Below are 57,671 nucleotides of genomic sequence, written 5' to 3' on the forward strand. Positions count from 1 at the left end.
GCATAAGCACCACTTCTCCTGTACCTTCATCTATATATTTAAAACCCTTATCTTCCTTAATGGTCAACTCCATATAATAATTCCTAGTATCTATATAACTTTTGATGAAATGCAATCATGTTTAGCACCTCCTATAAGGCACTTAACTGCTCCTTAACTACTTCTGCTATCGTCTTTCCATCAGCTTTGCCTGCTAAACGCTGATTAATAAGGCCCATTACTTTGCCCATATCTTTGACGCTTGTTGCACCCACCTCTTGTACTACACGTTGTACCTCTGCAACGATCTCTTCCCTACTGAGCTGTTTGGGTAAGTATTCTTCTATAACGTCCTGTTCTTCTTTTTCTATTTGATAAAGATCCTGTCTGTTTTGTTGCAAATAAATCTCAGCCGATTCTTTACGCTGCTTAACGAGTTTTTGTAGGACTTTTACCTCTGTTTCCTCCGTTAACGTTTCGGTTGCTCCTTTTTCCGTCTTCGCTAGTAAAAGAGCAGATTTAATTGCTCTCAATCCTCTCAACCGAGCCTCGTCTTTGGCTAACATAGCCGCTTTAATATCCTGATTTATCGTGTTCTCAAGAGCCATATTCATTTTATATTATGCACCTTTATGATGCGAATTATTTAACGTTTGGGATTGTTCCCTATATTATAAGCTACCGCGACATTACTTTTTGGGCAAAACTAATTATTTTACACATAAAACAGGTAAACAGGAACAAGTATTTACTTAAGATTTACCTTTCCTGCTAATCGATCAGTCTCAAAATAACCACAAAATAGCATACAATCCAAGTTTCGATAAAAATATTTTATGGCTCCTTATGGAAAAGAGTGCCGGTTGCCTGAGCCGTTGGCATTAGCAATAAATCATTTACATTTACATGGGGTGGACGGGAAGCTGCGAACCAAATAGCTTCTGCAACGTCCTCGGCAGACAAGGGAGTAAAACCTTCATATACTTTTTTAGCTCTCTCTCTATCACCTTTAAACCGAACAACGGAAAACTCAGTTTCGACTGCTCCCGGATCAACACTTGTGACCTTTATATTATACGGCAACAAATCGATTCGCATCGCTTTCGTCAAGGCATCTACTGCATGCTTTGTTGAACAGTACACGTTTCCATTTGGATAAACTTCCTTCCCGGCAATCGAACCGATATTGATGATATGTCCTGTCTTTCTCTCTTGCATAGCAGGAGCTACGGCTCTCGTAACATAAAGTAAGCCCTTCAAATTAGTATCAATCATGCGATCCCAATCGTCAGTGTTGCCTTCTTGTATCGGTTCCAATCCCTGACTCAAACCTGCATTGTTGATTAAAACATCAATAACCTTCCAATTTTCAGGCAATTCATCCCATACCTTTTGTACTAGGTTCTTATCCCGTACATCTAAACCTATTGCATGAATCTGAACGCCATATTTATTTTGTAGATCAGTAGCCATGGCATGCAACCGGTCTACCCGGCGGGATGCCAATAAAAGGTTGTACTTTTCCCTTGCAAATATTTCCGCGCAGGCAAAACCAATTCCCGAGCTTGCACCTGTTATAAAGACCGTCTTCATTCCTAACATGTTATTTTTATCGTGTTATACTGCTCAAGGTAAACACGATATTTTTAAATGAATTCCTTCTGTTTTGTTCTTTTATCTATGTAAGCCCATCTCCTTTTATGCTTTCTGAAATCACTCCCTCATAAAAGACTCGTTCAGCCAACTACTCAAATATCAAACTGAATTGGATACTTCTTAGCGATAGTTTATCAAGTGGTTCCATAAAAGGATTGGATAAGTTCTTCCATTTTTTATCGAGAATGCTATTCATGGTTTGCGACCATTTTAACTCTGCCGACATCTTGAAGTACTCAAAAAACAAATCGACACCTACCCCCGCTTCATATGAAAAATAATAAGGTTTTACAATAAGGGGCATGAATTCCGGACGATTTTCTGTAAGCTCGTTATAGTATTTGTTCCGTCCTATATTTCTACTGAATTTTGCACCTCCAACAAGGTAGCCCCGATATTTATCTTCGCCGTAGATCTTTTTCATATCCGATTTAAACTTAAATAGAACAGGCATTTCAAATGCAAAAAAATTCTTATCTAAGCTGTTACCGCTTGCATTAGGGTTGGGTTCCTCTTTATGATATTTAGATATCGTAACCCGTTCGCCTGTGGCTTCGTCCAAAAACGTATAGTCCAACGACTGATTAGCGAATATCAAATATGTGGGCCTGACAATAAAATTTGCATTCCCACCAATCCGTACATCAATTGGGATGCCGAAGCCTACTCCGCCCATGGCGGCAGGCGTTTTTAACCCTACCAACCTTCTTCCCGGAACACCACCATTGGATGATTGCCAATGGGCATTTTTTGTGGCCTTATAATAAGAAGTCTGATAGGTAAAGAAAAAGCCGAGATGAAGTATCTGATCTTCATCGTACTCGCCGCTAAAAGGTAAAGTCATTCTTTTTTGCGCACTCGCAACAAAAGAAAAAACGAGCATAACGCCCAATGCAATACCTTTTTTTATCATCATTTTGTGCCTATATAAATGCTACAAATACCGAAAGTTTGCGGTCTACATACTGTTTTTGAAAAACCTACTCGATCAAGAATTGTTGTAAACCGCTCTCCATCCGGAAATTGTACAACTGACTCCGGCAAATAGCTATAAGCTTCCCGATCTTTGGAGAACAATCTTCCGAAGAAAGGCATGAGTGTCCTGGAATAAACACTGTAAAGTTCCTTCATGGGAAAAGTTTTTGGATTTGAAAATTCCAATATAACCGCTTTCCCTCCCGGCCTTAACACGCGACAAATATCAGCAAGACCTTTTTCCAGGTTTTCAAAATTGCGAACGCCAAAAGCGACCGTAACGGCATCGAATGATCCATCATCAAAAGGCAAACCCTCTGAATCTCCCAGCACTACTTCAAATTTATTGCCCACACCTCGCTTTGCGATTTTCTCCTTGGCAACCGCTAACATCCCTTCAGAAATATCGACTCCGACTATTTTATCAGGCTTCAGTATATTAATAGCCTCAAATGCAAAATCACCCGTCCCGGTAGCTACATCCAATATTTTTTTAGGTTGCAATTGGCGAAGCGACCTAATCGCCTTTTTTCGCCATATGATATCAATACCAAAAGATAAAAAGTGATTGAGGAAATCGTAGGTCTTCGATATATTATTGAACATGGTAGCGACCTGTTGTTTCTTGCCTACCTTGTCATCTTTATATGGGGTAATTGTGTTTGAATCCATGCGTACGCAAACTTATACAAAATTGCGTTCTTCGCCAAGGGTCTCTATGTAATAATCGTTGTGAGTGGTCGACTAGCGTTGCAGACATAATTTGTCATGTCTTATGCCGAGTATCCTATCCCTTTTAATGGTATCAAGACAAAAGTATCAGGTATTAGGACAAAAGTATCAGTTACCAAGACAGGGTTACATTTTTCTGCCGCTTTCCTGTGACTGTTATTCTGTATCTTATGTCTTATGTCCTGTATCCTATCCCTTGTCTGTTATCAACCATTTCCCTACTCAACTATTTACGGCTTAAAACGTACAACTAAAATGCTATCTTTGCCTATTATGATCATAAAAAGTGCTGAATTTGTTTGTAGCAACACAAGGATAGATAAGCTTCCTCCTCCTACGATTCCTGAATACGCCTTTATAGGACGTTCAAATGTGGGAAAATCTTCATTGATCAATGCGTTAACTCAGCATAAAGGTTTAGCAAAAACTTCGCAAACACCCGGAAAAACGCAGTTAATAAACCATTTTTTAGTTAACAAGGAGTGGTTTTTGGTAGATTTACCGGGGTACGGTTATGCAAAAACCTCTAAAACAAATCGCAGCGAATGGGAAAAATTTATAAAAAAATACCTATTTAACCGGGAGAATCTACAATGTGTGTTCGTACTGATAGACAGCAGATTAACACCACAAAAAAATGATTTGGATTTTTGCTGTTTGTTGGGAGAAAAAGGCATTCCTTTTATTCTTATTTTTACCAAGGCTGATAAACAGTCTAAAATAAAATCGGAACATAATATAGAACTGTTTCGTAAGGCTCTTTTAACTTGGTTTGAAGAAGTTCCACCACATATACTCACCTCGTCCGAAACCCGAAATGGGTGCGACGAAGTACTTGGTTTAATTGACGAAGTTAATCAGAGATTCACCGTTTAATATCATCGATATAAACATAAGCTGACATCAGCCGGTGCGTAGCACGCCGTTACAATTACACAAATGAAAAAATATCTATCGCTTGTTCTTTTTGCACATAGCATTTTTGCGATGCCCTTTGCTTTTATTGGTTTCTTTTTAGCCATTCACACAACCAATTATACGTTCAATTGGTTGTTACTGTTACTGATGTTGATCTGTATGGTTTCAGCGCGTAATGCCGCTATGGCCTTTAATCGTTATCTAGACAGGGATATTGATGCGCTTAATCCCCGCACAGCTATGCGTGATATTCCAGCAGGCCGTATAAGTGCAAAGAGCGCACTAATTTTCACCACCATAAACTGCATTATTTTTGTAATAGCCACCTATTTTATTAATCCTGTTTGCTTTTACCTCTCGCCTGTAGCACTATTTGTTGTATTGTTTTATAGCTATACCAAACGTATAACGCCTCTGTGCCATTTGGTATTGGGATTAGGTCTAGGTTTAGCTCCTCTCGGTGCTTATTTGGTTGTAACGGGCAGCTTCAATATCGTACCGGTGTTATATGCGTTCTCTGTACTCTTCTGGGTAAGTGGTTTTGACATTATCTACGCTTTACAGGATGAAGAATTTGATCGAAGCCATCATTTAAACTCGATACCGGCTTACTTTGGCAAGAAGGGTGCATTACGTATATCCGAAGTTTTACATATACTATCGGCTTGTTGCGTAATCATCCCTATGTTTTATCTACATTTAAGTTGGTTCTATATTATAGGTGTTCTTTTTTATTGTTCGCTACTCGTCTATCAACATCTTATCGTAAGTCCTACCGACTTACGACGAGTTAATCGGGCGTTTATGACCACCAATGGGATTGCCTCCGTTATTTTTGCTATGTTCTTTTTATTGGATATTTATTTCTATGGTTAAGCCTTTACTAAAAAGGTGCTATTATTAATATGACAGTAGACACAATGGAAAAAGAGTAAGTGTTTGCACTACTCGATGCTTTTCCAGTCAAAAGCAAATAAAAGCCCTGCTTAAATAGATGTCCTGGGAGATCCCTTTTTCATCCGTCTTCCATTCCTATGATATTCCTGTAACATCCGTACTATATACGTTCTATAGAAAAGCAATGAAATACGGATGGATAGCGGAGGTATACCGAATGATAGGTGGATATGACGTGGACTAAAGGTGGATTTCACGTGGACTTGACGTGGATTCAAACATTGAAAAAATCTGATGTAATAATTGAAATCAGGAAGCTTTTAGGTGTTGGTAGGAATACTTTGCAAATTTACGAAAAATATTGTAAAATGCCGGCTAATTGGTAATACTATGGCAAAACAAACAAGTGATATTACCCTTAGCGGAAAATTAGGTGATCATGTTCATTATCATCGTAACGGCAAGCACTTTACAAAAAGGGCCTCCACTAAGCCCCATAATTTTTCACCAAGAAGTGTTGCGGCCCAAGAAACTTTCGGTTTGGGCAGCGCCGTAGGGAAGCAGTTAAAAATAGCTTTAAAGCCTGTTTTAGATGAATATAAATATGATGGTATACACAATAGATTAACTGAGGTTTGCAAACAAATTTTCAGAAAGGGGCCGATACATCCATCAGAAACTAAAAGATTCGAAGACTATAATATTAAAATGCTGCTCGGTTTGAACTTAAACAGGCACACAGCTATTGAATCACTGATATATAAAAACCCGTTAGAACTCCTTTATAGCCCTACAGGAGAAATAAAGATCATGGTAAATGAGCATAATCCAACGGAGGTTTTTCCGAACCATTTAAAGATGTATGCAGCTTCAATCAGATTTCTTTTTTTAATCATTGACTTAGAAAAACCATCTCATACCCACCATCAAACACAGGAGATCATAATCCCGTTAAATCAATCGCACTTTGCGAAAATACAGGGAAGTGTACACCTAGGATCAGTGGATAATAAACTGTTAATGTGTTGTACACAACTTAGATATTATGGCAATGCAGACTGCCATTCCTATTCAAACAATAAAAAGTTGGTCGCTGCAGCGATTACAGCCATTGAATACATTAAAAACGGAGCTTTTGTCTCCTATCCTCCATTTAATCAACATGAAGCTAAGCCTTTAGCCAATAAGGGCGTACCGCTTAATACAATCGCTATAAAATGGGAATAAGGGACAAAGAAATTAATGTCCTTTCCACTTCAAACGTTATTCATAAAAAGATATATGCAGACACCAAATAAAATTAACCGTCGATTTGTATCACAAGATTTGCCCATCTTATGGGAAAATCTGAATCCTTTGTTTCAAGACTTACAAAATCGATCCATTGATTCCAAAGAGGCATTGGAACAATGGATGCTTGACCGTAGTGAATTAGAAGCAGTTTTGGAAGAAGATTTCGCTTGGCGTTATATCCGTATGACATGCGATACAACAGATGAGAAATTACTTCAAGATTTTCAATATTTCGCTACCGAGATTGAGCCGAAAATAGCACCCATTGCCAATTTATTAAATAAAAAACTTATAGAATCCCCCTTTGTAAAGGAATTGGATCAAGAAAAGTATTTTATCTATTTGAGGGGGGTTAAGAAAGCGTTGGAAATATTTAGAGAGGAAAACATCCCACTTTTAACCGAATTGCAGGTGGAACAGCAAAAATATCAATCCATCACCGGAAATATGGAGGTGGAAGTTGATGGCAAAAGTTATACGCTTCCCCAAGCGGCCACATTTTTAAAGGCTACTAACCGGCAAAAACGGGTAGAGGTTTGGCAGCGTATAAACAACAGGCGCCTACAAGATAAAGATCAGTTGAATAGTCTTTTTAACCGTTTACTGAAGCTAAGACACCAAGTAGCGCTGAATGCCGGTTTTGAAAATTATCGCGATTATATGTTTCAGTCCCTAGGTCGTTTTGACTATACTCCTCAAGACTGTTATGCCTTCCATGCAGCAATCGAAAAAGAAGTGGTTCCGCTTTTGCTAGAAAAAGCAGAAATACGTAGAAATGCGCTTCAGATTAACGAGCTAAAGCCGTGGGATCTGGAAGTGGATATTACGGGAAAACCAGCGCTTAAACCTTTTGATAACGGACAAGAACTGATCGAAAAAACCGCTGCTTGTTTCAACCGATTAGATCCATCTATCGGCAAATACATCGAAATTATGCAAGCACGTGAACTTTTTGATGTGGAAAGCAGAAAAGGGAAAGCTCCCGGTGGCTATAACTATCCCTTAGCGGAAAGCGGTGCTCCGTTTATTTTTATGAATTCGGCCAACACATTCAGAGATTTAACAACTATGGTCCATGAGGGGGGGCATGCTTTGCATACCTTTCTAACTGCCGACTTAGAACTGAACGACTTCAAGCACCTTACCAGTGAGATTGCCGAACTAGCATCCATGAGCATGGAGCTCATTTCGATGGATTACTGGGATTCGTTCTTCGAAAACCATGAGGATCTCGTACGCGCCAAACGAGAACAACTGGAAGATGTATTGAAAACCTTACCTTGGGTGGCTACCGTTGATCAATTCCAGCATTGGCTCTATACTAATCCCGACCATACAGAGGAACAACGGGCTATCGCATGGAATGAGATTTTTGATCGCTTTGGCCATAATTTCGCGAACTGGGACGGCCAAGAGGAGGCAAAATCGTTCCTTTGGCAAAAGCAGCTGCATATCTACGAGGTACCGTTCTATTATATTGAATATGGTATGGCTCAATTGGGAGCGATTGCTGTATGGAAAAATTATAAGGAAAACCCTGAATTAGGTTTAAGGCAATACATAGATGCCCTTAAACTGGGGTACACGAAAACAATTCCCGAAATTTATCAAACGGCTGGAATTGCCTTCGATTTCAGCCAAACTTACATAAAAGAGCTGATACAATTTGTGAAAGCAGAATTGGAAAAATTATATGAAGAACAACATTAAGAGTATTACCGTATTTTGCGGATCTAGTAACGGACTGAAAAGCAGTTACATGGAACAAGCCTTTTTACTTGGCGAAACGTTAGCGCAAAAGGGTATTCAACTTGTATATGGTGGCGCTAAAGTAGGCTTAATGGGAGCCGTTGCGGATGGCGCGTTGAGCAAGAAGGGCAGAGTCGTCGGTATCATACCTGATTTTCTAAAAAAGAAGGAGTTGGCACATGGAGGTATTACCGAACTGCATATCGTTGAAACCATGCATCAACGTAAAACAAAGATGCATGATCTGTCTGATGGTTTTATAGCGTTGCCGGGAGGTTTTGGAACCATGGAAGAGCTGTTTGAAATTATTACCTGGGCCCAACTTGGCCTACATAAAAAGCCCATCGGGCTGCTCAACACAGATAGCTTTTATGACCACCTCGTCTTATTGCTCGATCAAATGGTCAATAACGGCCTCTTAAAGGAAAGCAATCGTAATATGTTATTGGTTAATCAGGATATTGATACGCTGATTGAGCAGATGTATTCGTATGAAGCTCCCGCTGTAGGCAAGTGGATCAGCAGTGAGGAAGAAGTGTAGTTAAATGTAGCAGCGGCACGAACTGTAGCAACATCAATAAGAGAGAGCGTGCTCGTGCTGCTGCCACTGTTACTATTTAACAAGCTAGCGAAATAACCGATCGAGAGTCTCCAGGTCAATATCGTGGTAATTGCGGATATAGTAGTCACAGGGTGGTAGTTCTTCTTTGGTATGAGAAGAAAGAACTCCAACAACCTTCATGCCTGCATTGACCGCTGCCGTCACGCCCGAAAATGAATCTTCAAAAACAACACAGCCCGTTGGTAATACCTGCAAATTTTTCGCCGATTTTAAATATACTTCGGGATTAGGCTTATGCTTTTCTACATCCTCGCTGCTTAATACCGATTCCATTTGAGGCGCGAATGCTAACTTGTCCAAAATAAGCTCGAGATTTAAGTAAGGCGCCGAAGTAGCCACCCCGGTTTTATATCCTGCATCTTTCAAGCTCGACAAAAAACTCAGAAATCCTGGTATAGGGTCAATATGATTGGCATAAATGGTTCTGAATAACAATTCCTTTTCGTCCTCCAGTTCTTTCACCTCCTCATCACTAAGCTCTTTTTTTAGAAAATACTTCATGATATAGCTATTATGCTTACCATATATATGATCTATGAATTCCTGTTCGGTATACGGAATTGATCTTTTATCAAAAAATTGCTTAAACGCTTCTGCATGATATGGGTTGGTATGACAAATGACTCCATCCATATCGAAAATTACGGCTCGATGATTCATGTCGCAAAGATAGTGATAAAGGTATAAGGTGAAAAGCCTAATCCTTACACCCCATACTGTACTCCCTAGACCTTACACCCTATACCGTACTTCTCGCACCGTTCTAATTCTTTATCGGTAAGAAGCCATACGTTTTCCCATATTCCAACATTTGTTCGTAAAAAGAAGTGGGATATTCGATTTTAACATCCGTTATTCGTCCATCTTCTTCTATTGCAATCAATTTTGGCTGTATGAAGCCCTTGTACGGCTTGAGATTTAATTTCGCATACCGCTCCAACACTTCTTTATGCAGCGCTTGATCAACCTTCACGCCGTAGTTTTCAACGAGATTTTTACCCGCTTCATAATCACCTTCGGATTTAATGCGTTGGATTTCTCTTAGCAGCTCGCCAAACAAAGTACGCAATTTTTCATAATCATTGATCTGCACATAGGTTTTACCGTTAGCTTTGATGAATTCAACAACTTTATCATTCTTCCCGCGCTCATATACCCAGTAAGCATTCAACGCGCGATTGCGCATGTGGGCTTCTTCTATATTATCACCTAACTTTAGCCGTGTCAACTGCGTCATTAAACCGTTCATCATATAGTTATCGTATTCGGCTTTCCCGACCTCTAAAGAAGGCATAACGCCTATTTCAACTAATTTAGGATCCATCACATAGTACAAGGCAACGAGATCAGCGCGAGCTTCTTCTAAGCACGAAGCATAGCTTTTCAAGGTTTTATCCGGAGTTCCAACGCCCGAATTTATCTGGCCCGAAGCGTGACCTATACATTCATGCATATCGGTATGCAAATCGCTTCCCAGGTTCCCAAATTGTTTCATACGCTCCAATTTTTTCGGATTATTAACAAACTCATCCAAGAACCCGCTGCTGGCACTACTTTCATTATAAGCATGTATGATATTGCTCAAAGACACTGACTTTGAGCCATACTCTTTGCGTAACCAGTCAGAGTTCGGTAAATTAATTCCGATAGGAGTACTAGGAGCGGCATCACCTGCTTCTACAATTGCCGTGATAGCTTTGGCACTGATTCCTTTTACTTTTTTCTTCTTGTGCTCTGCTATCAATGGTGAATTGTCTTCGAACCATTGCGCCTGATCCGCGATGGCTTTAATTCGTTTGGTACTTTCGAAATCCTTTAGGGAAAGAACGGCTTCATAGCTACCTTTCATGCCGATGGCATCGTTATAAACTTCGATAAAACCATTCGCAAAATCAATGGTAGCGGTGGTATCTTGCACCCATGCAATATTGTATTCATCCCATTTTTTTAAGTCGCCCGTTCTATAATAATCTACGAGCAACGACAGCGATTTTTTCTGTTGGTCATTTTCCGCTAATGGAATAGCTTTCTCAATCCAATGCACCATCTGCTTGATGGCTGCATCATACATGCCGCCCATTTTCCAAACACGTTCAATCAACTTGCCCGATTCTTTGGTAACTTTACTATTCAGGCCCCATTCCGGATCTTGCCCTGTATGTGGAAATGAATTGTAAAAATTTTCGACTTCCTGTTGTGTAACACCTTCATAAAAATTGTTAGACGACTGCGCGACGTGATCAATACCCTCTGTCAAGTTAACCATTTTAGACTCAAACGACGGATCAAAGATGATCTCTTTCATTTTTGCCAAAAAGGCTTCTACGGTCTCGCCTTCATTTAACGGGAGCGACTTTTCGTCGCAAGCCTTCACCAATTTAGCAAAGTAGTCAAAAGTGCAAGTAGGCACAAATTTATCGTTTGAATAATGATGATGATTCCCGTTACTGAACCAAAATTGTCCTGAATAAACCTTAAATTTCTCCCATTCATCTCCGGATTGCTCCGTTTTAGGGTTATGCCAAATGGCTTCTAACGTCTTCCTAATTGTTAAATTATACTTTCCTCTTTGATCATAGATAATATCACGACCCGAAAGTGCCGCTTGATAGAGATAATACGCGAAAGTCTTTTGTTTTAATGTAAGTTGTTCCCAGCCTGGTACCTGATAACGTAAGATTTCGAGGTCTGTGAAGGAATCGACGGAAACTTTAAACGTGTCCTTAACTGAAGTTTGCTTTTCAGAAGTATTGCAAGCGGGTAAAAGTGCGACTGCTAGTACACTAAAGAGCCAAATGCTCCGATTTTTTTTCTTCATCATATTGTGGTTCTAATTTAGCTTGTAAAGGTACTAGTTTAGGAAATAGTTAGTAGGGAAATTGTTAAGTAGTTGATTAGCCGATGAGCCAATGTGATGATGAGCTTATTGCGGGCTTAAAGCGTACTGCTTATGGCTTAGAGCATCGGCAATGGTTGAGTAGTTAGTTGCTTTTAATACAGGTAAAAAAGCTGATGGATAGCTGATTTGTATATTCGATAAATTTTTCATAACTTAAACATATAAAACCGGAGGTTAATATGTCTAAATTAAATGCCGATTGGTTTATCGAAATTCCCTTGGATTTTGAATACAAGAAATATCACCTTTTAGCCTATCTTAAAGAAATCAACCATCATTTCCACAAAAACAGGCTATATCCTAACTTAAATGATTTGGTCTTTCATTATAATAATTTACAAAAGTTCAAGAAGGATAAGACAACACTGCAAGATTCTTTTCCGGTGCGTTTAACCCATGCCGATACGGAAGCAGTAAAATTAACCTATGAAAAGCTAGTGAACGACGATGAATTAATGATGGAGATCGAACGCATTATCAGTTACGCTATCGTAAAGTTAGGTAGCGTCTTAAAAGAAGGAAAAGAGATTTATGATTTTGTAGAGAGCCGTTTGACCATTGAGTCGATTGGAGTAATGCCGCTTTACCCATATAATGGATATATGCTATTAAAAAACGGAGATGAGAAAGGCATTTTAGTATATGAATATCAAGTGACTTTGTTTGAAGGAAAAGACGAAAAATATCGTGGCGTTCATATGCATTACGTTACCAAATACGATCGGCATTTTCTTTACGGAACACCGGAGTCGATTCGTAAAGATCTTATACACAAACGGAAAAAGCTACCCAATCCGGCGGTTTACCATGTGGAAAGCGATATTACTTTTCCACTCGATCAGACATTGTTACCGCTGGCCAAGCGCACATTGATGAAGCATATATCTTAAGTTGTTGAGTGGTAAACTAGTTAAGATGTTTAGTGGTTAGTGGTTGATGTATTACAGTTACAGTACCAAGAAGCTATAACCAGTAACGCTTTAAATCCGTATAAGCTCATTATCACATTGGCTAATCGGCTAATTAACCACTCAACCATTTACCAGCTCTAAGCCATAAACAGTAATGCTTTAAACCCACATAAACCCATCATCCCATTGGCTAATCGGCTAATTAACCACTCAACTATTCCACTTTTCTTAATCAATCCATTCGAAACCTGTATAAGGCACAAGTACCGATGGAACTTTGATTCCTTGATCTGTTTGGTTTTCCTCCAAAATACAAGCAACAATCCTCGGAAGCGCCAAAGCACTTCCATTGAGTGTATGGGCTAAATGCATTTTCCCATCCTGTCCTTTAAATCGTGCCTTTAAACGGTTACTTTGAAAAGTTTCAAAATTAGAAACAGAAGAAACCTCCAACCATCGTTGCTGTGCGCCACTCCATACTTCCATATCATAGGTCATAGCAGAGGCAAAGCCCATATCCCCGCCACATAAGCGTAACACTCGGTACGGTAGTTGTAGCTTTTGCAACAGTGATTGCACATACTTGCTCATTTCCTCCAATACGTCATACGATTTTTCGGGGTGAACGATCTGAACCAATTCTACTTTATCAAACTGATGTAACCGGTTCAATCCTCGAACGTGTGCTCCATAGGATCCGGCTTCTCGTCTAAAACAAGGTGTATATGCCGTATTTTTTATAGGAAAATCCTCCTCCTTGAGAATCTCCCCTCTATACATATTGGTTACCGGCACCTCCGCTGTAGGAATAAGGTATAAGTCATCATCGGTTACATAATACATTTGCCCTTCTTTGTCCGGTAATTGTCCTGTTCCAAAACCCGAATCCCCATTGATTAAAATAGGTACCTGTACTTCCCGATAACCATTTTCAATTGCTTGATCCAAAAAGAAATTGATCAAAGCGCGTTGAAGTTTAGCTCCTTTTCCTTTATAAACAGGAAAACCAGCCCCACTAACCTTAACTCCTAACTCAAAATCAATGATATCATATTTGGCTGCCAATTCCCAATGTGGCAACGCATTTTCAGGTAAAACAGGCTTTTCACCGTGCTCCAATACAATTTCATTGTCTTCCGCTGTTTTACCCATGGGTACATCTTTGTAGGGGAGATTGGGTAATTGAACAATTTTCTGAAAAAACTGCTCTTCCAAAGAGCCTAACTCTTCGTTTAATACTTTTAGCTGTTCTTTGTATTCTCCTGACCGGGTTTTGATTTCTTCCGCTTCTTCTCTTTTCCCTTGACGCATTAATTCGCCAATTTGTTTCGCTGCTGCATTACCTTCCGCTGCAATGGACTCTGATCGGGTTTTGATGGAACGAATGTCTTCATCTAAACGAATGACTTCATCTACCAATTCCAATTGACCGAAATTACGCACTTGTAAGCGCTTAATCACATCCTCTCTATTCTCGCGGATATAGCTAATTTGCAACATATATTCTTATTTTTGCAGACAAAGATATTAAAAGTAAAAAGTAAAAAGTAAAAATTCAAAAACTTGGCTCCCGTAGGGATGGCCTGCCCTCCTGTAGGGATGGCAAAAAGCGAGCTCATTGATATCTTTAAAAGTAAGTAAGATATGTTCATAAAAAGCCATCGGTAGCATCCAGGTATCTCTTGACACCTCACACCCATGACTTGATCTTAATAACAGACAAATGCTTTATATCGTTCCAACACCCGTCGGCAATTTAGAAGACATGACATTCCGTGCCATACGTATTCTAAAAGAGGCTGATATCATTTTGGCTGAGGACACACGTACAAGTGCGCCTCTTCTCAAGCATTTTGGGATTGATAAAAAGGCTTATGCTCACCATCAACATAACGAGCATAAGGCCTTGAACGAGATTATTCGCTTTTTAAAAGAAGGTAAAAAAGTAGCACTCATATCCGATGCGGGAACACCCGCCATTTCTGACCCTGGTTTTCTGTTAGTCCGAGAAGCTATAAAAAATGGACTGGAAGTTTCTTGCCTTCCCGGCGCAACAGCTTTTGTTCCGGCATTGGTAAATTCGGGATTACCTACGGACAGCTTTGTCTTTGAAGGCTTTCTACCGATAAAAAAAGGCCGACAAACAAAACTCAAATCGCTCATTGACGAAGAAAGAACTACTATTTTTTACGAGTCGCCCCACCGCATTCTAAAAACCTTGGAGGAATTTAGTATATATTTCGGGAAAGACCGCTTCATTTCTGTATCACGAGAGATCAGTAAAATATACGAGGAAAATGTAAGGGGCACCATCGAAACTGTATTGACACATTTTAAAAACAATCCGATAAAAGGGGAGTTTGTAATTTGTGTGGCAGGAAAATCGTAAATTAGCATGGCTTAGTTGTGAGTAAGTTGATTAGGAAATGGGAATGGTCGAATGTAAGACTTAACGTCTCAACGACTTACCCTATATTCTTTATTTTGAATTTTGAATTTTACTTAAAAGATGTACATAGAACAATATCTAAACGAGGAACAAGACCCTAAAGTGGTAGAAAAACTCGTAAGCAAGTTAAAAGACATGCTTACTTCCGGTGAAGTGATCACTTATATTGCTGTACAAAAAAAACCAGCGGTTACACTGCTACCTGATTGTGTTGTAATTACCAGCAAGCGAATCATTCTTTGTGAGTCTGCTAAACTAGGTCTTACTACCAATTTTGAGATATTTACTTGGCAGGATGTAAAAGATGTGACGTTTAAAGAGGAATTCTTTGGAGCAAAATTTACGGTAATTCCGCAAAGTGGCGAGAACTTAACGGTAGAATATATTCCGAAAGTGCAAGCTAGAAAACTTTATCAACTAGCTAATGAAGCACTCGAAAGGAAGCGGGAAGAGCAACGTCTACGAGAAATAGAATTAAAAAAGGCCGCGACACCTCCTGTTATGTTAAAATCATTACCGGAGGAATTACCTATTGAACCACCACTGAAACCGGAAGAAGAGCCGGTCCTTAAAACATCCGCCGAACAGGAGGACGAAGTAACCATCAAATTGAAGAAGCTGAAAACGCTATTTGAAAAGCAGCTAATTACACAAGCCGAATACGAAAATAAGAAAAACGAAATCCTATCTCAATTTTAAGGTGAAGAACAATTACATTTGGGCCCTAATAAGTGCCTTTTTATTATGGCTGGGCTGGCCGCCCGTTCCTTATTCTGCTCTACTTCTTTTGATAGCTTTCGTCCCTTTATTAATGGCTATTGAACGTGTTATTTTAGATGACACAACAAAGAAAGGACAAAAAATATTTCTTTTAGCCGGTTTTACAGCGCTGATATGGAATACAACTTCAATTTACTGGGTATATAATGCAATAAGTGCAGTAATGCCAGCCTATATCGCTATTTTTATTAGCTTAATACCTTTTGGCTTGGCCGCCTTAATGATAGCTATCGTATTTAAGCTCTACTATCAACTCAGAAAACGATATAGTGTATCCGGTAGCCTCGTTGGACTTGTGTGCTTGTGGATCGGTTATGAATATCTCCATCAAAGCTGGGATCTCGCATTTCCTTGGATGACCTTGGGAAACGGTTTTTCCAATACACATCAATTAATTCAATGGTATGCCTACACCGGAGTTTATGGCGGAACGGCTTGGATCTGGTTGTGCAACATTGCTTTATTTCTTGTACTACGTAAACGAATTTATGAGAAAACTTCCACGCTAAACTTCAAACACACGCTAAACTTCAAACAATTTATACGTTTTGCCTTAGCAGTTCTAATTCCATCTATTATTTCGTTAGTACAATATTTCTCGTATGAGGAGCATGAAAATCCCTCTAATGTGGTGGTAGTACAACCAAATATTGACCCCTATGGCAAATTCGGCAATATACCTGTCGCCACTCAAGTTGAGAACCTTATTCGACTATCAAGAGATAAAGCACAAACAAATACCGAATTTTTTATTTGGCCCGAATCAGCAATTCCTGAAAGACCGCCCGGAGTAAATGAAGAGGAAATAAGGAATAACGACAGCTATCTTCGCATACGGGATTTTCTGTATAATTATAAAAACGGAAATGTATTATCCGGGATTGAATCAATGCAGTTGTACGATTCGCTTCAGACACCATCTGCTCGTCAATTCAGTAACGTATCCAAATACTATGACGTTTTTAATGCTGCCGTACTAATTGACAATTCCTCAAAAGTGCAATTCTATCATAAATCGAAATTGGTACCAGGTGTTGAACAAACACCATTTTCGTATCTATCCTTTTTAAAACCTTTATTTGCCGCATTCGGCGGTAGCACCGGGAGTTATGGTTCGCAAGAAAAACCTTCGGTCTTCTACTCGCAAAGCGGCATTGGAGCTGCCCCCGTCATTTGTTATGAATCCATTTGGGGAAATTATGTAGCTGAATACGTACGACAGGGCGCTCAATTTATCGCTGTAATCACAAACGACGGCTGGTGGGGCAACACCTCCGGTAAAAGCCAACATTTGGCTTACGCTAAATTGAGAGCTATAGAAAACCGACGATGGGTGGCGCGGGCAGCTAATACGGGTATTTCAGCCTTTATCAACCAACGGGGGGATATCGTTAGCCAGAGCGAATGGTGGGTACCAACTGCGCTTAAAGCAGATATTAATCTGAATGAAGAAATAACGTTCTATACAGCAACGGGCGACTATTTTGCTTATGCAGCTTGCTTTGGATGTGCAATCTACTTGGTTTTACTTTTGGGAACTTTTTTTAAACGGTTTGGTCGTGGAGTGGTTAGTCGATGAGGTATGAGTTAATTAGCCCATGAGGTTGCGTTGTTGTGTAGAAGATCACTCAGTAGATAATTAGCGCATGTGATAATGAACGAAGTCAGTTCATAAGTACTGGAATAAACAAATAAAGAATAGCATGACGGTATAGACCACAACTATAAACTAAAAAAGGGGCTCAATCTAACAGAAGAACCCCTTTTCAAATCATCACTTAAAAAATTCTTAGTTCTGGGCCATTACCGGATATTGTTTCATAATATTTTGCACAACTACCGGCAGGTCATTTACTGCTTTTTCAGGATTTCTAACTTCACCCGTACCTCTTCCTTGCCATACAATCTTCTTTGTTTTGGCATCGATTGCCTCTATGATAATATGACCGGCACGATAGCGCTCTCTACCGACAGCACCTCCCATGCCCCAACCCCAGTAAGGACCCCAACCCCAGCCCCAACCCCATCCGCCATACATTGGCGCATAGATAGTTCTACTGGTGTTGTTTACGATCGCTTTATATCTAAAGAGCAAATCAGGATTGCTTTTATCATAAGTCAAACCCCTCGCTTTCAGCGCAGCATCCGCTGCTTCGTAAATATTCTCCTCAGCTATTGAGTTATTGTAGTACGATTTAGAAAGCGAATCTAATCCCGGTAACCAAGCATAGGTTTTATACTGAGAAAAAGCCCCGTTTTTACTCTGTGTTGTATAGTATTTATATGGTGAGCAGGCAGCTATCATCACGACTGCCACAACCAACAGGAACCACTTTGTTTTCATTTTACTTACCTCCCAATTGTGTTATAAAAATAACGAATTTAATGCCAAGTTGCTACAGATTAGAAAAATTTAATGCATTGTAACAATATTTTACATTAAAAAGGATGTTTAGCTACCAAAGGCATCGCCCGACCTACGCCAAATGCTTTTCGTGTAACACGTAAAATGGGAGGCGACTGAAATCGCTTAAATTCTGAACCTACTACTAACTTAATAACACGTTGTACCAAAACTTCATCGAAACCATCAGCTATAATTTCTTTACTGCTCATCTCAAGTTCTACATAACGATGCAGTATCGCGTCGAGCACGTTATACTCAGGCAACGAATCCGAATCCTTTTGATCGGGTCGTAATTCAGCCGACGGTGCTTTAGTAATAGTATTTTCCGGAATAACAATGCCGTTACGGTTAATATAATGGGCAAGCTGATAGACTTTCGTTTTGAGTACATCGCCGATAACACCCAAGGAACCGGCCATATCTCCATAGAGGGTTCCATAACCAACGGCTGCCTCGCTTTTATTAGAAGTGTTCAATAAAATATAGCCATGCTTATTAGACATAGCCATCAAAACGATTGCACGTACACGTGCTTGTATGTTTTCTTCGGTAATATCGTTTTCCTTTCCTTTGAAGGCCTTCGCCATCATATTATCGAAAGCTTCCGTCGCCTCTTTAATCGGAATCACTTCATGTAAACACCCTAGATTCCCTACTAAATCCATGGCATCGTCTACGGAATGCCCGGTTGAATAAATGGAAGGCATCAACACTCCCATAACATTCGTAGATCCCAATGCCTCACAGGCTAAAGCCGCAACCACTGCAGAATCGATGCCTCCAGACAATCCTAATATGGCTTTTTTAAAGCCCGATTTTGCAAAAAAATCTTTGATTCCGAGAACCAAAGCTTCATGAATATTAACAATTGACTCAGGTTCTTTATAAACAGTGGTCAACTGTCGTGCAACAAGCTCTTTCCCGTTGAGTTGGTAATAACGAAGATCCTCGGCGAAAGGATTCAGCACATCTATCAATTTAGCTTTCTCATCAAACACTAACGAACGTCCATCAAAGATAATGTCTGCATGAGCACCTATGGTATTGACATACAGCGCAGGCAATGCATGCCGCTTGCTATGGGCGGTTACAACGGCGCAGCGAGCTTCAAAATGGCTTTCAGAAAATGGAGAAGCGGCGACATTGATCATAATGTTCGGCTGTTGCTTTGCCAGTTCGATCATGGGATCTTGCGGATAGAGGGAAGGGAAATGCTCATTCCATAGATCTTCGCATATAGTAAGTGCAATGCGGTTCCCTTTATAATCGACACACTTAAAGGTATTATTTGGTTCAAAATACCGGTATTCGTCAAATACATCATAATCCGGCAAAAGGGTTTTGTGAACCGTGTCCTTTACCGCTCCGTCTACGATAAAAAGCGCAGCATTATATAGCTGCTTTCCTTTGGTCAGTTTACTCCTTACAGGAGCACCAATAATACAGGCGATCCCAACACAAGATGCCGCAATCTGTTCAATACTTGTCTCGCAGGCATCCAGAAAAGAACGATATCGAAATAAATCTTTAGCTAAATAGCCGCCTATTGTGATTTCCGGAAACACCACCAGATCAGCGCCTTTCCTTTTAGCCTCAGCTATTGTTGCTATAATTTTTTCTGTGTTTCTCTCAAAATTACCAATATGGTAGTTTGTCTGCGCAATCGCTATAATCATATGTTACTGAACCTATCCGTTTATTAAAAAAGTATACCAAGATTAAAGGCAAAATAAGAATTATTAGCCCCTCCGTGTTTAATGACACGTGTAAATCCGTTATTAAAGCTTAGTCCCGTCATAAGCCGCAAATTATGATCTAACAGCCATTCGACCCCTCCTCCTATTTGGAGACCTAATCTGAAAATATCGGCGCCACCTTTCATATTATTGGATTCTTGGACTACGACCCTGTTACTGTTTAATATTTCTTGCTTCGCACTTAATTTAACGCCTAAAGTAAAGCCGAACTGGCCATAATAACTTCTATAATATTTTTGGGTGCTTTTTAGTTTTACGCCTAAGGGAATTTGGGCATATTGTAATCGATAGTTATTGATCACAAAATCGTTCCCTTCAGGTCCATTCTGATAGGTTTCTGATTGAGCGCGCAAGTTATCAATCAACAAACCACTTGAAAAATAATAATTCTCTGAAAACGCAAAATCGGCGACTAAGCCGTAATTGTAACCTATTTTAGCTGTATTTGACTTCACATCAAAGTCGCCGTACCGCAACCAGTTAATGTTGGGCGACAACATAATTCCTAAACTGATACGCTTATTATCATACTTTGATGCATAGTAATCCTGGCTATTAGCACTTGATAACATGAAAAAAAATATGCTTGTAATAAGCGCCAATTTTTTAAATGGTATGTTTATTTTCATTGATCTTTTGTTATTCGTTGAAGTTATTAAAAAACGTTAGTCGTTAAAATGTTGAATGGTCAAGACGTTAAGTGGTTGAGACGTTGAGTGTCGAGTGCTTTGACGTATTACAGTTACTGTACTAAGGCTCTAAGCCATAAGCAGTATGCTTTAAGCCCGCATAAGCCCATTATCACATTGGCTAACCGGCTAATTAACTACTCAACCATTTTATCAGCTCTAAGCCATAAACAATATGCTTTAAGCCTGCATAAGCCCATCATCACATTGGCTAATCGGCTCATTAACTACTCAACTATTCCTCTACTCAACCATTTCCCTATTCCACGTACTTCGAAATAAACTTTCCTTTCCACTTTTTACTTTTTATATTATTAATTTAGCGGCCTATCATCACAAGCATGAAGGCACTTAATTTGAAAGGCGCACAAATCTACCTCTTTTTTTTGACTATTACTTTGATGGCATGTAAGCATAGGCAAGAGCCTGATGTAAGCAACATCCAACTTGACATTAAAATCGAACGTTTCGACCAATCCTTGGATAGCCTTACCGCGTATAACCTATCTGAAAAGCATTCGCAATGGCAAAAAAAATACGATCAATTTTATAGCGACTTTATAACGCATATGCTCCAAGCAGGAAATCTACAAGACACCTCGGAGCTTTTCAACAATTATAGAAAAATATTACAGAGTCGTGATTTTATAGCGCTGAAAAAAAGTATTTCACAAACTTATCCAACTTTAAACGCACAAGAAGAGCAGCTAACGATTGCCTTTAAACATCTAAAGTATTATTTTCCAAACATAGAGATTCCAAAATTCATCGCCTTTTTCTCAGGCTTCACCGTCCAATCCCCCATTAACGAGCATTATATTGGTATTGGACTAGACATGTTCCTAGGTGCCAACTCGCCGTTTTATCCAGCTTTAGTTAAAAGCATCCCACTCTATATATCGCGAAGATTTACGCAGGAGAATATCGTGCCTCGTACGGTTGAAACTTACCTGCGGGAAGAGCTATTTCCGGAACCGGATAAAGGAAATCCAAGTATGCTGGATCTAATGCTGTACAATGGAAAAATCATGTACCTCATGGACAGGTCGATGCCTCTCCTAGCTGATAGTTTAAAAATCGGCTATACCACCGCGCAGATAAATTGGGCTAACACTTACGAAAAAGATATATGGGCCTGGTTTTTAGAGGAAAATTTGCTGTACGAAACTGACTACTATAAAATTCAGAAACACTTTGGCGAAGCTCCTTTTACACCCGAACTCGGCAGTCACAATGAGTCAGCGCCGAAGTTAGGTATTTATTTAGGCTGGCAAATAGTAAAAAAATATATGGAAGCGCATCCTCAAACGTCTTTAATGGACTTACTCCGTATTGAAGATGCTCAACAACTACTGCGAGATGCTCGCTATAAAGGCATTAACTAATCGCTATCCGATTTCAGTTAGAAGCTTTCTACAGTAACTTTACCATCCTTACCCGGGGATCCGGAATAGATTTGTCCTTGAGGCACACCGCCTAACCGGCCGCCGCCAGCCCGAATTCCCATTCCGATCTGTGTGTAAATATTGTATAGATCGGATTGGGGATTTACTCGATAACCACCGGCCCGCGTATCTATTCGTAAGTAAGCAGTTTGCTCTTTATCTTCCTGCTGGGGGTTAATGCCCGACTTATCGTAGCGGAATGTAACATTTCCGCCGTTCCCGTTAGGGTAAGTACGTGTCCCATTGTTGGCATCACGTCCTCCTGCTAATACGTAAAGTGCTCCAAGTTTTGCAAAATGGATTTGAATATCCATATCCGACCCATTGTTCTTACTATCGGTACCAATAATATAAGCTTGCTTTGGAATTTCCGCATAGTGAATTTTTAGCTTCACCTTTTTCTTTCCGAAGAATTCAAGGGAAGATTTGTCTTGCATAATCAATGTATCGATAGTTAGCACCAAAGTAGAATCTTGACGTTTTGTAGTGAAGCTCCTTTTCTTCTTATGCCCAATCTCTAGTTTTTGAATATGTTGCACCGAATCCTGAGAACCGGCAAATCCCCATGTACTACCTACCAAAAGTAATAGGAGTGTCAAAATCATTTTACCCTTCATAACCATATCTAATTTGATATAGATGATAACCTCGTTTTTTGTCAATTGTTCGCCAAAAACGCATAGCTATTTCTATCACTTAACTTGTTCAGCTGCTAATTAGACAGAAAATCCGGTAATAGGTTTAAGCAAAACAGCGACCTTTAATAGCCTTTTATTTTTTTCAATCGAATAGTTGCCTTCTCTGCTTCTGTTAAATTCCCTTTTGGATATAAAGATTGTTCCCAATCCCCATACATGGGGTTTGGAAGCATAATAAACGTGGTTCCGAACTTCCCCGCATGTTGATCCACCACTTTCTTTGTATCCTTATCTTCTTGATAGAAAATGGTAGAAAAATCACTTAAATTGTCACCGACCAACATGACTATATGATGCGTTTTAGCCACTTGGTTTCTTCTTGATTGTTTATTAGAGGTACTATCTCTAAACAATAGGTGGTCCGTATCGACATAAGGAAATCCAAATTGCTTCAAATTCTGCATGGTGGCGGGAATTTCGCTTTGATCCCGATTACTGATATAAAAAACTGCGACTTTTTTTGAAGCGGCATATTGGAGAAATGAGCACGCTCCAGGAACCGTGTCAGCAATGGCCATTCCGGTCCAACGCTTCCATTCAGCCAAATCAAAGGCTTTCTTCGATAGAATAGCCTGACCGCTTTGCGGAGAATTATCCAATAACGTTTCATCGATGTCTACAATAACACATTTAGGTAACTTCGAGTACTTTTTTAAGGCCTTATCAAGGCTACTATGCGCGTAATTATAGGCCTGAAAACATAAAGCCCGATATTCTCCCGATTGTTGTTGCCATAAAACCGCATTGGTATAATCCCGATGGAACTCCTGCCCATGGGCGCTTGCTATAGCAAAGAGAACACTCACTGTAAATAGATATTTGCTAACCATTTGTTTATAAGATTTTTTTGAAATTACCGGCAATAAAAAAGGCGCGAAAAACTTTCACGCCTTCTTATATTTTAAGATTCGGTTGCTTTATTTCATTATTCTGAAAACCGTACGGAAAGCTATAAAACTACCGATAATCAATAGAATATTAGAAATGGAAGTGAACAAAAAAGAATCCTGTATGAAACGGAAAAAGGTACCGGCTAAGCCAAAGGCTATAGCCACAACTAAGGTTACGTAATAATGAGTCTGATTTGCATTATTATCGGTACTGACGTGAGGTCTCTGCTCTGCTGAATTTGCCATAATAATTTCTTTGTATGCAAAAATAAACTTTTTTGATGGAATAAAAATATTTGGTGCTTTGTTACGTAGTTAAGTAGAAAAATAGCAAGGACGCTTGTTAGCTAGTCAATACGGTGTTATTCATAAACGTTCTCTTTAATAGACTTTCATGGCTTCCTACGGTCGCATAACCATTGTTAACGGATAATAAGACTGGTCTGTCCTTCAAATAAAAAAAGGCCTCCACAGTGTATTGCTGAGGCCTTTTTTAAATAGTCGTAGCTTACTAGCCGTTGGACAAAGCCGCTGCGCCACTGACAATTTCAGTAAGCTCAGTAGTAATAGCCGCCTGACGTGCTTGGTTATAAGAAAGCTTAAGTGATTTAAGCAATTCCCCCGCATTGTCGGTAGCTTTATCCATTGCAGTCATCCGGGCCCCATGCTCAGAAGCATGCGAATCCAGAACCGCCTTATATAACTGTATTTTTATGGACTTTGGTATTAACTCCTGAATAATCTCTTCTTTCGACGGCTCCAAAATATAATCGACTACATTCTGAGAAGTCTTTGCTTCATCCTTTTCAGCAGGAAGCAAAGGTAAAAGTTGCTCGGTCTTTAAGAATTGGACAGCAGCATTTTTAAACTGATTATAGATAAGTTCAACTCGATCGAATTCACCGTTTATAAAACCATCCATGATTTCTTCGGTGATCTTTGAGGTATTCTCAAAATTCAGTTTCGAAAACAGCTCAGTATGGTTACCTAAAACCTCATATTTATTCTTTCGGTAATAATCCTGTCCCTTCTTTCCAATAGCAATAATCTTTACGTTTCCTTTGCGATGTTGCTCTTGATATTTCTCGGTAATCAACAGATTGGTTGCCTTTATCACATTTGCGTTAAAAGCGCCCGCTAAACCACGGTTAGAAGTTACTACAACCAGTAAAATCTTTTTTGGTTTCCGAACAGCCATAAACGGAGAAGAAGTACCTTCCACTGAAGCTGATAAATTAGCTAAAATGTCTTTCAACTTTTCAGCGTAAGGTCGTAATTGTACAATCGCATTGGTAGCGCGCTTTAACTTCGCAGCTGACACCATTTTCATGGCTCTTGTAATCTGCTGTGTAGAGCTTACAGATGCAATTCGATTTCTAACTTCTTTTAAATTAGCCATATTTTATTAGTAGCGAGTATCAGGTAATAAGTATCAAGACTACACCTTCCATCTGCCTGCATTTAGTCTTATGTCCTGATATCTGCGTCTTGATACCAAAAAATTAATAACTAGCAGCTATCTCTTTAGCTACCTTATCTAAAACAGCGGTAATATCATCCGTGAATTTACCAGCCTTCAAGTCCTTAAGCACTTCAGGATGACGTAACTCCAACTGTTGCAGATAGTTAGCCTCAAACTCCTTCACCTTATTTACAGGAACACTACGGAACAAGCCCTTGACACCTGCGTAGATAATAGCAACTTGTTTTTCCACAGGCACCGGTGCAAACTGACCTTGCTTCAAAATCTCAACGTTTCTCACACCTTTGTCAAGCACGCCCTTTGTTGCAGCATCCAGATCCGATCCGAACTTGGCAAAAGCTTCCAATTCGCGATATTGTGCCTGATCTAATTTGAGAGTTCCGGCAACTTTCTTCATCGACTTTATTTGCGCATTACCTCCAACACGAGACACCGAAATACCAACGTTAATAGCAGGTCTTACACCAGCATTGAACAAGTTAGACTCTAGGAATATCTGACCATCAGTAATTGAAATTACATTTGTTGGAATATAAGCAGATACATCGCCTGCCTGTGTTTCTATAATAGGCAACGCTGTCAACGATCCTCCTCCCTTAACAATGCCTTTCAATGATTCCGGAAGGTCGTTCATGTTGCGTGCAATTTCATCAGACGCATTGATCTTTGCAGCGCGCTCTAAAAGGCGGCTGTGAAGGTAAAATACATCCCCAGGATAAGCCTCACGTCCGGGAGGGCGACGAAGTAACAAAGATACTTCGCGATAAGCCACAGCCTGTTTAGACAAGTCATCATATACAATCAGGGCCGGGCGACCTGTATCGCGGAAAAATTCACCAATTGCAGCACCTGCCATGGGCGCATAGAATTGCATAGGTGCCGGTTCGGAAGCAGAAGCTGAAACTACGATCGTATAAGCCAATGCTCCCCTTTCTTCTAAAGTACGAACGATATTGGCAACGGTTGAATTCTTTTGTCCCACAGCCACATAAATACAATATACGGGTTCACCTGCATCGTAAAATTCCTTTTGATTAAGAATGGTATCGATACAAACTGCCGTTTTACCCACCTGACGATCGCCGATCACCAACTCCCGTTGTCCACGACCGATCGGAATCATTGCGTCGATAGCTTTAATTCCCGTTTGAAGCGGTTCATTTACTGGTTGACGATAGATAACGCCTGGAGCTTTTCGCTCAATAGGCATCTCATAAGTTTTACCGGTAATCGGACCTTTTCCGTCTATCGGCTGTCCCAACGTATTTACAACACGTCCAAGCATTCCTTCACCAACGTTGATGGAAGCAATTTTATTGGTCCGTTTAATGGTATCACCTTCCTTGATTTCATCTGAAGGTCCTAGCAACACCACCCCTACATTATCTTCTTCAAGATTAAGTACAATTCCTTGTAATCCGTTTTCAAATTCAACCAATTCACCTGATTGGACTTTGGTTAGGCCGTAAACCCGAGCAATACCATCTCCCACCTGGAGTACGGTACCAACTTCTTCTAGTTCGGCTTCTGATTTAAAGTTCGACAATTGTTCTCTTAAGATTGCCGATACTTCATCTGGTCTTACCTCTACCATTTTATCTTTATTTTATATATTTCTCTTTTAAACCTTTACAATAATTAGGCATGAAAAGCCCTATCTAACTTATTCAGACGACCTGCTAAACTCGCATCAACTTGCCTGTCGCCTACAGTTACCACAAAACCGCCTATTAAATCGGCATCAACCGAGTTCTCAAGGATTACTTCCTTGCCTGTTGAAGAGGCAATAAGCTGCTTCAATTGAGCCACATTCTCAGCTGATAATGGAGCAGCCGAGCTTACCTTGGCGGTAACAATGCCTTTGTATTCATTGTATTCGCGGACAAACTCCTGTGCAGTTGCATACAGAATATCTCCTCGTCCTTTGTTGATCATAATTTTAAAAAATCCGATCACAACCGAGCTAAACTTCGCTCCAAAAAGTGCAGTAAGTATGTTGATTTTCTTATCGTGTTTGATAATCGGATTCTTCAATACCGCCTGCAATTCCACGTGGTCTTTAACTACGGCGATTAGCTGCCCTATTTCCGCTCGTACCTGATCAAGCGCACCTTGCTCGATGGATAAATCCAACAGTGCTTTAGCGTATCTAGATGAAACCTTAAATTCTGACATATCTTTAATAGGATTTAGCTGATTAGTTTAATTTCACCTCTTTCAACAACTCACCGACTAAAGCTTCTTGCTTGTTCTTATCCGCTAACTCTTGTTGTAAAACTTTACGGGCAATTTCCAATGAAAGCTTAGACACTTGGTTTTTAACATCAGCCATTGCGATGGCCTTTTGATTGTTAATTTCAATACGTGCCTTTTCAATCATTCTGTTTCCTTCCAACTGCGCTTGTTCTTTTGCATCTTTCAATAGCTGCTCTTTTATTTCGCGAGCCTCTTTTAAAATAAGATCGCGCTCGGCTCTGGCGTCTTTTAACAATTGTTCATTTTCATTTGTTAAGCGTGCCATTTCCTGTTTCGCTTTTTCCGCTGCATCTAACGCATTTTCAATTGAGCGTTCGCGATCTCCAATCGCTTTCATCACCGGCTTCCATGCAAATTTTGCCAGTAAAAACAACAATAGCAAAAACGAAAGGGTATGCCAAAAAATTAAGCCAATCTCAGGGATGAGTAAATCCATATTGTGTATTAATTAAGTGCTTTTATATATAAACGGTGCTTTAATGTCTGTGAAAAGAGCCTATAAACGGCAATCCCGAGGATAGGCTCCCTTTTTTCATTCGGGGTTTCCTTATTTTGCAATTAAAGAAACAACCACAGCGAATAACGCAACAGCCTCAATGAAGGCAGCAGCGATCAACATCGCAGTTTGAATTTTTGAAGCAGCCTCAGGTTGGCGAGCGATGCTTTCCATTGCAGAACCACCGATTTTACCAATACCTAATCCAGCGCCTATCGCAGCTAGACCTGCTCCAATTGCAGCTAATGTTCCAGTCATTTTGATTTAATTTATATATTTAGTTTAACAATAATGTTTAATAATTTTCTAGTGGTCAGCATGCTCTTCTATAGCCATTCCAATAAAAAGCGCAGATAAAATGGTAAAGATAAAAGCTTGAATAAAGGCTACTAACAATTCAATGGCACCGATAAATACAACAAAAAACACGGATACCGGTGCTACAGCTAGCGATTTAAAAATGAATACCAAACATAGTAGAGACAGCACAAGTATGTGACCTGCGGTGATATTCGCAAACAAACGGATCATCAAAGCAAAAGGCTTTGTAAAGATTCCGAAAATTTCAACAGGGATCATCAACGGTTTCAACCACCATGGAACGGGGGGGTTAAAAATATGGCCCCAATAATACTTATTACCACTGAACAAGATGATAATCAATGTAAATAAAGCCAATATCATAGTAATAGCAATATTCCCGGTAACATTGGCACCTCCCGGGAAGAAAGGTACCAAACCCAGCATATTATTCAACCAAATAAAAAAGAAAACCGTTAAAAGATACGGCATATATCTCTCGTATTTATGTCCTAAATTAGGTTTTGCAATATCGTCCCTAACAAATATAATGATCGGTTCCAATACAGACTGTAACCCCTTCGGAGCCCTACCTTCGCGTTTCCTGTAACCTTTCGCTACCGTTAGAAATACAATAAGCAAAATAGCAACCGATAAGAAAATCGTAAATACGTTCTTGGTGATCGATAAGTCAATCGGACGGGAATTCGTCACCACCTCTTGTCCATCAGTGTTCTGCTCATGATGTACATAACTTCCATGCACTGCCTCCTCTGCGGCGTAATAGATTTTTCCGTGCGAGCGAGCAAAACGCATACCCGCCTTTTCCACTACTACACTGCCATCATCATTCAAATGAAATTCTTTTGCACTAAAAGTAACCAACCCATTATGTGTATAAAGAATAACCGGAAGATACAAACCTGTCCAACTTTCGCCATGTCCCCAAAAGTGAAATTCATGCGAATCACCTATATGATGAAAGATAAAACTCGTAATATCAAACTCTTTTTCTTCATGGTTTTCATGATGGCCTGCTTCCACCTGTTCTACTGCGGTCGAATCTGCATGTTGACCATGATCATGATTTTGGGCATTGGCGTTCAAAAAAGCGAAGAAAACGGCAAAAAACGCTAGTATTCCTGATTTTTTTGAAGTCAAAAAGTGGCTAAATTTCATTTATTCCGTGATTTTTACTTATTATTTTGGTGGCGCAAGTTACGCAACAAAGACATAACTTCAAAGAGTGTAAATAATAAATATAAAGAAAAATAATTCAACGCAAAAACTAGCTGGTTTTCAGCTGTTTTCATCAAGATCACCAAAGCAAAGGATAGGGCAAAGAGTAGCTTCAAAATTATCCCTCCCATTATGGCCAAAACCCCTGTTTGAGGTGTTTTTTGAATCCCGAAGTAAGAAACCAGATAGGCAATGTAGGTAAGAAAAAAAAGAAAAAGAAAAATGAGCCAATAATTGGACGCCAGCAACGCATGCCCTTGAAAAAGCACAGAAAGCAAATAAGATAATAAGGCTAATACCAACCCGAAAATTCCGTAAAAGAGGGTAAATCTTAGTAATGTCATGCGCCTTCTTAATATATGCTATTTTTTATTCAAAACCGATCGAATGGTAGAATATAGGCTTACACAAACGCCTACTAGCGAAAACAGGCCCGTGTAAATACCCACATCCCCCTTTTTTGCCATATCGATCTTATAACCAATAAAAGCAAATACACCAATGGTCGCAATCATTTGAAATCCTAATCCCGTATAATAGACATATGCTTTTCCTTCCTTCTGAAAGTCTGATCGATCTCTTTTAGGTTTCATGTTGTATCCTTGAAGATGCAAACTTAGCTAAAATGCTTATTATTCGAGCAATCCAAAATAAAATAGGCGTCTTTTAACAGTGCTTGCGTCCGGATGATGACTGACAATTAGGCATTGAATATTTTTAAAAAGGTCATCTAAAACTACAACGTATCTGGAAGAATCCTTTGTTAGCAATAACAAAAACTGTATCTTTATAATTAGTGTTGAAAGCGGATCAGCGGAGTTATAATAAGATTTTCAGATTAGCAAAAGAGATTTAACTTTGTATATATTTTTAAATTGATGACTCATCGACGCAGAAGCATAAATCCGCATTATATCTTTCCAGAAACCATTTTATCCACCAATTATCCATTGAAAAAGCCTAAAATTACATTCCATATCCTGTTTATCAGCGTACTATTCTTATCGAGCTGCTTCCTTAATAAAAAAGAAAAGGGGGTAAAAACAGACTTGATGCAAAACATTACCACCAAGTTCAATATTCTATATAATTCAAAAAAAATATTGCATGATGCGGAACAAAACCGGATTAGCTTGGCAAAGCCCAATTATCAACATCCATTGCCGGTTTTTATTGAACCGAATGAAGCGAGTATTCCCTCAAATGCCAAACTGATGGACTCTGTTATACAGAAAGCAGTTACTATTATCAATGATAAGAGCGACAGCAAGTATATAGATGATGCTTATTTTATCATGGCAAGAGCTAACTACGAAAAGGGCAACTATTACAACGCCGCCGAATTTTTTTCCTATGTAATCAATACCGTAACTCCAGGTAAAACCGAGCTACTAGAAGCGTCTTTGGCCTGGAAATGTCGGGCACTTCTCCAAATTGGCTATGTAAAGCAAGCCGCAAAAGTACTGGATTCTACTTTTAGTGTCGCCGCCGGAAATAAACACACTTCGGCCTTGGCTTACGCAACAAGAGCTAAATATGACATTGAAACTGGCGACCTTGACCATGCGATACAGTCGCTTAATCTAGCTATTGACGAAAGTAAGGACGCGAAAGAGAAATTACGCTGGCATTACCTGCTAGGTCAATTATTGCAAAAGCAAAAAGACTACGTTGGAGCTTCGGCTCATTTTAAGCGGGTTATCAAAAGCAACGCTTCTTTTGAAATGGCTTTCAACGCACAATTGAATGAGGTCTTTATGCAAAAAAATGAGGGGGACTCCTCGTATGTTAATACCATATCCAAGCTTAAAAGGATGCTCAAAGACGATAAAAACAGGGGGTTCACTGACCAAATCCACTATATCATAGGCGAGACCTATCTGCAGGCAGAAAAGAAAGAAGAAGCCTTGAAAAGTTTCAATTCATCATTAAAAGAGCAGAGTACCAATAATTTTCAGCGAGCCCTCACCTATTTGAAGATGGCCGATCTTTATTTTGAACAGGGTGCCTATGAAAAATCGAAACTTTATTATGACAGTACCTCAACGCTTATAGACACCAATTTTCCGAACTATGAACTGATTCGATCAAAAGTCAGCCACTTAGATGAGCTAGTGCTTCATTTAAATACCATTTCCACACAAGACACCCTTCAAATGCTGGCAAAATTACCGGATGAGGCCAGAGTAAAAAAAATAGACAGTATCTTTGAGCACCGAAAACTTCAAGAAAAATCCGTTGCTCAGACAAATGTATCAGCCAATCAAACGCAAAACCTAAACTTTAACGATGTACCCCTTCGTGATGCAGCGAATAAGGGGGCGACTTCAACAAGCTTCTATTTCAATAATCCGGCAGCCGTAAGCAGTGGGCTCAGTGCCTTTCGAAGACGGTGGGGCAATCGTTCATTGGAAGATAATTGGCGTTTTAAAAATAAGGGTACGGATGCGTCATATGCCAACGAGACAGAGCTCTTGGAGATCAAGAAAGATTCGATGACGAACGAGTTGGCCGCATTAGCGGAAAAGGAAAACTTTATTCAGGCGATTCCCTTGACAGAAGAGTCTTTAAAAGAGTCTAACCGGAAAATAATTTACGCTTATGTTAAGCTGGGCGAAATTTACCGCGATAACCTACAAGATAAAGAAGCTGCCGCCAAAGCTTACACCACGTTATTAGCTCGCTTTCCACAGTTGACAGAAAAAGATCTGATTAACTATAATCTTTACAGGTTGTATAGCGAGCTAGGCGAGCTCGAGAAAAGCTCGCGCTATAAAAACCAGCTCCTGTCTTCTTCTCCACAGTCAATTTATGCCAAAGTTATTCAAGATCCTGATTACCTCAATAAGTTGAATCAGGAATCACAAACATTGAACAACCTTTATGGCGAAGTATATACACTTTATGGGGAAAAACAGTTCGACCAAGTGATTGCATTAACCGATAGCATTAACACCCTTATAGACGGAGATGATAGACCCGCTATTGCAGCTCAATTGGCCTATCTAAAGGCATTGGCAATTGGCAGAACGAGCCCATTAGACACTTTTGAACAAGAATTAAAACAAATTAAATCCGATTATCCTAATAATGAATTGATTACACCTCTAATAGAACAACATCTAAGCTATATTGATTCGAATAGACTATCTTTGCAGGAGAGGAAAGTCGCAATAATGGACATTGAAGCAGGCAGAGAGCAATTTGTAGATGAACCTATTCTCACTAAGTGGCCCGAATTGGCCTTTAATCGGGAAATGGCTGCGCCTACTCCTACTCCTCGTCGAAATTTGGCAGGAAATTTGTCTAAAAATCAACCAGGCATTCAGGTAACTCCTTTCAATAAAAAAGTGAATCTTCAAGGAAGCATTCAAGTGGCGGAATATAAGCCTGGTGAACATGTCAATAGTTATAGGGATTTGGCCCTTTTACCGGATTCGGCAGTGTACTATTTCGTTATCAACGTACAACATCCAAACGTAAATCTAAGTCCCTCTCGATATGGAATTGGTCAATTTAACCGAGGGCAGTATCCTTCAAAAAACCTAATCCATCAACTAAAAAAGATTGATGATGAATTACAGCTGTTGTATATTGGCAAATTTTTCACCTATGACGAGGCAAACGCTTATGCCGAGAAAATGGTAACACAATTAAAAAATATTATGAAAATACCATCAGCGAGTTATAATACGTTCCTTATAACAGAGCAATTTCTGCAAGGACTCGATGATTTCGATAAAGTGAATGATTATTTCATCAAATATCAGGAACAACGCTAAAGGCATATAGAAAAATGCAAAGAAACACAAAAAAGCAAAACAATAAATTAACAAACAACGACATTAGACGCTACACCTTTTCTTTTTGGAAATTGGTTGTAGGACTCATTATATTAGGTTTCTTGTTTCTTACAAGTGTAGGCCTTGGCTTATTTGGTGAGTTACCTTCCTTTAGGGACCTCGAAAACCCTAAAAGCAACTTATCTTCCGAAATTATCTCAGCCGACGGCGTCGTTCTCGGCACTTATTATGTCCAAAATAGATCGAATGTTACTTATAAAGAATTATCACCGGCTCTCATTCAAGCACTGATTGCGACGGAAGATATTCGCTTTAATACTCACTCCGGTATTGATTTCAAGCGTACTTTCACGATACTCTTTTATAACCTTATTGGCAAGAAACAAGGCGCAAGCACCATTACGCAACAATTGGCCTTAAATCTGTTTCAAGAGGAAGGAAGAGCACGTTCCTTTTCCAAACGATTTATTCAAAAACTCCAGGAGTGGATCATAGCAGTACGTTTAGAACGTAATTACACCAAAGAGGAGATATTAACCATGTATTTGAATACGGTCGACTTCGGAGCCTATAACACCTATGGCATTAAATCCGCAGCGCGTACGTATTTCAATACAACTCCTTCGAAGTTGACCGCACCACAAGCGGCCGTTTTAGTCGGAATGTTAAAAGGACCAGGTATTTATTCACCTATCCGCTATCCCAAAAATTCATTGAATAGACGAAATACTGTTTTGGAAAATATGCGAAAAGCAGGTTTTCTTACAGCCGAACAAACTGCAAACTATAAAGAACAACCGCTGGGACTCGCATTCCGACCAAATGTATATGGTGACGGTGTTGCGCCTTATTTAAGGGCTGTATTAAAAAGCGACATAAAGAATATATTTAATAAGCTATCGATCACTAAAGCGGATGGTACCCCATACGACCTGGATCGTGATGGTTTGAAAATTTACACCACCATCGATTCGAGAATGCAAGTCTATGCCGAAGAGGCCCAAAAGGAAATGATGCGCGAGTTGCAAGTAACTTTCAACAACCAATATAAGGGTCGAGACCCATTTAAAGGCCTGGAAACCCTGATCGATAGAGCGGTAAAACAATCGGATCGCTACAGATGGTTAAAACAAGGTGACCTTTCTGAAGATGAAGTTAAGAAGAATTTCAATACACCGGTTAAAATGACCGTGTTCAGTTGGAAGGGCGATTTGGACACCACCATGACGCCGCTTGATTCTATCAAATACAACAAACTGATTTTGCGGAATGCCATGATGTCGATGGAGCCGCAAACCGGGCATGTAAAAGCTTGGGTTGGAGGCATTAACTTCTCGCATTATAAATACGACCAAGTCAAAATGGGAACACGTCAAGTTGGGTCTACGGCAAAACCTTTTACTTATGCAGTTGCTATTGACAATGGCTATTCACCTTGCTTTAAAGTGCCCAATACGCCCATTAATGTCGACGGCTGGGCACCGAAAAGTGAGGGTACAATTGCCGGTCCTATTACCCTTAAAACGGCATTAGCGCATTCGCAAAACTGGGCTACAGCCGATGTTATCCAACGTGTTGGTGCGCAGAATGTAGCTAACTTGATAAAAAATATGGGCATCACTTCGGAGGTACCAGCCTACCCCTCCATCGCCCTGGGAACTTTTGATGCCTCTGTTTATGATATGGTAGGCGCCTATTCTACCTTTGTAAATCACGGGGTTTGGACAGAACCTATCTATCTCTTACGCATCGAGGACAAGAATGGTGCGCTGATTTACGAACACACGAAAAAAGTCAAAGTGGTCATGAACGATCAGTCAGCCTATGTTATGGTTGATATGCTGAAAGGTGTGGTGCAAAGTGGCTCCGGCGGCCGAATTCGATGGAAATACAAATTGCTTAATCCGATCGGCGGAAAAACCGGTACTTCCCAAGCTAACTCCGATGCCTGGTTTATTGGCGTAACACCGCAGTTGGTAAGTGGGGTATGGACAGGAGCCGACGAGCGAAGTATACACTTTAGCAGCACTAGGCTTGGCCAAGGTGCTAATGCCGCATTACCGATGTTTGCCCTCTTCATGCAAAAAGTATACGCCGACAAGAATTTAAAATATAGTCAGGGTGATTTTGAACTGCCGCCAGGTGGCCTGCAACGGGAACTGGACTGTGGCAAATACCAATATGACTACCCTTCAGAAGAGGAAGGTAAGATTGACGATCGGCTGGATTTTTAGTTATGGGCACATTTGACTACAGGGAAGAGTTAAAAAAAATACCCCATAAGCCCGGTGTTTATCAATATTACGATAAGCAAGGTACGCTCATTTACATTGGGAAGGCCAAAGACTTAAAAAATCGAGTAAGCTCTTACTTCGTTAAAGACGAATACCTGCACAATGCGAAAACACGTGTTCTCGTTAGAAAGATCAACAAGATTTCCTTTACTATTGTAGATACGGAGATCGATGCGTGGCTATTGGAAAACAGCCTTATCAAAAAGCATCAACCTCGGTATAATGTTCTCTTAAAAGATGATAAAACTTACCCGTGGATTGTCATTAAAAATGAGCGCTTCCCTCGAATTTTCTGGACACGTAAAATTATTAAAGACGGTTCAAAATACTTTGGGCCCTACGCTTCGGTAGGGATGATGCACGCCATTTTAAGTGTAATCAAAGAAATTTTTCCACTGCGTACCTGTAACCTACCATTAACGGTTAACAATATTGAACAAGGGAAATTTCGGGTTTGTTTGGAATATCAAATCGGCAATTGTAAAGGTCCTTGCCAAGCGTACCAAACAGAAGAAGAATATAATCAGAATATCGAAAGTATAAAAGATATCCTCAATGGGAAAACCGGTGTCGTATTCAAGCAATTAAAAGCCAATTTAGAACATGCCACCAATAATCTCCAGTTCGAGTTAGCACATGTTCTTAAGCAAAAGTTAGAGCTTCTGAGTAATTATCAAAGTAAATCTACGATCGTAAGCAACACCATCAACGATGTAGATGTGTTTAATATTGCCTCTGAAGAAGGATATGCTTTTGTTAATTTCTTAAAGGTAATGAACGGAACGGTTATACAAACGCAAACTCTTGAGCTGAAAAAGAGATTAGATGAAAGTGATCAGGAATTGCTCAGCTTAGCCGTTCAGGAACTTCGCACCCGCTTCAATAGTACATCCAAAGAAATTATCGTTCCTTTTAACCTCGACATTGAAAGCCCCAACTTCAAACAGACCGTTCCTCAGTTAGGCGATAAGAAAAAGTTATTGGACCTTTCTTATAAAAACGTAAGTTTTTTCAAACGGGAACGCTTGGACCAGTATGAAAAGTTAAATCCGGAGCTCAAAACAGAACGGCTGCTTAATAAGATGAAAGAGGATTTACGGCTCAATGTATTACCTAAACACATCGAATGTTTCGATAATTCGAACTTTCAGGGTAAATATCCTGTATCAGCAATTGTCGTATTTAAAGATGCCAAGCCGTCTAAAAAAGATTATAGGCATTTTAATGTTAAAACTGTTGAAGGCCCGAACGACTTTGCTACGATGGAAGAAGCTGTGTTCCGTCGGTATAAACGCATGTTAGATGAAGGTAGTTCATTACCGCAACTAATTATTATTGACGGAGGTAAAGGACAATTATCGGCAGCCTTAAAAAGCCTTAAAACACTAGGTATCGAATCAAAAGTTACGGTTATCGGTATTGCTAAACGTTTAGAAGAGCTTTACTACCCCGGAGATCAGTATCCCTTATATCTTGACAAAAGGTCGGAAACTTTAAAAATCATACAACATTTACGTGATGAAGCCCATCGATTTGGGATCACTTTCCACAGAAACCAGCGCAGCAGAAAAACTTTCCAAACGGAATTAGAGCAAATTCCCGGTATTGGCAGAACGAGTGCAGAGAAGTTGTTAGTAAACTTTAAATCTGTAAAAAAAATCAAGGAAGCATCCAAAGACCAGCTTATGGAAGTGGTCAATACAAAACAAGCCGAAGCGGTACTAGCGTATTTTAACAGCTAACGATTTCCGTTGTTAATACTTAAAAAGGACAACTAACACCTAATAGCTAATCCTAAAAAGTTATATCAATAACTCCACAAATCGTGCTCGTAATCCATCAAGGCTTGCTTGATGCGTTCCGATTCGTATAGCTTATCAATTCCTTCTTTGTAATCCTTAATTCGCAGGTCTTCAGGATTTGATTGTTTAACGATATAGCTAGCGAATATCCTTTTTGTAAACACATCATCATAGCTTAAACCGGTAGCATCGTTGTTTCTGTTTACTACCTCTTTATTTACCAATATGTGTCTAGCTTCTGGAAAGTATACCCAAAATGCTGGCTGTGGGTCTAAATAAACATCAGCAGCCTTCACGGAAACTAAAGGTGCAATCCCAATAATACGGGGTTCAAAAACCGATCGTTGCTTATCAAATATCCAATCTTCCTTGATTCTGAATTTTAACACGCTATCAGTATTGAATTCACCTGATTGAAAACTCCCGCCGATCTGGTTGCCCTCAGCATCAAATTCAGGAACAAATACACTATCAGCCAAGTTGCTCATTAGCTTAGACGGATCTAAAGTTGTTTTAAAGCTGTCGCCGTTTGGATCGTCCTTAGAGGGTGTAGGATCATAGGCTGTCAGCTCACCGGCTTTAATTGCTTCCATCAAAATATCCATGAGCCGCGATTTAGGAGAAGCGAAACTAGCATTTAACCGGTCGCGCAGATCAATTTCACGCCATACTCGTTTACTATACATTACGTCAACACTTCTTATGTGCGAATAAGGAATCACTTTCCTATTCTCGATGTCAGACTTAACATAGTAGCCGTCTACCGGCGGTCCATCCTGTATCGGTGTAACGCTGTTCGATAAATTTTCCTGTTGTCCATATGCCTGACATAGAACCAATAAACCGATGCAAGTAAAAAATAGTCGTTTCATATCTATCGTTCTATAAATCGCGTCCCGCGTATGAAGTTACACATCTAAACCCGATATAAGATTTGGCTGTATCCTGGTACTCATAAGTTCGGGTAGAGTTCTGTAAAAAGTAACCAATGTCCTTCCACGACCCACCTCTAACAACTTTCCGTTTAAGTATTTCAGGATCATTACTTTTCGCCTCATATGAATACGTTGGATTCATATCGTGGATAAACGATGATGACGATTCCTCGAATGAAGAGGCTGTCCATTCTGCCACATTTCCTGCCATATTGTAAAGTCCATAGTCGTTGGGAAAATAAGAGTGTACAGGCACCGTATAAGCACCTCCATCATCCGCATAATTCCCTCTGCCAGGTTTAAAATTTGCCATTAAACACCCTTTTGCATTTCGGATAGTTGGTCCGCCCCACGGATAAGGGGCTCCATTTAGTCCTCCCCTAGCTGCGTATTCCCATTGGTGTTCTGAAGGTAATTCGTACGATAAGCGAGCTAATCGAGAAAGGCCAACCCTTTGGGCGTAATTTTCATATAAACGAGTACGCCATACAGCAAACGCTCTCGCTTGTCGCCAATTGACTCCCACCACAGGATAATCCTGAAAAGCCGGATGCGAAAAATATCCTTCTACCATAGGTTCGTTTTGAGCATAAGAGAAATCGGCTAGCCATACCAAGGTGTCCGGATAAATCCCGATCGTATCGCGAATAATAAAATCCGAGCGTCGCATGTTTTTGTTATTTTTATTAGCGGCGGCCATGCGATGATTATAAATTTCGTAATGATATTTGAGCAAACGTACATCTAACTCGTCTCGACCAAAAATGCGATCATCTCCCTGATAGTACATCTGATTTAAGGCATCTTTATTATCATTCTTCTTTCCCCATAAACCATTGCCGTCCCCTACCTTTTGCCAATCGATAAAACGTTGCCCCGCATTATCACCTTCCTTTCCCTGTATAAAATAAGAAGGATCATTAAATACTGGGTGATGGCGATGGAATCCCTTACCCAATTGACAAACTGCCTATATTGACTATTTGAAATCTCAGTCTCGTCCATAAAAAAAGCAGATTGTGTAAACTGCCTGTTTTGTGCGATTTGTGCACTGGTGATATCTTCATCAGACTGACCGGCTATAAAGCTTCCAGCAGGAATAAAAACCATTCCTTTTGGGGCCTTACTCGATTTAAGTCCTTTCAGTCTAACACCTGTAAGTTCACCGCCTGCTTTACGATTACCACACGCACAAACAAAAAAGGACAACAACGCAAAACAACAATAGTAAATTTTCCTCATATTGATCATTATAACCACCTCATAATCACTCAATCAGCAAAAGTAAAGCAGCTCTTAGAACGCATTACAGCCTTGTAACAAATATAATTTGACTTATCAGGCTAAACTTTGTTCATTTTGTTCATTATTTGAACCGACAGATTCTTCAGGGATGGACTAACTGAATTACAAATAGAAAAGTAATTCGATGCAAACGAATAAGGTTATCAAATTTCTACTTCAATTTAATAAGCCATAAAAAAAGCAGAACCTAAAAGGTTCTGCTACTATATATTATTTCAGTTTTCTAAAACGATACTACTTATTAACTTTCTTAATGTACTGTTCAACGGCCATGGTCATACTTGGAGCTTCAGGTGTAGGTGCGGCAATATCTAGTATCAAATTTCTATCGGCTATTGCTTGATGGGTGCTGGGTCCGAAAGCAGCAATACGCGTATCATTTTGTTTAAAGTCAGGAAAGTTCTCAAATAGTGATTGAATGCTTGATGGACTGAAAAACACAATAATATCGTAAAACACATTTGCAAGATCAGACAGATCACTTACAACAGTTCTGAATAATACTGCAGGAGTAAAATCATAACCGTTTTCCTGTAACCAATTTTGCGTTTCTTCATTGGCTACATCCGAACAAGGATACAAAAATTTCTCCTTTGCATGCTTTTTGAGTACTTCTTCCAAATCTTGGGCAGTCTGCTTACCGAAGAAAATTTTCCGCTTTCTGTATTGGATGTACTTTTGTAGATAAAGTGCTATTGTTTCCGATAAACAGAAATACTTAAGGTCGGCCGGAACCTCATACCGCATCTCTTCGCAAATCCGGAAAAAATGATCCGCAGCATTTCTACTGGTAAAAATCACTGCCGTGAAATCGGCCAGATTAATCCTTTCCTTCCTAAATTCTCTAGCCGGAACACCCTCAACATGAATAAACGCTCTGAAATCCAGCTTCAAATTATACTTGCTAGCTAAAGCAAAATAAGGCGATTTATCATTCTCAGGTCTCGGTAAGGTTACTAAGATGCTTTTTACTTTTTTTTCTCTATCTTCTGCTGCCACGTGTGTTTATTTTTGTTTCGGTTAAATGCCTAATAACTTGATCAAAATAAGTATTGGACCAACTTCGAGGGTGCAAAGATAAATAAATAAATAAAACTTTGAAAACTGATAGCTTTTTAAAACGGTATTTGAGGCGCGCAAAAACTGCATAGCAAAGACAAAAAGACCTACAGCACAAGAAACTAGTATCCAAACTTTTACATGATTTGTCGGCACTAAACTCAATACCAAAAGTAAAGGAAGAAAAATTATAGCAGCATTAAAATAACTTAAATATAATATAGAAATATAGTCTCTCACAAGTTTTTGAATACCAAATACAAAACCGATTGCTCGGGTTATTAATATTTTAACGACAAATAGCATCAATACAAGCGCAGTAATAGTAAAAAAAAGACCTATTTCCGAATATCCCAGTTGAAGCTGGCCATACGAAACGTACAAATACAAAAAAAGTCCAATGGTGAATCCGAATAATAGATATAGAAACACGAAAGGCCAAGACGTGATTAGATTATCTTCTTTACTAACCTGCAAAAGGACTCTATTACTATAAAAAGACGTAGCTATTGCTTCTAGGTCTTTCATAAAAAACATTCTAATGAGTGCAAAAAACAAGAACAGGGAAAATACAGTATATAAAACCCACCGAGGCCGATGTACCTTTCGTACCCCCAGTTGCTTACTTCCGCTGTAGTTAATATTTTTCCCCCATACAAGTGTATTCCCATCCGTAATAATGTAAACCTTTCTCAAACTATCTAAAAATTGGTTCTTACTTCCGCGAGCAAGGGGTTTTATATAGTGCATACGCATCGAATCACGGACTAGCGCCAGTGAATCTGCAACTCGCTCTAGCGAGTCCTTAACACGCTGCTTTTCAATGGCCCGTGCAAAACGGGCTGAGTCTCTTACTAGGTACTTCAAAGAGAGAGGCACTGGTTTACGTGACGACGTGTCCTGAACGGCAATGGCAGAAAAAAAAGCAAAACTAAACAGTAATAGAAAAACCAGCCGAATTTTTAGCATCTATATTGAATCGGATTTAAGCTGCAAAGTTAGTTGTTTCCAGCTAAAAGAAATAGACAAAACGATACTTTAGCTAGCTTCATCAATGGAATCATTTAATAAACGTATTTAGAAGCCCTCGATCGCCATAATCGGTTCTATAGACAAAAACCAAGAAACGAAATTAGTGTTAACTTTATAACGATTATATTGAGCCGCTGGCTATTTGAGGTGTTAAAACCGCTTTAAAGATTACGAAATGAAAACAAGAAATAAATTGATTAATGGTGCCGCATTTATAAATGGCGAGCCAATAACCGGAAGAAAAACATTTGATGTTATCAATCCTGCAACAGGCGAAGCGATCATTTCCGTAACTGATCTTACAGCTAAAGACATTGAGCAAGCTATAGATTCTGCTGAGGAGGCTTGGATATCGTGGAAAGCGACTTCGATTGCCGAACGCAGTACTGTTTTAAAGAAATGGTATGATTTACTTATCAAGCACACCGAAGAAATAGCGGAAATTATAACGATGGAGTCAGGTAAGCCATTGGAAGAAAGCAGAATTGAGGTAAACTATGGTGCCTCATTCGTTAGTTGGTTTGCAGAAGAAACGTATCGTGCCTACGGTGATCACATCCCATCGCCTACGAATGATAAACAAATTGTGACATTACGACAGCCGGTGGGCGTTAGTGCCGCTATTACTCCCTGGAATTTTCCTTTAGCTATGGTAACTAGGAAGGTGGCACCGGCACTGGCCGCTGGCTGTACGGTTGTATTAAAACCAGCCTCTCAAACACCACTTACAGCCATAGCCGTTGCTCGTCTCGCAGTAGAGGCCGGCTTGCCAAAAGGCGTACTTAATGTTGTAACGGGAAAGGATTCAGCTGGTATCGGTAAGCTTTTATGTACCAGTCCCGCCATAAGAAAAATATCTTTTACCGGCTCAACTGCGGTTGGTAAAACGCTTATGCAACAAGCTGCATCTACTATTAAAAAAATCTCATTAGAGCTTGGAGGAAATGCACCGTTTATTGTGTTTGATGATGCAAACATAGAGTTGGCAGTTCAAGGTGCTATTGCCTCAAAATTCAGAAACTCGGGCCAAACTTGTGTCGCGGTAAACCGATTTTTGGTGCAGGATGCAATTTACGAAAAGTTTGCGCAGCGAATAAGTGAAGCCATTGCGGATTTAAAAGTCGGAAATGGCTTAGAAAAAGGAGTAAAAGTTGGCCCGTTAATCAATCAAAATGGACTAAAAAAGGTTGAAGACCATGTACAAGACGCTGTAAAAAAGGGTGCAATAGTGCTTACAGGTGGAAAACCCATCGCTAATTTATTCTTTGAACCGACTGTGCTAAGTGACGTTCCCTTAAATGCAAAGATTGCACATGAAGAAACTTTTGGTCCGATCGTCTCCCTATTTCGATTTAAAACGGAACAAGAGGCTATAAATCTGGCGAACAATACTGAATTTGGGCTTGCTGCTTACTTTTACAGTGAAAACGTTAAACGTTGTTGGCGTGTAGCAGAAGCATTGGAGGCCGGTATGGTGGGTATAAACGAAGGAGCCATTTCAACAGCGGTTGCACCATTTGGTGGCATAAAGGAATCCGGGCTTGGCCGCGAAGGTTCCAAATACGGACTTGAAGAATATATGGAAATAAAATATTTGTGTTTTGGGGTTTAGGGAGGATGGGAGTTAGGCGTTAGGCGTTAGGATTTGAGGGCTTTCTTAAGTTTTCACCTACCTAACACCTAATACCTCATATCTAAACCTTATACTTTACACCTTAAACTACATCTTCAGCCCAATCTCCCGGAGTCGTTCATCTAAATATTCACCAGCGGTACAATCCGGATAAATCTTAGGATGGCTTGCATCGACACAATTTTCTAAAGCAGCCAGACTCATTTCAGCTTTAGGATGTAAAAAAAATGGCACAGAATAACGTGAGGTTTTCATGAGCTCTTTAGGCGGGTTGACCACGCGATGCGTTGTAGATTTTAACTTATTGTTAGTAAGTCTTTGCAGCATATCCCCAACGTTAACGACAATATCCTCGCCATATGCTTTTACCGGATACCATGTACCGTTTCTTGTTAGTACCTCTAATCCATCTGCACTCGCACCTATCAGTAAGGTAATTAAATTAATATCTTCGTGCGCCCCGGCCCTAACGGCATCGGGCGCTATCTCATCCGGGTTTTCAATAGGAAAATAATGTATCGCGCGCAAGATGGAATTGCCGTTAATGACTTTGTCTTCAAAATAATCCTCTTCCAATTCCAAAAAACCGGCAATTGCTTTTAATAACGCACGTCCGGCAGTTTCCAGACGACGGTAAACTTCCTCTGTTACAGCATTAAAGCGCGGTAGCTCCCGTACTTCTACATTTTCAGGATACGATGCTCTCAACGTTTCATCGCCAATAATCGTTTGGCCGCGCTGCCAAAATTCTTTCAAGTCCGGGGTCTTCGCATCCTTTGCCTTTTCTTTGCCTTTTGCTGTGTAACCACGCTGTCCAGCTAAACCGGGTATCTCATAAGCACGCTTTGCCTCTTCCGGTAAAGCAAAAAACTGTTTAACAACTTCATATAATTCATCGATGAGTTCTTTGTTCATTCCGTGATTGGCAACAGTGACAAACCCGGTATCTGTAAAAGCTTTCCCGATATCATCAGAAAATTGCTTCCGTTGTTCAGCGGTCCCTTCTGTAAAATCTAACAGGTTGAGACGAGGGATATTAATTGTAGTATTCAGCATATTGGTGGCTCTTAATCGAAATTAAAGATACGAAGCTTTTTTAAATATGTGAATGATGAAGAAAATATTCCAACTATCTGATTTATGATCAGCGATTTAATCTCCTATATACATCTATTGAGAAGACGTATCAATACACCTTAAACTTATCACAGCGAATCACGAAAGAATAACAACAAATCGTTATTCAATCTTTCTTTGTGTGTCAAAAACAGACCATGTGGGGCACCTGGATAAAGAATAAATTGGCAATTTGCTATTAATGTACAAGCCACATTAGCACTTATATCTTCCGGAACAATTTTGTCGGCATCGCCATGAACGATGAGCGTGGGAACCGAAATATTAGCTAGGTCATCACGGAAATCGGTTTCCGAAAAAGCTTTTACGCATTGCTTGGTGGCTATGGGAGACGCTGTAAGTGCAATCGACATTTGATATTCCAACATCGCTTTACTTACCGGTTTATTAACCAAATTAACACCAAAAAATCATTAAAGAAGCTTTCCAAAAAGGCAGGTCGATCGCTCACGAGCCCGTCAATCATTTCATTAAATACCTTTGCCTCCAGACCATCCGGGTTATCAGCAGTTTTAAGCATATAAGGTGTAACAGAGCTAAGTAACACAACCTTATGAATCCGACTGCTACCATAACGAGTAAAGTATCGAGCAACTTCACCTCCACCCATTGAAAATCCGACTAAGATCACCTGGTGTAAATCAAGCTGCACCAATATATCATTCAAATCATCAGCCAGCGTATCATAATCATAACCATGTAATGGACGGGACGACATGCCAAAACCTCTTCTGTCATAGGCGATGGACCTAAAACCTTGCTGAACAAAAAAGTCCACCTGCGGCTCCCACATTAGATGACTGGACGGCCATCCGTGAATAAACACAAGAGGCTGACCCTCTCCTATGTCTTCGTAGCATAAAATAATGCGATCTTGACTTCCCTGATCAAACCTTTCTATGAAATTCATATTTTTTACCTTGAAGGTGAGTTTCTTCCAATAACGCAGAGAAAACTAAAATGTTTGTAAGTCACACCCATACGTGGGGTCCATTCTTTAATTACGATATAGAGAAAGACCTTTAATGTTTCCCGAATGAAACATCCTATTAAAGACCCAATCCGGTTGCCTACGTGACGGTGATCGACGAACGTAATTAATTAAAACTTTGTACTTTTGCTAACTTTACAGTATTAAGCCTTTTTTAAGGAACATTATCACATATATGGCAAAATCAAAAAAGAATACCGATCAGCATCCGGTTGCAATTGTCAATGAAAAAGCTCTGCGCTTTTTCGAGAAGTACATAAACAATCCTTCACCTACAGGCTACGAATGGGAAGGGCAACGTATTTGGTTAGATTATATAAAACCTTATGTAGACGAAACATTTACAGACAGCTATGGCACGGCGGTAGCAGTAATTAATCCAAAGGCTACTTATAAGGTGGTGATAGAGGCTCATTCAGATGAAATTTCGTGGTTTGTTAACTATATTACAAATGACGGTCTCATTTATGTTATCAGGAATGGCGGCTCTGACCATCAAATTGCACCGTCTAAACGCGTGAATATACATGGCGACAAGGGCGTTGTCAAGGCTGTATTTGGTTGGCCTGCCATTCATACCAGAGGCGGGGAAAAAGAAGAAGCGCCTTCTTTAAAAAACATTTTTCTCGATTGTGGCTGTACAAGCAAAGAAGAAGTTGAAGCGCTGGGTATTCATGTGGGATCAGTTATTACCTATGAGGATGAGTTCATGTTATTGAACGACCGTTACTATGTCGGCCGTGCGCTCGACAATCGGGCCGGAGGTCTTATGATTGCAGAAGTTGCCAGATTGCTGAAAGAAAACAAAAAGAAATTACCTTTCTCTTTATATATTGTAAATGCGGTACAAGAAGAGGTTGGTTTACGCGGTGCCGAAATGATCACCCAAACCATTAAACCTAATCTCGCTATTATAACGGATGTGACGCATGACACGCAGACGCCGATGATCAACAAAATCACACAAGGTGATTTGGCATGCGGAAAAGGTCCCGTCATCTCTTATGCGCCGTCAATTCAAATTAACTTAAACAAGCTCCTGATCGATACAGCCATTGAAAAGAAAATTCCTTTCCAACGACAGGCTTCTTCACGAGTAACCGGTACCGACACAGACGCTTTCGCCTATTCTAATGGGGGGGTGCCATCGGCGCTCATATCTCTCCCACTCCGATATATGCATACCACGGTCGAAATGATTCATAAAGAAGATGTTGATAATGTAATTCGATTAATATACGAAGTACTTTTAAATATCAAAGCTGATCAGGACTTCAGAACTTTTGCCAAATAATTTAATTGCACTCGTATGCCTATATCACTTAGGCGTACGAGATGCTTAGCTATATCTTAATGAAGTACCTCACGTTGTTTATGGCCATTTGCTGCGGCTTGGTCGTTGCTAACCTGTATTATTGCCAACCTCTGCTACCTCTTATAGCAGACGATTTTGGTATACGGGAGGCAGAAGCCGGAAGCATTACTTATATTACCCAATTAGGTTATGCAGCAGGTCTGTTACTCTTTGTTCCGCTAGGTGACCTATTGGAAAAGAAACAACAGATTATCGTTACAACCACTTTTTCCGTTATTGTCCTCCTCGGTGCGGCCTTTACAAAATCATTCCTTCTTCTACAGGTACTATGCTTTCTCATCGGATTGTTTTCGATTGTCCCGCAACTGATTATTCCGCTAGCGGCCAGCCTTGCTCCCGAGGAAAAACGAGGCAGTGTGATCGGCCTGGTAATGGGAGGGCTGTTGATAGGCATTGTCTCTTCCAGATCATTAAGTGGCTATATTGGGTACACTTTCGGTTGGCGACAAATGTATTATACAGCCGCCACTATCTGCTTTCTCCTAGTATTAATCATGCAAAGGGTATTTGTGAAAAGCAAGCCTACCTACCAAGGTACTTATCAATCGCTTATGTTATCGATTATCTACTATGTAAAAACATTTTCGCAACTACGAATCGCATCGATCAGCAATGCCATATCATTTGCCAGCATGAGTGCCTTTTGGGTTACTATGGTTTTATTTTTATCGGCTAAGCCCTTTGAATACAATACAGTTCAGATCGGTTTATTTGGCATTATTGGGGCCTCCGGTGCATTGGCAGCCCCTTTGGTTGGTAAGCGAAGTAGCGGAAGTATAGCGGTTGTTAAAAAGATATCTTTATTAGGTTTATTAGCACAACTACTTGGATATGTTGCTTTTTATTTTACGGGTAGTAAAATAATCCTGCTCATCATAGGCATCGTTTTAATAGATATAGGTCATCAAGCTTTACAGATTAGCAATCAAACGCTCATCTATTCGTTAAAACCGGACGCTAGAAATCGATTCAACACTGTATTTATGACCTCCACCTTTATAGGAGGTGCCGCGGGATCAGCTATTGGGATTTTTCTGTTTCATATGGGCGGTTGGAATATATTCTGTATAGGCATTAGCATACTAATCTTATGCAATATTCTTATTAATACGAAACGGCAGTAGGTATTAATTTTATACAGAAATAATTACCTGTTAGTTGATAGTTAATGGAAATAGAGATTCAAAATGATCATTCCCGACTCTTCCATCGTTCAAAAACTATTTATTTGGTTCCACTAACCGATAAATACTTCCTTTATCGCCTGCTAACAGAACAAAACGGCCGCTTTCGGAAGATCGGACCACATTATAACCTTTTTCATCCATTAATTTCCATGATTGTCCGCTATCCATGGAAAGATCGGTGCCTGATGTGCCTGTTGCAATAACTAACGTATCATTAATAAATTCAACACAGGATTTAAAGCCAGACAACCTGGTTTTGGGTGCATTCCATGTTATGCCATTGCCTGATAATTGGATTACATTGTTGTTGTTTTTAAAATTCTTATAATCACCTCCAATAGCAACGAGCTGTTTTTGTCCGTTTATCGCTAACGAAAATATACCTTGCGAAGCTTCGCCCTGTTCAATAGGTACTTTATAACTCGTCCAAGATTGTCCGAAGTTATAAGAAAACAACAAACGTGCTTGCGTTCCACCGGTTCCAATCCACACTAAACCATTTCCTACTGTTCGAATGCTGGTACCACTTGCCGCAAAGCCCGCTTCTCCTGCTTTCATTTGGACGTTAGCTTCGTCACTAATATTTAGCCAAGTACGTCCACCATCCTCTGTCGCGACAAGCTGAAGTTTCCCCTCTATAGGGTCGCCAAATACGATTCCCCTTTTCTCATCCCAAAACCCCATGCCGTCGTAAAATATCTCCTTGATATCGTAACTATGCACTTTTTCCCACGACTCTCCTCCATCTTCAGTTAATAGAATGACAGCAGGGCTTCCCGCATTTACCATAACCGCTTTTTTATCTGAAAAAGCCACTACTGACCGAAAATCGAAATCTTCGTAACCCTTGGCAATTAGCCAAGTCCAGTTTTTGCCTCCATCTGTTGTTTTCGCGATGGTTCCTTTCGTTCCGGTAATCCAAGCCACACTGTCATTTGGAATAGACATTCCTCTGAAGCTGACTTCGTTTCCTTCTTGCAGTTTCTCTAGCTTGTATTGCTGACCTTTTGCGGCATCTATAACAATAAAAAAAATAAAAGATAGTATAAATTTATTCATAGTATGAACTCCTTTTAGCTTCACCGGCACGGGTTTTCATGACGAGTTTTCTGACTTCAACCGCTTCTTTAACATCATGTACCCTGATCATTTCAACGCCTTTAAACAGTAAGATTGTATTTAATACACTGGTTCCGTTTAATGCTTCTTGAGGACTGCTATTTAACAGCTTATATATCATTGATTTTCTCGACACGGCACCCAATATGGGAAGCCCCAAGACTCTCAACTCTTCAATCCTACTCAGTAACAGATAGTTCTGTTCTAATGTTTTGGCAAAACCGAAGCCGGGATCAACTATAATATCCTTGACCCCTGCTGAACGCAACGCCTCTATCTTCTTTGTTAGATCACTGGTAATATCGTTTATCAGATCTTGATAAGCGGTTTCATTTTGCATGGTTTCGGGCGTCCCTTTACTGTGCATAAGTACATAGGGAACACCCAGTCTGGCGATAGTAGTAAACATTTTTTCGTCAAGATTTCCTCCTCCAATGTCGTTAATTATATGAGCACCGTATTTAACTGCCTCGATAGCAACATCCGCACGAAAGGTATCAATGGATAAAACAGCGTTTGGGTAAGTTTTTCGAATAGCATCAACTATTGGTAGTAATCGGTCCAACTCCTCTTGGAAATCCACCACGCGTGCACCAGGTCGCGACGAGTAAGCACCAACATCTATTATATCCGCCCCTTCTTCTAACATCGTTCCCACTCTATCCAATGCATTATTAAGGTTGTTATGCTTTCCACCATCAAAAAAAGAATCGGGTGTCATATTGAGTATCCCCATTATCTTGGGTATGTGGAAATCCAACAATTTACCGCCTACATTGCAAAATTTCATATATCTAATTGAGCAGGTATTGAACCCGAGTTAATGCTTAGGATCGACTATCTTTTGCAAACTTAGAGAAAAAGCGATTATCATGCAATAAATTGATTTCTGACAAGGGGCTTTTACATTCCGATGTGTTTTTTTAAATTTCAATTCGATATATTCGAAATAGATTTTTTTTTGTGTTAGGTTTGCAAGACTTAAGAGAATGATAAATACACGTGAACAGGAACCAAATGAATACATCGACGGCTTACGATATAATAATTAGCAAGTGTAGAGATCTGTTTGTGAAAAAAGCGGCGGACTATGGGACGGCTTGGCGCATTATGCGGCTGCCCTCTGTTACCGATCAGATTTTCATTAAGGCCCAACGGATCCGGACAATTGAAGAAAACAAATTCGCCAAAATTCCCGATGATATTCCGTCTGAGTACATTGGTATTATCAATTACTGTATAATTGCCATGATTCAACTCGAGCTGCCGGCCGATACAGAGGAGAATTTGCCTATTGAAAAAGTGAAAGAATTGTATGACCGATATATTAACGAAACAAAAGAGCTAATGCTTTCAAAAAATCACGATTATGGTGAGGCTTGGAGAGACCTCCGTATCGGCTCACTCACTGACTTGATTTTGATGAAAATATTCAGGGTAAAACAAATTGAGGATAACAGCGGATTAACTCTTGCCTCTGAGGGCGTAAAAGCTAATTATCAGGATATGCTTAACTACTCCGTTTTCGCACTTATAAAATTAAGGCACCTGGAGGAAGAACAAGTTCCAAACATATAAAATGCTATGAACGCTACAACCGTAAAGCAACATAAAAGTTCCTTTCTATTGATATTTTCCCGTTTGTTCGTTGGCTTTTTATTTGTTTTCTCCGGATTAATCAAAGCGAATGATCCGATAGGATTTTCATACAAACTTCAAGAATATTTTGAGGTCTTTCATGTAGCATTCCTTAACAACTATGCCGTTGCTTTTGCCATTGTTTTATGCAGTTTGGAAATAGTGCTCGGAATTTTATTGCTTTTCGGCTTATATAGCAAAAAGGTGGCTCTCGGCCTACTGCTACTTATAGTGTTTTTCACCTTTCTTACTTTTTATTCGGCATTTTTCAATGTAGTAACTTCTTGTGGCTGCTTCGGCGATGCTATAAAACTGACACCGTGGCAGTCTTTTAGCAAGGATTTGATTCTGTCATTTTTCATTCTCATTATTTTTTTGAACAGAAAAAAAAATACAGCCTCTGTTTTCCAATGAGATCAGCCAAGCACTTACCCTTTCGGCTGCCATTGTTCTAAGCTTAGGAATTGGAGTTTACACTTACAGTTTTTTACCCTTCATCGATTTCCTCCCTTATAAAGAAGGAAATAATCTACCTGCCTTGATGCACGTTCCCAAAGGAGCACCGTTGGATGAATATGAAATCACCTATACACTTCAAAATAAAACGACTCAGGAGACCAAATCGGTGACAGATAAGGTTTATCTTCAGCAGGAGCTTTGGAAAGATGAAAATTGGGAAGTTATAGGCGAACCCACAAGCCGTTTAATAAAAGAGGGATATCAAGCCCCCATTAAAGATTTGAGTATAACCGATGCTCAGGGTGTTGATTATACAAAGGAAATCATTGAAAACCCTTATTACAACCTGATATTTGTTGCCTATAATCTTGATCAGACAAATCCAAAGGCATTGAATAAAGTGAATGATCTTGCGAAACGGGCTTCGGAAGAGTATAATGTTCGAGCGGTGCTACTCACGGCTAGTACAGCACAAGACGTGAGCGAACTTGACCATCAGACTAAACTTTATGCAGAAACCTTTTTTGCCGATGCGGTTCCTCTAAAAAGCATGGTACGGGCGAATCCCGGTATCATTTTACTTAAAGATGGCGTCGTTGTCAAAAAGTGGCACTATCGCACGCTTCCTACTTTTGAAACCTTAGCCAAACGATATTTTGAACATTTAGAATAAGCAGTTATATTTCATGTTAAAAAAACATATCTTCCTAGTGGGCTTTATGGGTGTTGGAAAAACTACGAATGGTAAAAAGCTGGCCCAAGCGTTAAATAGAAAATTCATAGACTTAGATGAAACTTTCGTAGAGCAGGCAGGTATGTCCATTACTGACTATTTTAAGAAGCATGGAGAGGAAGCTTTTCGTGTCAAAGAAAGAGATATCCTACAAAATCTTTCGGCTCCCGAAGCTGCAGTGATAGCGACTGGAGGTGGAGCGCCTTGCTTCTTCGACAATATGGAATGGATGAATAAAAATGGCATCACGATCTATCTGCAAATCCCCACAGCCGCTTTGGCGAAACGATTAGCCGCAAGCAAAAGACATAAACGACCATTGATACAGGATTTGAGTGAAGAACAAATTTTTGAATTCATCAATGAGCGAATGCTCGTTCGGCATCCATATTATGCTCAAGCACATCATCATATCAATGTCATCGATCTCAATATTGATGAGCTTATAAAAAACTTGAACTTATAGAATAACTACATCTTCGATTACTACTCGGCCTACATATTCATTAAGTTTGCCTATAATCTGAGAACGCATCAGGATCAGCTCATTTTTTATAACAGCCGATTCTACTCTTACGAACAGCTTCTTGTCCCGTATAAATAATTGTCTCGTGCGATTGGCGATCGCAGTTCCCATTAAGTCGGGCCATGCAGCCAATATAGAAGTTTCATCAAATTTCCGCCGCAGTTTCAATGCGTCTAGGTATTGACTAATCGCTTCTTTCAATGTCTTATCATTTGTACGGCCCATTTGTAATTTGGATAAAATATTGATGTCAAAATATAGCAAAGCCTGCTCAACGATGGCTTTTTATTTGACCAAAAGATTAAGCCAACCTATTCTTTTTATTTCCGCTTGTCATTCGTATCAAAAACTATTATTGGCTCACGTATTGACGTCAAAGTTACAAATAGACTAGTCATTTTAAGCAAAAGTTTTCAACATTAACCGAAACGCTAACTGACATATTAGCTAGTTTGCATTATTGGCCTCCGTTATCGTATTTTTCCGTTGGAAACCTCAAAAATACGAACGTCAACATCAATTCCATGAAAGGTATTTCGAACACGTTCAGCACTGGTATCAGTAATAAAAATCTGCCCAAAATCATCGTGGGAAACCATTTCCATTAACTTTCTGGTACGCTTGTCATCTAATTTATCAAAAATATCGTCTAACAGTAACAAAGGCTTAAATCCTTTTCTTTCGCGCAAAAAGCTATATTGTGCCAGCTTCAATGCAATTAAAAACGACTTTTGCTGCCCCTGTGAACCGAACTTCTTCAATGGCATCCCATGAATAGTAAATAACAAATCATCCTTATGGATACCTGTCGTAGTTCGTTCCAAGGCACGGTCCTTTGATAACGTGTTGTTCAGCAAATCGACAAACCTGTTCTCAAACAACTGCGATTCGTAAACCAGCTCAACTGGTTCGGTATCATTGGTAAGGTATTGATAGTGTTTGTTAAAAATTTCTATGAAGGGATTAATAAAAAGTTTACGTTTCTCAAAAATCTGCTCACCTACCAAAACTAGTTGTTCATTATATACTGCTAATAAATCATCATCGTAGTTTTTGCTCAACGCTTGTTGCTTCAATAAGCTATTTCTACTTTGAAGATACTTATTATATAAGATCAAATCGTCCAGATATCGATTATCCGTTTGTGAGATGACATTATCTATAAACTTACGCCTCTCCTCGCTTCCTTCTGAAATAATAAAAGAATCATTAGGAGAAATCATTACCAAGGGATATACGCCTATATGATCGGCTAAGCGCTGGTAATCCTTTTTATTTTTCTTAAATTGTTTTTTTTGGTTTCGTTTTAAGCTACAAGCTAAAACGTCTTCCTGATCGCCCTTTTCAAACACACCCTGTACCATAAAAAAGTCAGCTTGTTGTTTGATTTGCTGCGAATCTATTGGGTTAAAGTAACTCTTACACAAGGAAAGGTAATGCAATGCATCTAAAATATTCGTTTTCCCTGCACCATTATCACCGGTGAAAGCATTTACGCCAGGTGCAAATGTCAACGACGCCTCTTCATAATTTTTAAAATTGATTACCGTTAATTCTTTAACCCACATAGGTACAAACATAGATAAATAAGCAGCAAGACACAAATTAGGTTGGAAGGCGAGGTTATAAGCTGGATGGGATACGGGCTTATACCTCTGCTAAAAATCTTTTACCTTAGGTTCTTGTATCTAAGGTTTAAAAATGTATTTTTGCAATCTTAAAAAACTGAACTCAAATTAACCAAAAAATAACGTGAGCGTTAATAATACAAAAAACGGCGGAACAGGAAGTTTTATCCGCGATAATCAAAAGAGTCTAGCATTTATTGCCATTGGAATTGTTGTTTTAATTTTACTTTATATCGGTTATCAACGTTTCTATCTGGCACCAAGGGCAGAAAGAGCTACCAATGAAATGTTTAAGGCAGAAGAGTACGCTATGGTAGATTCTTTACAGAATAGAGCGATTGACGGAGATGGTTCTTACCCTGGCTTTAAAGAAATTGCAGAAGAATATTCGAACACAAAATCGGCTAATGTGGCGAATGCGTACTTAGGTGGTTTGTATTTGCGTCAAGGTAAATACCAGGAAGCTGTCAATGCCTTATCAAAATATTCAGATACCGGAAGCCCAATTATAGACCCGCTGGTAACAGGTCTATTGGGTGACGCCTACACTGAATTAAAAGACTATAAAAAGGCGGCCGATCAATACAAAAAAGCGGCAAGTAAGAGCGACAACTCTTTTACGGCTCCTTTATTTCTAAAAAAATTGGGCTTGGTGTACGAAGCACAAAACGATTATAAATCGGCATTAGAGAATTACCAAAAAATTAAAAAAGACTACCCACAGAGCTATGAAGCTTCTATCATTGATGGTTATATTGCTCGATGTGAAGCCCGTTAATCTTGTGCGATTATACGACTGAGACTATTTAAATGGCAACGAACTTAAAAAATTTGTCTGACTTCTCCCATATTGAAGTGGGCTCTGCATCCGATTTGGAGATTGCTATTGTTGTTGCACAATGGAATGCACAAGTGACCTCTCCCCTTTTAGAAGGCGCATACAATCTGCTTTTGAAACAAGGCGCCGCTGATCATAAAATTCACATCTTGAACGTACCTGGGAGCTATGAATTAAGCGCCGGCGCCGATATTATTCTGCGTAAAAAGCAAATTGATGCAGTAATATGCATAGGCTGTGTTATCCAGGGTGATACTCCGCATTTTACTTTCATATGCGATGCCGTAGCAAATGGTATTACAAATGTATCCCTGAAACACAATAAACCGGTCATCTTCGGCGTACTCACTACCAACACATTGGAACAAGCGTTGGAACGAGCGGGAGGTAAACATGGCAATAAGGGCGAAGAGGCAGCGGTTACTGCCATTCAAATGGCCAACTTGAGCAAATCAATACAAGCTTAGCTATAAAATATTTGTAAATTACCTATATTTAGGCTATGTTTACGTGTTTTATATAATAAATGGATCATGAGAAATTTACTGATTTATATGTTAGTGCTCGCTTTAGGTATGCTTTTATCCCAGGGCTGCGCTCGTAAAACATGTCCGGCTTACAACTCCTATCCGAAGGCAAAAAGGCTACGATAAGCGGTAGTTTTTAATCTTAAATACCCTCGCTTGAAACAATTTAACGCATAACTTGTTCCCGAATAATGTGCCAAGTTTTTTCAGTTAGTTCACCTATGATTTATAGCGAACCTGGAAATTTAGCATATAAATTAACAAACAAAGGAAAATGTGTATTCTAAAGATTAAACATGCTTTTTTTTTAATGCTGTTTTTACTTTCCTTCTTTTCCGAAAAACAAACTTCTGCCCAAACCAAGGATCAAATAGTTGATCTAATATGGCAGGGGCTGGGTGGCAAACAAGGTTGGAATGAAGCTCGTTACTTTATGTTTAGCTGTAAATCGAACCTAAACAAAACACTCTCCCGGGAACATGCATATATATGGGATCGAAACACCGGCAACTGTCGTTTTGAGGGAACAAATGAGCAAGAGCAGAAAATTATTGCATTATTTAATACGGAAAATAATAAAGGCAGAGCCTTTGTAGATAATAAAACAATAAACAATAGTGATTCGGCGGCTCTTCTAATTTCTTCCATAATCAATGCCTTTAATACAGAAACATTTTGGTTATTTCCGCCCAGGAATCTGACAGAATCGTCCCTACTCACCGTAAAAGAAGCCGAGCTAATAGGAAGCGTTCGATACAACGTAATTGAAATTCGACAGTCACCTACAGATAGCGCAGAATTCCGTACAAAAATATACATCGATACCAATACGGGTCGGATCTTTCAATGGCAAACACTGGACGAGGGTGGCTATATTAAATACAATTTTGTGACATCTGATTTCAAAGATGTAGGAGGCGGACTCACCCTTGCTACTACCTTTACAGATACAAACGATGGCTTTTTTATAAAATTCCCCATTGTTTCCGCCCTTATTAACGTAGAATCTGATAAATTTTCAAAACCATAGCTGATACATATGAAGTGGATTGAACTGAACACACAAGATACGCTTGAAACGATAGCGGCATCAAACTCGTATGCCATTATTTTCAAACATAGTACGCGCTGTCCTGTGAGCAGTATGGCAAAAAGAACGTTCGAATTTGAGTCGTCCCTGATACCAGAAGAAACCCCAGTGTACTTGGTCGATTTGATTAAATATCGTGAGATATCTAATCAAATCGCTGATAAATGGAAAGTACGGCACGAATCTCCCCAGGTACTGTTAATTAAGGGCGATGATTGTGTATATAACGAATCGCACAATGAAATAGAAGTCGCCAAGATTGTTGTTAAGATGGCCAATTAAAAGTTAGGGTTTTCTTAATATCAGGATGTAAGCTTAAGTAAACCGGACAGGTTTCCGCTGCCTTTTGCAAAATGCTTTGGTCATGATCCGAATAGTTTACATTATCAGCGAAATTCAGTACAACTTGTATTTCTGCAATTTTTCGTGGGTTTGACTGCATAATCTTCGTGGTGGCTGCTTCTATTTTTCCAAGTGAGATCTCGTGAGCTTGCGCAGCAATGCCCATGATAGTTAGCATGCAGCTGGTAAGCGAAGCAGCCAAGAGATCGGTCGGCGAAAAAGCCTCTCCTTTACCTTGATTGTCAACCGGCGCATCGGTTATTATTTTCGATTGCGATTGCAGGTGTATTGCTTCGGTACGCAAATCGCCTAAATAGGTTGTTCGAACAGTAGTCATTGTAAATATAATTAGAATGTAATAAGCTATTGTCTGTGTGTGCAACTGTCCAAGTTGACACAAAATACGCCGCTAATTTAGAAAATTATTAATTACTTTTGTGTTATGATTGAACTACCCGTTATCCCTGCCAATCAATTGCAGCGCAAGCCAGATTGGTTACGTGTTAAGCTTCCTGTAGGTAAAGAATATAAACATGTAAGAGGTTTAGTAGACGAACATAAACTCCATACCATCTGCGAAAGTGGTAATTGTCCTAATATGGGTGAGTGTTGGGGTGCAGGTACAGCGACATTTATGATTCTCGGGAATATCTGTACCCGGTCGTGCTCGTTTTGTGCAGTAGCGACTGGCCGGCCAA

General features: G+C 39.7%; 59 protein-coding genes and 1 pseudogene (2 of these 60 running past the window's edge). 25 read left to right on the plus strand and 35 right to left on the minus strand.

Going from position 1 to position 57,671, the window contains the following annotated elements; translation table 11 throughout:
* The 5 genes from QT327_RS05965 to ubiE all read right to left on the minus strand — a co-directional run.
* Window positions 1-73: the start of an alpha/beta fold hydrolase gene (locus tag QT327_RS05965; RefSeq protein WP_013668392.1), read on the minus strand. It extends 689 nt beyond the left edge of the window; 73 of the gene's 762 nt are visible here — the first part of the coding sequence; it begins with the start codon at window positions 71-73; its stop codon lies off the left edge, out of view.
* A 58-nt stretch (window positions 74-131) separates the two neighbouring features.
* Window positions 132-587, minus strand: coding sequence for a GatB/YqeY domain-containing protein (locus QT327_RS05970; RefSeq protein ID WP_289552349.1), 456 nt, complete (start codon window positions 585-587; stop codon window positions 132-134).
* A 226-nt stretch (window positions 588-813) separates the two neighbouring features.
* Complete coding sequence (locus tag QT327_RS05975) at window positions 814-1,581, minus strand: SDR family oxidoreductase (protein WP_013668394.1); 768 nt, start codon at window positions 1,579-1,581, stop codon at window positions 814-816.
* 142 nt (window positions 1,582-1,723) lie between these two features.
* Window positions 1,724-2,551 (minus strand): hypothetical protein, encoded by an 828-nt coding sequence (locus QT327_RS05980; protein ID WP_289552350.1) that lies wholly within the window; start codon window positions 2,549-2,551, stop codon window positions 1,724-1,726.
* A complete protein-coding gene (gene ubiE, locus QT327_RS05985; protein ID WP_289552351.1) occupies window positions 2,548-3,282 on the minus strand; it encodes a bifunctional demethylmenaquinone methyltransferase/2-methoxy-6-polyprenyl-1,4-benzoquinol methylase UbiE in 735 nt (244 codons plus the stop codon). The genes QT327_RS05980 and ubiE overlap by 4 nt, the downstream gene beginning before the upstream one ends.
* Before the next feature lie 333 nt (window positions 3,283-3,615).
* Between ubiE and yihA the strand changes: the two genes are divergently transcribed.
* From yihA to QT327_RS06010, 5 genes are all read left to right on the plus strand, one after another.
* Entirely contained in the window at window positions 3,616-4,218 is a 603-nt protein-coding gene (gene yihA / locus QT327_RS05990) for a ribosome biogenesis GTP-binding protein YihA/YsxC (protein ID WP_041387796.1), read from the plus strand.
* A 63-nt stretch (window positions 4,219-4,281) separates the two neighbouring features.
* Complete coding sequence (locus QT327_RS05995) at window positions 4,282-5,136, plus strand: UbiA-like polyprenyltransferase (protein WP_289552353.1); 855 nt, start codon at window positions 4,282-4,284, stop codon at window positions 5,134-5,136.
* Between the two features lie 411 nt (window positions 5,137-5,547).
* Window positions 5,548-6,384 carry a hypothetical protein gene (locus QT327_RS06000; RefSeq protein ID WP_289552354.1) on the plus strand — a complete coding sequence of 279 codons (837 nt, stop codon included), beginning with the start codon at window positions 5,548-5,550 and terminating at the stop codon, window positions 6,382-6,384.
* A gap of 54 nt (window positions 6,385-6,438) precedes the next feature.
* Window positions 6,439-8,160, plus strand: coding sequence for a M3 family oligoendopeptidase (locus QT327_RS06005; protein WP_130856464.1), 1,722 nt, complete (start codon window positions 6,439-6,441; stop codon window positions 8,158-8,160).
* Window positions 8,144-8,740, plus strand: coding sequence for an LOG family protein (locus tag QT327_RS06010; RefSeq protein ID WP_013668402.1), 597 nt, complete (start codon window positions 8,144-8,146; stop codon window positions 8,738-8,740). The genes QT327_RS06005 and QT327_RS06010 overlap by 17 nt, the downstream gene beginning before the upstream one ends.
* An 84-nt stretch (window positions 8,741-8,824) precedes the next feature.
* Here the strand turns inward: QT327_RS06010 and QT327_RS06015 are convergent, their stop codons facing one another.
* The 3 genes from QT327_RS06015 to QT327_RS06025 all read right to left on the minus strand — a co-directional run bounded on the left by QT327_RS06015 (window position 8,825) and on the right by QT327_RS06025 (window position 11,870).
* The gene (locus QT327_RS06015; RefSeq protein WP_130856463.1) at window positions 8,825-9,481 is read right to left on the minus strand and encodes an HAD family hydrolase; all 657 of its coding nucleotides are present in this window, start codon (window positions 9,479-9,481) and stop codon (window positions 8,825-8,827) included.
* 103 nt (window positions 9,482-9,584) lie between these two features.
* Complete coding sequence (locus QT327_RS06020) at window positions 9,585-11,642, minus strand: dipeptidyl-peptidase 3 family protein (protein ID WP_130856462.1); 2,058 nt, start codon at window positions 11,640-11,642, stop codon at window positions 9,585-9,587.
* A 102-nt stretch (window positions 11,643-11,744) separates the two neighbouring features.
* A complete protein-coding gene (locus tag QT327_RS06025) occupies window positions 11,745-11,870 on the minus strand; it encodes a hypothetical protein (RefSeq protein ID WP_289552355.1) in 126 nt (41 codons plus the stop codon).
* Window positions 11,871-11,899: 29 nt separating this feature from the next.
* Here QT327_RS06025 and QT327_RS06030 point away from each other — a divergent pair, with 29 nt between their 5' ends.
* Window positions 11,900-12,610, plus strand: coding sequence for a hypothetical protein (locus tag QT327_RS06030; protein ID WP_013668405.1), 711 nt, complete (start codon window positions 11,900-11,902; stop codon window positions 12,608-12,610).
* A 249-nt stretch (window positions 12,611-12,859) separates the two neighbouring features.
* On the opposite strand, the gene serS is transcribed toward QT327_RS06030, so the two are convergent.
* A complete protein-coding gene (serS, locus tag QT327_RS06035; protein ID WP_013668406.1) occupies window positions 12,860-14,131 on the minus strand; it encodes a serine--tRNA ligase in 1,272 nt (423 codons plus the stop codon).
* A 223-nt stretch (window positions 14,132-14,354) separates the two neighbouring features.
* On the opposite strand from serS, the gene rsmI reads away from it, so the two are divergent.
* The 3 genes from rsmI to lnt all read left to right on the plus strand — a co-directional run bounded on the left by rsmI (window position 14,355) and on the right by lnt (window position 17,439).
* Window positions 14,355-15,020, plus strand: coding sequence for a 16S rRNA (cytidine(1402)-2'-O)-methyltransferase (gene rsmI, locus QT327_RS06040; RefSeq protein WP_013668407.1), 666 nt, complete (start codon window positions 14,355-14,357; stop codon window positions 15,018-15,020).
* Between the two features lie 120 nt (window positions 15,021-15,140).
* On the plus strand, window positions 15,141-15,779 hold the full coding sequence (locus QT327_RS06045; RefSeq protein ID WP_130858595.1) for a PH domain-containing protein: 639 nt from the start codon (window positions 15,141-15,143) through the stop codon (window positions 15,777-15,779).
* A gap of 1 nt (window position 15,780) precedes the next feature.
* A complete protein-coding gene (gene lnt / locus QT327_RS06050) occupies window positions 15,781-17,439 on the plus strand; it encodes an apolipoprotein N-acyltransferase (RefSeq protein ID WP_130858594.1) in 1,659 nt (552 codons plus the stop codon).
* 210 nt (window positions 17,440-17,649) lie between these two features.
* Here the strand turns inward: lnt and QT327_RS06055 are convergent, their stop codons facing one another.
* The 3 genes from QT327_RS06055 to QT327_RS06065 form a co-directional block, all read right to left on the minus strand.
* On the minus strand, window positions 17,650-18,204 hold the full coding sequence (locus tag QT327_RS06055; protein ID WP_013668410.1) for a DUF4136 domain-containing protein: 555 nt from the start codon (window positions 18,202-18,204) through the stop codon (window positions 17,650-17,652).
* A gap of 95 nt (window positions 18,205-18,299) precedes the next feature.
* Window positions 18,300-19,943 carry an NAD+ synthase gene (locus tag QT327_RS06060; protein ID WP_130858565.1) on the minus strand — a complete coding sequence of 548 codons (1,644 nt, stop codon included), beginning with the start codon at window positions 19,941-19,943 and terminating at the stop codon, window positions 18,300-18,302.
* Between the two features lie 23 nt (window positions 19,944-19,966).
* Window positions 19,967-20,653: an outer membrane beta-barrel protein gene (locus QT327_RS06065; RefSeq protein ID WP_130858566.1), complete on the minus strand. Its 687-nt coding sequence runs from the start codon at window positions 20,651-20,653 to the stop codon at window positions 19,967-19,969.
* Window positions 20,654-21,054: 401 nt separating this feature from the next.
* Between QT327_RS06065 and gldB the strand changes: the two genes are divergently transcribed.
* Complete coding sequence (gene gldB, locus QT327_RS06070) at window positions 21,055-22,098, plus strand: gliding motility lipoprotein GldB (RefSeq protein WP_130858567.1); 1,044 nt, start codon at window positions 21,055-21,057, stop codon at window positions 22,096-22,098.
* Between the two features lie 17 nt (window positions 22,099-22,115).
* On the opposite strand, the gene QT327_RS06075 is transcribed toward gldB, so the two are convergent.
* The 11 genes from QT327_RS06075 to QT327_RS06125 form a co-directional block, all read right to left on the minus strand.
* Complete coding sequence (locus QT327_RS06075; protein WP_149106249.1) at window positions 22,116-22,775, minus strand: hypothetical protein; 660 nt, start codon at window positions 22,773-22,775, stop codon at window positions 22,116-22,118.
* A gap of 143 nt (window positions 22,776-22,918) precedes the next feature.
* On the minus strand, window positions 22,919-23,686 hold the full coding sequence (locus QT327_RS06080; protein ID WP_130858569.1) for a 5'-nucleotidase, lipoprotein e(P4) family: 768 nt from the start codon (window positions 23,684-23,686) through the stop codon (window positions 22,919-22,921).
* Window positions 23,687-23,773: 87 nt separating this feature from the next.
* Window positions 23,774-23,992, minus strand: coding sequence for a hypothetical protein (locus tag QT327_RS06085; RefSeq protein ID WP_013668416.1), 219 nt, complete (start codon window positions 23,990-23,992; stop codon window positions 23,774-23,776).
* Window positions 23,993-24,257: 265 nt separating this feature from the next.
* The gene (gene atpG / locus QT327_RS06090; RefSeq protein WP_013668417.1) at window positions 24,258-25,145 is read right to left on the minus strand and encodes an ATP synthase F1 subunit gamma; all 888 of its coding nucleotides are present in this window, start codon (window positions 25,143-25,145) and stop codon (window positions 24,258-24,260) included.
* A gap of 103 nt (window positions 25,146-25,248) precedes the next feature.
* Window positions 25,249-26,823, minus strand: a complete 1,575-nt coding sequence (atpA, locus tag QT327_RS06095; RefSeq protein WP_130858570.1) for a F0F1 ATP synthase subunit alpha — start codon at window positions 26,821-26,823, stop codon at window positions 25,249-25,251.
* Window positions 26,824-26,867: 44 nt separating this feature from the next.
* A complete protein-coding gene (atpH, locus tag QT327_RS06100) occupies window positions 26,868-27,404 on the minus strand; it encodes an ATP synthase F1 subunit delta (RefSeq protein ID WP_013668419.1) in 537 nt (178 codons plus the stop codon).
* 22 nt (window positions 27,405-27,426) lie between these two features.
* Window positions 27,427-27,921: a F0F1 ATP synthase subunit B gene (locus QT327_RS06105; protein ID WP_013668420.1), complete on the minus strand. Its 495-nt coding sequence runs from the start codon at window positions 27,919-27,921 to the stop codon at window positions 27,427-27,429.
* 111 nt (window positions 27,922-28,032) lie between these two features.
* Window positions 28,033-28,239 (minus strand): ATP synthase F0 subunit C, encoded by a 207-nt coding sequence (atpE, locus tag QT327_RS06110; protein WP_010601523.1) that lies wholly within the window; start codon window positions 28,237-28,239, stop codon window positions 28,033-28,035.
* Between the two features lie 48 nt (window positions 28,240-28,287).
* On the minus strand, window positions 28,288-29,460 hold the full coding sequence (gene atpB / locus QT327_RS06115) for a F0F1 ATP synthase subunit A (RefSeq protein ID WP_013668421.1): 1,173 nt from the start codon (window positions 29,458-29,460) through the stop codon (window positions 28,288-28,290).
* Between the two features lie 14 nt (window positions 29,461-29,474).
* Window positions 29,475-29,864, minus strand: a complete 390-nt coding sequence (locus tag QT327_RS06120) for a hypothetical protein (protein WP_130858571.1) — start codon at window positions 29,862-29,864, stop codon at window positions 29,475-29,477.
* A gap of 18 nt (window positions 29,865-29,882) precedes the next feature.
* A complete protein-coding gene (locus tag QT327_RS06125; protein ID WP_013668423.1) occupies window positions 29,883-30,113 on the minus strand; it encodes an AtpZ/AtpI family protein in 231 nt (76 codons plus the stop codon).
* Between the two features lie 285 nt (window positions 30,114-30,398).
* On the opposite strand from QT327_RS06125, the gene porW reads away from it, so the two are divergent.
* From porW to uvrC, 3 genes are read left to right on the plus strand one after another with little or no spacing between them, the layout of a single operon-like run.
* Complete coding sequence (porW, locus tag QT327_RS06130) at window positions 30,399-33,302, plus strand: type IX secretion system periplasmic lipoprotein PorW/SprE (RefSeq protein WP_502910525.1); 2,904 nt, start codon at window positions 30,399-30,401, stop codon at window positions 33,300-33,302.
* Between the two features lie 14 nt (window positions 33,303-33,316).
* Window positions 33,317-35,557, plus strand: a complete 2,241-nt coding sequence (locus tag QT327_RS06135; RefSeq protein WP_130858573.1) for a transglycosylase domain-containing protein — start codon at window positions 33,317-33,319, stop codon at window positions 35,555-35,557.
* A gap of 2 nt (window positions 35,558-35,559) precedes the next feature.
* On the plus strand, window positions 35,560-37,359 hold the full coding sequence (uvrC, locus tag QT327_RS06140; RefSeq protein ID WP_130858574.1) for an excinuclease ABC subunit UvrC: 1,800 nt from the start codon (window positions 35,560-35,562) through the stop codon (window positions 37,357-37,359).
* 65 nt (window positions 37,360-37,424) lie between these two features.
* Here the strand turns inward: uvrC and porN are convergent, their stop codons facing one another.
* From porN to QT327_RS06160, 4 genes and pseudogenes are all read right to left on the minus strand, one after another.
* Complete coding sequence (gene porN / locus QT327_RS06145) at window positions 37,425-38,291, minus strand: type IX secretion system ring subunit PorN/GldN (RefSeq protein ID WP_130858575.1); 867 nt, start codon at window positions 38,289-38,291, stop codon at window positions 37,425-37,427.
* A gap of 10 nt (window positions 38,292-38,301) precedes the next feature.
* Window positions 38,302-39,596, minus strand: a pseudogene (porK, locus tag QT327_RS06150) (T9SS ring complex lipoprotein PorK/GldK).
* A gap of 297 nt (window positions 39,597-39,893) precedes the next feature.
* Window positions 39,894-40,658, minus strand: a complete 765-nt coding sequence (locus QT327_RS06155) for a uroporphyrinogen-III synthase (RefSeq protein WP_013668429.1) — start codon at window positions 40,656-40,658, stop codon at window positions 39,894-39,896.
* Window positions 40,659-40,679: 21 nt separating this feature from the next.
* Window positions 40,680-41,687: a DUF4271 domain-containing protein gene (locus tag QT327_RS06160; protein ID WP_130858576.1), complete on the minus strand. Its 1,008-nt coding sequence runs from the start codon at window positions 41,685-41,687 to the stop codon at window positions 40,680-40,682.
* Between the two features lie 238 nt (window positions 41,688-41,925).
* Here QT327_RS06160 and QT327_RS06165 point away from each other — a divergent pair, with 238 nt between their 5' ends.
* Window positions 41,926-43,362, plus strand: a complete 1,437-nt coding sequence (locus QT327_RS06165; protein WP_130858577.1) for an NAD-dependent succinate-semialdehyde dehydrogenase — start codon at window positions 41,926-41,928, stop codon at window positions 43,360-43,362.
* A 108-nt stretch (window positions 43,363-43,470) separates the two neighbouring features.
* Here QT327_RS06165 and QT327_RS06170 read toward each other — a convergent pair whose 3' ends face one another.
* The 3 genes from QT327_RS06170 to QT327_RS06180 form a co-directional block, all read right to left on the minus strand.
* On the minus strand, window positions 43,471-44,439 hold the full coding sequence (locus QT327_RS06170) for an isopenicillin N synthase family dioxygenase (protein ID WP_013668432.1): 969 nt from the start codon (window positions 44,437-44,439) through the stop codon (window positions 43,471-43,473).
* Between the two features lie 149 nt (window positions 44,440-44,588).
* Window positions 44,589-44,888: an alpha/beta fold hydrolase gene (locus tag QT327_RS06175; protein WP_289552366.1), complete on the minus strand. Its 300-nt coding sequence runs from the start codon at window positions 44,886-44,888 to the stop codon at window positions 44,589-44,591.
* An 8-nt stretch (window positions 44,889-44,896) separates the two neighbouring features.
* Window positions 44,897-45,430 carry an alpha/beta fold hydrolase gene (locus tag QT327_RS06180; RefSeq protein WP_289552367.1) on the minus strand — a complete coding sequence of 178 codons (534 nt, stop codon included), beginning with the start codon at window positions 45,428-45,430 and terminating at the stop codon, window positions 44,897-44,899.
* A 256-nt stretch (window positions 45,431-45,686) separates the two neighbouring features.
* Here QT327_RS06180 and QT327_RS06185 point away from each other — a divergent pair, with 256 nt between their 5' ends.
* Window positions 45,687-46,805, plus strand: coding sequence for a M42 family metallopeptidase (locus tag QT327_RS06185; protein ID WP_013668434.1), 1,119 nt, complete (start codon window positions 45,687-45,689; stop codon window positions 46,803-46,805).
* Between the two features lie 59 nt (window positions 46,806-46,864).
* On the plus strand, window positions 46,865-48,010 hold the full coding sequence (locus tag QT327_RS06190; protein WP_149106250.1) for an MFS transporter: 1,146 nt from the start codon (window positions 46,865-46,867) through the stop codon (window positions 48,008-48,010).
* A 96-nt stretch (window positions 48,011-48,106) separates the two neighbouring features.
* Here QT327_RS06190 and QT327_RS06195 read toward each other — a convergent pair whose 3' ends face one another.
* Window positions 48,107-49,132: a WD40/YVTN/BNR-like repeat-containing protein gene (locus QT327_RS06195; RefSeq protein WP_130858580.1), complete on the minus strand. Its 1,026-nt coding sequence runs from the start codon at window positions 49,130-49,132 to the stop codon at window positions 48,107-48,109.
* Window positions 49,125-49,982, minus strand: coding sequence for a dihydropteroate synthase (gene folP, locus QT327_RS06200; protein ID WP_013668437.1), 858 nt, complete (start codon window positions 49,980-49,982; stop codon window positions 49,125-49,127). The genes QT327_RS06195 and folP overlap by 8 nt, the downstream gene beginning before the upstream one ends.
* A 227-nt stretch (window positions 49,983-50,209) precedes the next feature.
* Between folP and QT327_RS06205 the strand changes: the two genes are divergently transcribed.
* The 4 genes from QT327_RS06205 (at window position 50,210) to QT327_RS06215 (ending at window position 52,488) form a co-directional block, all read left to right on the plus strand.
* Window positions 50,210-50,770 carry a DUF1599 domain-containing protein gene (locus tag QT327_RS06205; protein ID WP_013668438.1) on the plus strand — a complete coding sequence of 187 codons (561 nt, stop codon included), beginning with the start codon at window positions 50,210-50,212 and terminating at the stop codon, window positions 50,768-50,770.
* A gap of 6 nt (window positions 50,771-50,776) precedes the next feature.
* Window positions 50,777-51,244 (plus strand): DoxX family protein, encoded by a 468-nt coding sequence (locus QT327_RS28190; RefSeq protein WP_354004756.1) that lies wholly within the window; start codon window positions 50,777-50,779, stop codon window positions 51,242-51,244.
* A gap of 124 nt (window positions 51,245-51,368) precedes the next feature.
* Window positions 51,369-51,962, plus strand: coding sequence for a hypothetical protein (locus QT327_RS28195; RefSeq protein WP_354004757.1), 594 nt, complete (start codon window positions 51,369-51,371; stop codon window positions 51,960-51,962).
* Window positions 51,963-51,975: 13 nt separating this feature from the next.
* On the plus strand, window positions 51,976-52,488 hold the full coding sequence (locus QT327_RS06215; protein WP_130858582.1) for a shikimate kinase: 513 nt from the start codon (window positions 51,976-51,978) through the stop codon (window positions 52,486-52,488).
* Here the strand turns inward: QT327_RS06215 and QT327_RS06220 are convergent.
* Complete coding sequence (locus QT327_RS06220) at window positions 52,483-52,773, minus strand: DciA family protein (protein ID WP_013668441.1); 291 nt, start codon at window positions 52,771-52,773, stop codon at window positions 52,483-52,485. The genes QT327_RS06215 and QT327_RS06220 overlap by 6 nt on opposite strands.
* A gap of 245 nt (window positions 52,774-53,018) precedes the next feature.
* Complete coding sequence (gene recF, locus QT327_RS06225; RefSeq protein ID WP_130858583.1) at window positions 53,019-54,116, minus strand: DNA replication/repair protein RecF; 1,098 nt, start codon at window positions 54,114-54,116, stop codon at window positions 53,019-53,021.
* A gap of 184 nt (window positions 54,117-54,300) precedes the next feature.
* Here recF and QT327_RS06230 point away from each other — a divergent pair, with 184 nt between their 5' ends.
* The 4 genes from QT327_RS06230 (at window position 54,301) to ytxJ (ending at window position 56,913) form a co-directional block, all read left to right on the plus strand.
* Window positions 54,301-54,954 (plus strand): tetratricopeptide repeat protein, encoded by a 654-nt coding sequence (locus tag QT327_RS06230; protein ID WP_013668443.1) that lies wholly within the window; start codon window positions 54,301-54,303, stop codon window positions 54,952-54,954.
* Window positions 54,955-54,986: 32 nt separating this feature from the next.
* Entirely contained in the window at window positions 54,987-55,481 is a 495-nt protein-coding gene (ribH, locus tag QT327_RS06235; RefSeq protein WP_013668444.1) for a 6,7-dimethyl-8-ribityllumazine synthase, read from the plus strand.
* A 370-nt stretch (window positions 55,482-55,851) separates the two neighbouring features.
* Window positions 55,852-56,571 (plus strand): hypothetical protein, encoded by a 720-nt coding sequence (locus tag QT327_RS06240; RefSeq protein WP_130858584.1) that lies wholly within the window; start codon window positions 55,852-55,854, stop codon window positions 56,569-56,571.
* Window positions 56,572-56,580: 9 nt separating this feature from the next.
* Window positions 56,581-56,913 carry a bacillithiol system redox-active protein YtxJ gene (ytxJ, locus tag QT327_RS06245; protein WP_013668446.1) on the plus strand — a complete coding sequence of 111 codons (333 nt, stop codon included), beginning with the start codon at window positions 56,581-56,583 and terminating at the stop codon, window positions 56,911-56,913.
* On the opposite strand, the gene QT327_RS06250 is transcribed toward ytxJ, so the two are convergent.
* Complete coding sequence (locus QT327_RS06250; RefSeq protein WP_130858585.1) at window positions 56,897-57,310, minus strand: OsmC family protein; 414 nt, start codon at window positions 57,308-57,310, stop codon at window positions 56,897-56,899. The two genes, ytxJ and QT327_RS06250, sit on opposite strands and share 17 nt — an antisense overlap.
* Before the next feature lie 105 nt (window positions 57,311-57,415).
* Here QT327_RS06250 and lipA point away from each other — a divergent pair, with 105 nt between their 5' ends.
* Window positions 57,416-57,671 carry the beginning of a lipoyl synthase gene (gene lipA, locus QT327_RS06255; protein WP_130858586.1) on the plus strand. 626 nt of this gene lie beyond the right edge of the window, so only the first 256 of its 882 coding nucleotides appear in the window; its start codon is at window positions 57,416-57,418; its stop codon lies off the right edge, out of view.

This window comes from Olivibacter sp. 47, assembly GCF_030372825.1.
GTDB classification, from domain to species: Bacteria; Bacteroidota; Bacteroidia; order Sphingobacteriales; family Sphingobacteriaceae; genus Olivibacter; species Olivibacter oleidegradans.

Coding starts and splice junctions, on each gene's coding strand:
- QT327_RS05970 (WP_289552349.1), bottom strand. CDS start 587: ATGGCTCTTGAGAACACGATAAATCAGGATATTAAAGCGGCTATGTTA.
- QT327_RS05975 (WP_013668394.1), bottom strand. CDS start 1,581: ATGTTAGGAATGAAGACGGTCTTTATAACAGGTGCAAGCTCGGGAATT.
- QT327_RS05980 (WP_289552350.1), bottom strand. CDS start 2,551: ATGATGATAAAAAAAGGTATTGCATTGGGCGTTATGCTCGTTTTTTCT.
- ubiE (WP_289552351.1), bottom strand. CDS start 3,282: ATGGATTCAAACACAATTACCCCATATAAAGATGACAAGGTAGGCAAG.
- yihA (WP_041387796.1), top strand. CDS start 3,616: ATGATCATAAAAAGTGCTGAATTTGTTTGTAGCAACACAAGGATAGAT.
- QT327_RS05995 (WP_289552353.1), top strand. CDS start 4,282: ATGAAAAAATATCTATCGCTTGTTCTTTTTGCACATAGCATTTTTGCG.
- QT327_RS06000 (WP_289552354.1), top strand. CDS start 5,548: ATGGCAAAACAAACAAGTGATATTACCCTTAGCGGAAAATTAGGTGAT.
- QT327_RS06005 (WP_130856464.1), top strand. CDS start 6,439: ATGCAGACACCAAATAAAATTAACCGTCGATTTGTATCACAAGATTTG.
- QT327_RS06010 (WP_013668402.1), top strand. CDS start 8,144: ATGAAGAACAACATTAAGAGTATTACCGTATTTTGCGGATCTAGTAAC.
- QT327_RS06015 (WP_130856463.1), bottom strand. CDS start 9,481: ATGAATCATCGAGCCGTAATTTTCGATATGGATGGAGTCATTTGTCAT.
- QT327_RS06020 (WP_130856462.1), bottom strand. CDS start 11,642: ATGATGAAGAAAAAAAATCGGAGCATTTGGCTCTTTAGTGTACTAGCA.
- QT327_RS06025 (WP_289552355.1), bottom strand. CDS start 11,870: ATGAAAAATTTATCGAATATACAAATCAGCTATCCATCAGCTTTTTTA.
- QT327_RS06030 (WP_013668405.1), top strand. CDS start 11,900: ATGTCTAAATTAAATGCCGATTGGTTTATCGAAATTCCCTTGGATTTT.
- serS (WP_013668406.1), bottom strand. CDS start 14,131: ATGTTGCAAATTAGCTATATCCGCGAGAATAGAGAGGATGTGATTAAG.
- rsmI (WP_013668407.1), top strand. CDS start 14,355: ATGCTTTATATCGTTCCAACACCCGTCGGCAATTTAGAAGACATGACA.
- QT327_RS06045 (WP_130858595.1), top strand. CDS start 15,141: ATGTACATAGAACAATATCTAAACGAGGAACAAGACCCTAAAGTGGTA.
- QT327_RS06055 (WP_013668410.1), bottom strand. CDS start 18,204: ATGAAAACAAAGTGGTTCCTGTTGGTTGTGGCAGTCGTGATGATAGCT.
- QT327_RS06060 (WP_130858565.1), bottom strand. CDS start 19,943: ATGATTATAGCGATTGCGCAGACAAACTACCATATTGGTAATTTTGAG.
- QT327_RS06065 (WP_130858566.1), bottom strand. CDS start 20,653: ATGAAAATAAACATACCATTTAAAAAATTGGCGCTTATTACAAGCATA.
- gldB (WP_130858567.1), top strand. CDS start 21,055: ATGAAGGCACTTAATTTGAAAGGCGCACAAATCTACCTCTTTTTTTTG.
- QT327_RS06075 (WP_149106249.1), bottom strand. CDS start 22,775: ATGAAGGGTAAAATGATTTTGACACTCCTATTACTTTTGGTAGGTAGT.
- QT327_RS06080 (WP_130858569.1), bottom strand. CDS start 23,686: ATGGTTAGCAAATATCTATTTACAGTGAGTGTTCTCTTTGCTATAGCA.
- QT327_RS06085 (WP_013668416.1), bottom strand. CDS start 23,992: ATGGCAAATTCAGCAGAGCAGAGACCTCACGTCAGTACCGATAATAAT.
- atpG (WP_013668417.1), bottom strand. CDS start 25,145: ATGGCTAATTTAAAAGAAGTTAGAAATCGAATTGCATCTGTAAGCTCT.
- atpA (WP_130858570.1), bottom strand. CDS start 26,823: ATGGTAGAGGTAAGACCAGATGAAGTATCGGCAATCTTAAGAGAACAA.
- atpH (WP_013668419.1), bottom strand. CDS start 27,404: ATGTCAGAATTTAAGGTTTCATCTAGATACGCTAAAGCACTGTTGGAT.
- QT327_RS06105 (WP_013668420.1), bottom strand. CDS start 27,921: ATGGATTTACTCATCCCTGAGATTGGCTTAATTTTTTGGCATACCCTT.
- atpE (WP_010601523.1), bottom strand. CDS start 28,239: ATGACTGGAACATTAGCTGCAATTGGAGCAGGTCTAGCTGCGATAGGC.
- atpB (WP_013668421.1), bottom strand. CDS start 29,460: ATGAAATTTAGCCACTTTTTGACTTCAAAAAAATCAGGAATACTAGCG.
- QT327_RS06120 (WP_130858571.1), bottom strand. CDS start 29,864: ATGACATTACTAAGATTTACCCTCTTTTACGGAATTTTCGGGTTGGTA.
- QT327_RS06125 (WP_013668423.1), bottom strand. CDS start 30,113: ATGAAACCTAAAAGAGATCGATCAGACTTTCAGAAGGAAGGAAAAGCA.
- porW (WP_502910525.1), top strand. CDS start 30,399: ATGACTCATCGACGCAGAAGCATAAATCCGCATTATATCTTTCCAGAA.
- QT327_RS06135 (WP_130858573.1), top strand. CDS start 33,317: ATGCAAAGAAACACAAAAAAGCAAAACAATAAATTAACAAACAACGAC.
- uvrC (WP_130858574.1), top strand. CDS start 35,560: ATGGGCACATTTGACTACAGGGAAGAGTTAAAAAAAATACCCCATAAG.
- porN (WP_130858575.1), bottom strand. CDS start 38,291: ATGAAACGACTATTTTTTACTTGCATCGGTTTATTGGTTCTATGTCAG.
- QT327_RS06160 (WP_130858576.1), bottom strand. CDS start 41,687: ATGCTAAAAATTCGGCTGGTTTTTCTATTACTGTTTAGTTTTGCTTTT.
- QT327_RS06165 (WP_130858577.1), top strand. CDS start 41,926: ATGAAAACAAGAAATAAATTGATTAATGGTGCCGCATTTATAAATGGC.
- QT327_RS06170 (WP_013668432.1), bottom strand. CDS start 44,439: ATGCTGAATACTACAATTAATATCCCTCGTCTCAACCTGTTAGATTTT.
- QT327_RS06175 (WP_289552366.1), bottom strand. CDS start 44,888: ATGTTGGAATATCAAATGTCGATTGCACTTACAGCGTCTCCCATAGCC.
- QT327_RS06180 (WP_289552367.1), bottom strand. CDS start 45,430: ATGAATTTCATAGAAAGGTTTGATCAGGGAAGTCAAGATCGCATTATT.
- QT327_RS06185 (WP_013668434.1), top strand. CDS start 45,687: ATGGCAAAATCAAAAAAGAATACCGATCAGCATCCGGTTGCAATTGTC.
- QT327_RS06190 (WP_149106250.1), top strand. CDS start 46,865: ATGAAGTACCTCACGTTGTTTATGGCCATTTGCTGCGGCTTGGTCGTT.
- QT327_RS06195 (WP_130858580.1), bottom strand. CDS start 49,132: ATGAATAAATTTATACTATCTTTTATTTTTTTTATTGTTATAGATGCC.
- folP (WP_013668437.1), bottom strand. CDS start 49,982: ATGAAATTTTGCAATGTAGGCGGTAAATTGTTGGATTTCCACATACCC.
- QT327_RS06205 (WP_013668438.1), top strand. CDS start 50,210: ATGAATACATCGACGGCTTACGATATAATAATTAGCAAGTGTAGAGAT.
- QT327_RS28190 (WP_354004756.1), top strand. CDS start 50,777: ATGAACGCTACAACCGTAAAGCAACATAAAAGTTCCTTTCTATTGATA.
- QT327_RS06215 (WP_130858582.1), top strand. CDS start 51,976: ATGTTAAAAAAACATATCTTCCTAGTGGGCTTTATGGGTGTTGGAAAA.
- QT327_RS06220 (WP_013668441.1), bottom strand. CDS start 52,773: ATGGGCCGTACAAATGATAAGACATTGAAAGAAGCGATTAGTCAATAC.
- recF (WP_130858583.1), bottom strand. CDS start 54,116: ATGTGGGTTAAAGAATTAACGGTAATCAATTTTAAAAATTATGAAGAG.
- ribH (WP_013668444.1), top strand. CDS start 54,987: ATGGCAACGAACTTAAAAAATTTGTCTGACTTCTCCCATATTGAAGTG.
- QT327_RS06240 (WP_130858584.1), top strand. CDS start 55,852: ATGCTGTTTTTACTTTCCTTCTTTTCCGAAAAACAAACTTCTGCCCAA.
- ytxJ (WP_013668446.1), top strand. CDS start 56,581: ATGAAGTGGATTGAACTGAACACACAAGATACGCTTGAAACGATAGCG.
- QT327_RS06250 (WP_130858585.1), bottom strand. CDS start 57,310: ATGACTACTGTTCGAACAACCTATTTAGGCGATTTGCGTACCGAAGCA.